This is a genomic window from Bdellovibrio bacteriovorus (genome assembly GCF_001592745.1).
GTDB lineage: Bacteria > Bdellovibrionota > Bdellovibrionia > Bdellovibrionales > Bdellovibrionaceae > Bdellovibrio > Bdellovibrio bacteriovorus_B.
Genome location: NZ_LUKD01000010.1, coordinates 1 through 40,637 on the forward strand (window position 1 = coordinate 1; position 40,637 = coordinate 40,637).

The 40,637-nt window shown below is 46.3% G+C and carries 37 protein-coding genes, 2 tRNA genes and 3 rRNA genes; 40 read left to right on the forward strand and 2 right to left on the reverse strand.

Translation table 11 applies throughout. The features are described from left to right. The 33 genes from AZI87_RS17705 to AZI87_RS17865 all read left to right on the forward strand — a co-directional run. On the forward strand, nucleotides 1-706 hold a 706-nt coding region (locus AZI87_RS17705; RefSeq protein ID WP_063209819.1), incomplete at its 5' end, for a tetratricopeptide repeat protein. A 15-nt stretch (nucleotides 707-721) separates the two neighbouring features. Next, on the forward strand, nucleotides 722-1,030 hold the full coding sequence (locus AZI87_RS17710; RefSeq protein ID WP_063206671.1) for a hypothetical protein: 309 nt from the start codon (nucleotides 722-724) through the stop codon (nucleotides 1,028-1,030). Further along, complete coding sequence (locus tag AZI87_RS17715; RefSeq protein ID WP_063209821.1) at nucleotides 1,027-3,132, forward strand: AgmX/PglI C-terminal domain-containing protein; 2,106 nt, start codon at nucleotides 1,027-1,029, stop codon at nucleotides 3,130-3,132. Before AZI87_RS17710 ends, AZI87_RS17715 begins: the two co-directional genes overlap by 4 nt. Before the next feature lie 48 nt (nucleotides 3,133-3,180). Next, on the forward strand, nucleotides 3,181-3,846 hold the full coding sequence (locus AZI87_RS17720; RefSeq protein WP_253696992.1) for a MotA/TolQ/ExbB proton channel family protein: 666 nt from the start codon (nucleotides 3,181-3,183) through the stop codon (nucleotides 3,844-3,846). Between the two features lie 19 nt (nucleotides 3,847-3,865). Further along, the gene (locus AZI87_RS17725; RefSeq protein WP_063209825.1) at nucleotides 3,866-4,342 is read left to right on the forward strand and encodes an ExbD/TolR family protein; all 477 of its coding nucleotides are present in this window, start codon (nucleotides 3,866-3,868) and stop codon (nucleotides 4,340-4,342) included. Next, complete coding sequence (locus AZI87_RS17730; protein WP_063209828.1) at nucleotides 4,342-4,932, forward strand: ExbD/TolR family protein; 591 nt, start codon at nucleotides 4,342-4,344, stop codon at nucleotides 4,930-4,932. Before AZI87_RS17725 ends, AZI87_RS17730 begins: the two co-directional genes overlap by 1 nt. Nucleotides 4,933-4,954: 22 nt before the next feature. Continuing rightward, nucleotides 4,955-5,980, forward strand: coding sequence for an LPS export ABC transporter periplasmic protein LptC (lptC, locus tag AZI87_RS17735; protein ID WP_063209829.1), 1,026 nt, complete (start codon nucleotides 4,955-4,957; stop codon nucleotides 5,978-5,980). Continuing rightward, the gene (gene lptB, locus AZI87_RS17740) at nucleotides 5,977-6,699 is read left to right on the forward strand and encodes an LPS export ABC transporter ATP-binding protein (RefSeq protein WP_063209831.1); all 723 of its coding nucleotides are present in this window, start codon (nucleotides 5,977-5,979) and stop codon (nucleotides 6,697-6,699) included. Before lptC ends, lptB begins: the two co-directional genes overlap by 4 nt. Nucleotides 6,700-6,740: 41 nt before the next feature. Continuing rightward, nucleotides 6,741-8,171, forward strand: coding sequence for an RNA polymerase factor sigma-54 (rpoN, locus tag AZI87_RS17745; RefSeq protein WP_063209833.1), 1,431 nt, complete (start codon nucleotides 6,741-6,743; stop codon nucleotides 8,169-8,171). Between the two features lie 361 nt (nucleotides 8,172-8,532). Further along, nucleotides 8,533-9,030 (forward strand): adenine phosphoribosyltransferase, encoded by a 498-nt coding sequence (locus AZI87_RS17750; protein WP_063209835.1) that lies wholly within the window; start codon nucleotides 8,533-8,535, stop codon nucleotides 9,028-9,030. Nucleotides 9,031-9,046: 16 nt separating this feature from the next. After that, nucleotides 9,047-9,592 (forward strand): 5'-methylthioadenosine/S-adenosylhomocysteine nucleosidase family protein, encoded by a 546-nt coding sequence (locus AZI87_RS17755; RefSeq protein WP_063209887.1) that lies wholly within the window; start codon nucleotides 9,047-9,049, stop codon nucleotides 9,590-9,592. A gap of 146 nt (nucleotides 9,593-9,738) precedes the next feature. Further along, nucleotides 9,739-10,236, forward strand: a complete 498-nt coding sequence (locus tag AZI87_RS17760) for a hypothetical protein (protein ID WP_063209837.1) — start codon at nucleotides 9,739-9,741, stop codon at nucleotides 10,234-10,236. Between the two features lie 84 nt (nucleotides 10,237-10,320). After that, nucleotides 10,321-10,671, forward strand: a complete 351-nt coding sequence (gene hpf / locus AZI87_RS17765; protein WP_063209839.1) for a ribosome hibernation-promoting factor, HPF/YfiA family — start codon at nucleotides 10,321-10,323, stop codon at nucleotides 10,669-10,671. A 92-nt stretch (nucleotides 10,672-10,763) separates the two neighbouring features. Continuing rightward, the gene (locus AZI87_RS17770; protein ID WP_063209841.1) at nucleotides 10,764-11,375 is read left to right on the forward strand and encodes a hypothetical protein; all 612 of its coding nucleotides are present in this window, start codon (nucleotides 10,764-10,766) and stop codon (nucleotides 11,373-11,375) included. A 131-nt stretch (nucleotides 11,376-11,506) separates the two neighbouring features. After that, a complete protein-coding gene (gene metK / locus AZI87_RS17775; protein WP_081112285.1) occupies nucleotides 11,507-12,670 on the forward strand; it encodes a methionine adenosyltransferase in 1,164 nt (387 codons plus the stop codon). Nucleotides 12,671-12,792: 122 nt separating this feature from the next. Then, nucleotides 12,793-14,592, forward strand: coding sequence for a translation elongation factor 4 (gene lepA / locus AZI87_RS17780; RefSeq protein ID WP_063209844.1), 1,800 nt, complete (start codon nucleotides 12,793-12,795; stop codon nucleotides 14,590-14,592). A gap of 9 nt (nucleotides 14,593-14,601) precedes the next feature. Beyond that, nucleotides 14,602-15,369 (forward strand): signal peptidase I, encoded by a 768-nt coding sequence (lepB, locus tag AZI87_RS17785; RefSeq protein WP_063209846.1) that lies wholly within the window; start codon nucleotides 14,602-14,604, stop codon nucleotides 15,367-15,369. A 3-nt stretch (nucleotides 15,370-15,372) separates the two neighbouring features. Continuing rightward, nucleotides 15,373-16,077, forward strand: coding sequence for a signal peptidase I (lepB, locus tag AZI87_RS17790; protein WP_063209848.1), 705 nt, complete (start codon nucleotides 15,373-15,375; stop codon nucleotides 16,075-16,077). 41 nt (nucleotides 16,078-16,118) lie between these two features. Next, complete coding sequence (gene lepB, locus AZI87_RS17795; RefSeq protein ID WP_063209850.1) at nucleotides 16,119-16,796, forward strand: signal peptidase I; 678 nt, start codon at nucleotides 16,119-16,121, stop codon at nucleotides 16,794-16,796. 35 nt (nucleotides 16,797-16,831) lie between these two features. Further along, nucleotides 16,832-17,737 (forward strand): aspartate carbamoyltransferase catalytic subunit, encoded by a 906-nt coding sequence (locus AZI87_RS17800; protein ID WP_063209852.1) that lies wholly within the window; start codon nucleotides 16,832-16,834, stop codon nucleotides 17,735-17,737. Next, entirely contained in the window at nucleotides 17,737-18,801 is a 1,065-nt protein-coding gene (gene carA, locus AZI87_RS17805) for a glutamine-hydrolyzing carbamoyl-phosphate synthase small subunit (protein WP_063209854.1), read from the forward strand. The genes AZI87_RS17800 and carA overlap by 1 nt, the downstream gene beginning before the upstream one ends. Then, nucleotides 18,798-19,445 carry a hypothetical protein gene (locus AZI87_RS17810; protein WP_063209856.1) on the forward strand — a complete coding sequence of 216 codons (648 nt, stop codon included), beginning with the start codon at nucleotides 18,798-18,800 and terminating at the stop codon, nucleotides 19,443-19,445. The genes carA and AZI87_RS17810 overlap by 4 nt, the downstream gene beginning before the upstream one ends. 12 nt (nucleotides 19,446-19,457) lie before the next feature. Next, nucleotides 19,458-22,652 (forward strand): carbamoyl-phosphate synthase large subunit, encoded by a 3,195-nt coding sequence (gene carB / locus AZI87_RS17815; protein ID WP_063209858.1) that lies wholly within the window; start codon nucleotides 19,458-19,460, stop codon nucleotides 22,650-22,652. Continuing rightward, on the forward strand, nucleotides 22,649-23,536 hold the full coding sequence (locus AZI87_RS17820) for a substrate-binding domain-containing protein (protein WP_063209860.1): 888 nt from the start codon (nucleotides 22,649-22,651) through the stop codon (nucleotides 23,534-23,536). The genes carB and AZI87_RS17820 overlap by 4 nt, the downstream gene beginning before the upstream one ends. Before the next feature lie 5 nt (nucleotides 23,537-23,541). After that, on the forward strand, nucleotides 23,542-24,285 hold the full coding sequence (locus tag AZI87_RS17825; protein ID WP_063209862.1) for an ABC transporter ATP-binding protein: 744 nt from the start codon (nucleotides 23,542-23,544) through the stop codon (nucleotides 24,283-24,285). Beyond that, nucleotides 24,278-25,048: an ABC transporter permease gene (locus AZI87_RS17830; RefSeq protein WP_063209864.1), complete on the forward strand. Its 771-nt coding sequence runs from the start codon at nucleotides 24,278-24,280 to the stop codon at nucleotides 25,046-25,048. Before AZI87_RS17825 ends, AZI87_RS17830 begins: the two co-directional genes overlap by 8 nt. Further along, nucleotides 25,041-25,829: a prepilin peptidase gene (locus tag AZI87_RS17835; protein ID WP_063209866.1), complete on the forward strand. Its 789-nt coding sequence runs from the start codon at nucleotides 25,041-25,043 to the stop codon at nucleotides 25,827-25,829. Before AZI87_RS17830 ends, AZI87_RS17835 begins: the two co-directional genes overlap by 8 nt. A 168-nt stretch (nucleotides 25,830-25,997) precedes the next feature. Beyond that, a complete protein-coding gene (gene pilM / locus AZI87_RS17840) occupies nucleotides 25,998-27,053 on the forward strand; it encodes a type IV pilus assembly protein PilM (RefSeq protein ID WP_063209867.1) in 1,056 nt (351 codons plus the stop codon). Then, nucleotides 27,050-27,649 (forward strand): PilN domain-containing protein, encoded by a 600-nt coding sequence (locus AZI87_RS17845; protein ID WP_063209869.1) that lies wholly within the window; start codon nucleotides 27,050-27,052, stop codon nucleotides 27,647-27,649. Before pilM ends, AZI87_RS17845 begins: the two co-directional genes overlap by 4 nt. Further along, nucleotides 27,646-28,242, forward strand: a complete 597-nt coding sequence (gene pilO / locus AZI87_RS17850; protein WP_063209871.1) for a type 4a pilus biogenesis protein PilO — start codon at nucleotides 27,646-27,648, stop codon at nucleotides 28,240-28,242. Before AZI87_RS17845 ends, pilO begins: the two co-directional genes overlap by 4 nt. Further along, nucleotides 28,239-28,967, forward strand: a complete 729-nt coding sequence (locus AZI87_RS17855) for a pilus assembly protein PilP (RefSeq protein ID WP_063209873.1) — start codon at nucleotides 28,239-28,241, stop codon at nucleotides 28,965-28,967. Before pilO ends, AZI87_RS17855 begins: the two co-directional genes overlap by 4 nt. A 25-nt stretch (nucleotides 28,968-28,992) precedes the next feature. Next, the gene (locus tag AZI87_RS17860; protein ID WP_063209875.1) at nucleotides 28,993-31,125 is read left to right on the forward strand and encodes a type IV pilus secretin PilQ; all 2,133 of its coding nucleotides are present in this window, start codon (nucleotides 28,993-28,995) and stop codon (nucleotides 31,123-31,125) included. 14 nt (nucleotides 31,126-31,139) lie between these two features. After that, nucleotides 31,140-31,688, forward strand: a complete 549-nt coding sequence (locus AZI87_RS17865; protein ID WP_155722621.1) for a hypothetical protein — start codon at nucleotides 31,140-31,142, stop codon at nucleotides 31,686-31,688. 206 nt (nucleotides 31,689-31,894) lie between these two features. On the opposite strand, the gene AZI87_RS17870 is transcribed toward AZI87_RS17865, so the two are convergent. Then, the gene (locus AZI87_RS17870; RefSeq protein WP_063209879.1) at nucleotides 31,895-32,173 is read right to left on the reverse strand and encodes a hypothetical protein; all 279 of its coding nucleotides are present in this window, start codon (nucleotides 32,171-32,173) and stop codon (nucleotides 31,895-31,897) included. Nucleotides 32,174-32,316: 143 nt separating this feature from the next. On the opposite strand from AZI87_RS17870, the gene AZI87_RS17875 reads away from it, so the two are divergent. Continuing rightward, nucleotides 32,317-33,630, forward strand: a complete 1,314-nt coding sequence (locus tag AZI87_RS17875; RefSeq protein ID WP_063209881.1) for a replication-associated recombination protein A — start codon at nucleotides 32,317-32,319, stop codon at nucleotides 33,628-33,630. A gap of 53 nt (nucleotides 33,631-33,683) precedes the next feature. On the opposite strand, the gene AZI87_RS17880 is transcribed toward AZI87_RS17875, so the two are convergent. Next, a complete protein-coding gene (locus tag AZI87_RS17880) occupies nucleotides 33,684-33,989 on the reverse strand; it encodes a cupin domain-containing protein (protein WP_063209883.1) in 306 nt (101 codons plus the stop codon). Between the two features lie 223 nt (nucleotides 33,990-34,212). Here AZI87_RS17880 and AZI87_RS17885 point away from each other — a divergent pair, with 223 nt between their 5' ends. The 6 genes from AZI87_RS17885 (at nucleotide 34,213) to rrf (ending at nucleotide 40,414) form a co-directional block, all read left to right on the forward strand. Continuing rightward, on the forward strand, nucleotides 34,213-34,725 hold the full coding sequence (locus AZI87_RS17885; protein ID WP_253696994.1) for a hypothetical protein: 513 nt from the start codon (nucleotides 34,213-34,215) through the stop codon (nucleotides 34,723-34,725). 155 nt (nucleotides 34,726-34,880) lie between these two features. Further along, nucleotides 34,881-34,956 (forward strand) — tRNA-Ala (locus AZI87_RS17890). A gap of 261 nt (nucleotides 34,957-35,217) precedes the next feature. Beyond that, nucleotides 35,218-36,731: ribosomal RNA gene (locus tag AZI87_RS17895) — 16S ribosomal RNA — on the forward strand. 162 nt (nucleotides 36,732-36,893) lie between these two features. Next, nucleotides 36,894-36,970 (forward strand) — tRNA-Ile (locus AZI87_RS17900). A gap of 110 nt (nucleotides 36,971-37,080) precedes the next feature. Next, nucleotides 37,081-40,021 (forward strand): 23S ribosomal RNA (locus AZI87_RS17905). 276 nt (nucleotides 40,022-40,297) lie between these two features. Beyond that, nucleotides 40,298-40,414, forward strand: a 5S ribosomal RNA gene (gene rrf, locus AZI87_RS17910). Together the 16S, 23S and 5S rRNA genes with 2 tRNA genes alongside form the textbook arrangement of a ribosomal RNA operon. Nucleotides 40,415-40,637 lie beyond the last annotated feature (223 nt).

Here is a 40,637-nt window from a genome sequence, read left to right on the forward strand (position 1 = left end):
TGCGGAAGAACCAGTTCGTCCTCAGGTTCCGACGACACCTTCCCAATATGCGGCATTAAACGAGGCTATTAAATCGCAAAGTGATGAAAAGATTTATCAGGCAGCGACCCAGATCCTCACTCAGTCTCCGAATGATGCTAAGGCTTTGAATGCTTTGGCGATGTATCACTATAAGCGCGGTCGTTACGATCTTTGCCGCTACTTGCTTTCTAAAGCCATTAGCTCAAGCCCGAAAATGGCAGAGCTTCATTCGAACTTAGGTATCGTACAGCTGGCACAAGGTGAAAGAAGAGACGCCATCAAATCTTTCCGTAAGGCTTTGGATATCAATAACGACGAAGCAGTCGCCGCAGCCAACCTCGGCGCAATCTATGTGCAAGAGAAGGACTATGGCAAAGCGCAAGTCGTTCTTGAGACGGCGTACAAACGTGGCGTGCGTGATCCGCGTGTATTGAATAATTATGCGATCGCATTATCAGCTCATCGCAAGTATGACAAAGCTGCAGATCTTTATGCGCAGATTTTGAAAGACAACGGCAATAACAAAGAAGCTCTCTATAATTATGCAACACTGCTAGTGGAAAATATGGGCAAGTATCAAGAGGGACTGGACGTCATTAACAGACTAAAGTTTGTAGGTGGGCCTTCAGATACTCGGAATAAAATTATTGCTTTGGAAAATAAGGCGAAAGCTGGTTTAAAATAGGTGAAGGTGGAAACTATGTTGCGATTGGTTAAACAACTTACTGTAATGGTGGCAATGATCTTGGCTTTTGACGTGAGCTTTGCCCAATCAACCAGTCGTTCATCCACTACAACCACGACAACGACGACGGTTAAAAAAGAAAGAAAGGCGACGCTGAACTTCGAAGACGAATTGATCGAAGGTTCTACGCAAAAGCCGGATCTTTTCTATCTCTTCCAAAAGAAGAATTTTAACTACAAAAGATTGATTAAGCTTAGAGAAAACTTTTTACCCGAGATGAGACGTACAACAGAAGATATTCAGCGGGTTCGGGGTGGTAATTGAGAGCGCCTTTAATATTTAGAATTTTCAAAAACAATCAGCTCGTCGGTGTTAAGCAGTTTGATCAAGATCAGATCGTGATCGGTCATAACGCCGAAGTGCATTTGGATTTAGACGGTGACGGAGTTTCTCCGATTCACTGTTTGATTGAGTTGCGCGACAGCGGTTACTACGTCTGTGACTTAGGTTCTTTTTCTGGAACATTTAAAAATGGTCAGGCGGTCTTAGATGAAGCCGTCAGTTCCGGTGATGAAATCGAGGTCGGTCCTTTCAAAATTGCATTCTTCGTTGGAGTTCCGAAACCAAAAGTGACTCCGGGGCAAGCCGTGACGGCAGCGCCGGTGATCCCCGAGGCTCCGCCCGTGAAGGTTGAAAAACCTGCGGCAGCACCAATGCCTCCGGCGGCGGTTGTAAAAACAGAAGAAATCAAAGTTGCTCCGCCGGTAATTCCAGTGGAAGCACCTAAAGTGGAAGAAAAGCCGGTTATTACGGCTGCTCCGGTGAAACCAGAAATTCGCCGTGAACGCACTTCGTATAAGAAACTTAAAAAATCAAAAACTTTTGCTCCGCCAAGTGAAGTGCAGGATCTTCGCACGCACTTGAAGCCGGGTAAAGGAAACACCGTTGAAGTCCTTGTAACGTGGAAAGAGCGTATTCTTACGACTTATCACTTTAAAGGAAACAAAACTATCCGCGTAAACGCGGGTGGTGATCACTCCGTTTCTCTGCCAGATGGACTTGTTCCTCGCAATTTCCCCTTATTGGATTTAGCGGGTGGATTGAAAGTCAATACGACAGCAGATATGGGTGTAGAGCTTGTATCTTCAGCCGGAATTCAACCGGTTGAAGATTTAGCTCGTAATGGAAAAGCTCAACGTGGTGGACAAGGTTACAGCGTACGCGTTGATCAGAATGAAATGTTGTGCGTGACTTTGCCGGGTGGAAACATCGGCATCTATGTTCGGTTCGTTCCGCAGTCTCCCATTGTCCCAATGTTGCCACCGTTGATGTTAACGGGTTCGGAAATGACAGGCGTTGTGATGTCCATCGTGATGGTGTCATTGCTCGCTCTGTATATTTCGGCAACGATTCCTAAAGATTGGCAAGAAAACAAGCAAGAGGAAGTGCAACGTATTGCTCAAGTGGTCTTCACAAACCCACCACCAGCAGCAACTCCAGTACCGACACCTCCTCCACCAACGCCTCCGCCAGTAGCGCCGACTCCGACGCCAACTCCTTCGCCGACGCCACAAAAAGTCGTGGTTTCAGATCAAACGAAGGAAGCGCAGAAGAAGGGGCAAACGGGCCAGAAAGCACAGAAAGCGCAACAGGCGGCGCGTGCTAGTGAAGTGGCGCCAAAACCAAACGCCAAAGATCGTACGAAGAAATTCACGTCCACTCGTCAAGGTGGCGCGATTAAGACGGGCAATACGGCAGGGGCCAATGCTCAATCTTCGAATAAAGATCTTTCGAAAGTGGGACTTTTCAGCGCCTTCGGTGGTGGCGGAAGTCGCGCGAACATCGACAAAGCCTACTCGGGTGCGGGTGAAGTTTTGGGTATGGCTGATAAAGCGACAGGAACTGCCGGTTTTAACGAAGACCGCGCGGGTAATGATTTAGGTTCGAGATTTAAAGATGCCGGTGCCGGCGGTAAAGGAACTGCCACTCAAGGTATCGCCAACATCGGTACTAAGGGACGTGGTTCGGGCCAAGCTGCTTACGGCGCCAGTGATGGATTTGGAAGCAAAACAACGGTCGCCATTGAGGGCGGTGGTTTTGAAGAGTCCTTCGATGGAACTATTGATAAAGAAGCGATTCGCCGTGTGATTCGTGCGAAAAAACACGAACTGCAAAGCTGTTACGAGCGTGCTCTGAACACTTTGGAAAAAGGCCGTCGTCTTGAGGGTAAAATCGTATTGGGTTGGGAAATCGTAGCGCAAGGCCAAGCCCGCAACGTGAAGGTGAAGAGTTCAACTTTAGGTAACGCCCAAGTTGAGAACTGCATCCGCGATCGTTTGGCAAGCTGGACGTTCCCAGAACCTCCACCAGGTCTTGTGGCCGAAGTGCAGGCGTACCCGTTCGTGTTAAACCCAGCTAGTAACTAATATTTAAACCGACACCGTCGGATAAGATTTTTTTAAGGAGGAGTCCCCGTGAACCCAACAGTAACAGCAGACAACATGAATTTCATCCAGCGTGCTTTCGCTGAGGGTGGCTTCGTCATGTACGTAATCGCGGTCATCGCTATTTTGGCTTTGTTCGTGATCGTAGAAAGACTGATGAAACTAAAAAACCTTTCTGTGGATAAAAAAGAATTCACAGATCAAATTTTCCGCATGGTTGTTGCCGGTGATCTTCGCCAGGCGATCAGCTATTGCGATGCTCGTCCAGCTCCTTTGACTAACACGGTGAAAGCCGGTCTTGTTCAGGCGATGAACAAACGCCCTGACGAAGAAGTTCAAGTGGCGATGGATGCAGCGGTGATGAGAGAAATGCCAAAAGTAGAAGGTTGGACATCCTTCCTTGCTGTCTTCGGTAACGTCGCCGTACTTGCCGGTCTTCTTGGAACTATCATCGGTATGATCGGTTCATTCCGTGCCGTGGCGGCTGCGGATCCAGCGACAAAAGCTTTGGAACTTTCAAAAGGTATTTCGCATGCCTTGAACTGTACTGCTTTCGGTCTTTTGGTAGCGATCATCTCTATCGTTGCTTACGGTTTGTTCCAGCATCGCATTCAAAAAACAGAGAACGAAGTTGTTGAAACAAGCATGAGTCTTTTGAATCTGGTAGTTGCTAATAGAGAAAAGATTAAAGACTAAGTCATCTTAGAGGTTTTCAATGGCTCACATAGATAGTGGCGATTCCAGCGGCAGAAAAAAGAATATCGAGTTGAATCTCGTGCCTTTCATCGACTTGATGAGCGTGCTTATCACGTTCCTCTTGATCACGGCCGTATGGACTCAAGTGTCTATGATTCAAATTGGCAGTTCTCTTTATGGGAAGAAGTCCGACACTCAACCGAATCCGACACCTCCACCCAATGCCGACGTGGTATTGAAAGTGGATGTGAAGGAGGGCGGTTATGTCTTAACTGTTGGAAGACAAGTGATCAGTCTTCCTATGGTGAACGAACAATTTGACGACGCGGGCCTTGTCGCACAATTGCAACGCGTGAAGCAGCTTTATCCGGAAAAAGTGGATGCAGTAGTGAGCGTTGCAGATGCCATTCCTTATGAACAGCTTATTAAAGCCATGGATAATTGCTTAAGCGCCGGCTTTTCCGCAATTTCTGTCGCAACAGGAGGGCCTCAATAATGGCCATCTTTAGACCTGGCGAAAGACATCGTTATCATAATATTTTAAGCAAACGAAAAGGGAAGCGTGACGTAACGGCTTTGTTGTCTCTGACGGCGATGGTGGATATGTTTACGGTTCTCGTGATCTTTCTTTTGCAGAACTACAATGCTACGGGCGAAATTCTTTATATCCCTAAAGAAGTTGTTCTTCCTAAAGCATCGAGCGTGCGTGAGCTTAAACCTGCGCATGTCGTAACTATTTCGAATAAAGAAATCCTTCTGGATAAAGACACTGTCGCGACTTTCGAGGAAGTCAAAGCGGCAGAAGATTGGAATATCCAAAGACTGAAAGAATCTTTGCAAGAGGCTTTGGCGAAGTCCAAAGCGGAACAGGAAAGCAAACTTCAAAACAAAATTCGCGACGTTGTTGAAACAACACGTGGCGAAGTCGAAGAAGATCCAAATGCTTGGAGTAAAGTGACTATCCAAGCCGATAAAGGCGTGGATTTCTTAACTGTTAAGAAAGTCTTATTTACGGTGACAGAGGCGGGCGCAGGCGAGATTAATTTCGCAGTGACTAAACAGCCTCAAGAATCGACTTCCAATTAAAATTCCGATATGATGCGCAAATATGGCGAAATTTAAGAATCTCATATTTGCTGCACTTCTCATCATTCTGTTTGTTGAGATTCTGATTATTTTCCCAAACCGTCTTGAACATGAAGATGAAGCTGAAGTTCGTAAGCGCGTCGAAGCGCAAGAGCAGTTGGCTAAAGAACGCGATGAAGCTATCAAGCGCGGTGAAAAGCCCCCTGAACAACCAAGCAGTCTCATGGAGCAAAAGATGCAGGGCGTGCATCTTGTTGAAAGTCAGCAAGGCACTCGTGATTGGGAGCTTTTTGCTGTCTCTGCCGAGGGAAGCCAGACGGAAGGCACTTGGAAGCTTCGCCAGGTGCGCGTCCTATTTTACAACAAAGAAAAAGTGGAGTTCACGGTGACCGGAGATACCGGCACTATCAACGACAAAACAAAAGATTTGAGCGTTGAAGGAAACGTGGTGACCCGCTCTGAAAATGGATACATTTTTAAGACGCCTTCGATCTATTACTCTTCTAAAACCCGTCAGATTGACAGCCCTGAAGAGGTTGTAATGCAAGGACCCGCGGATAATTCGGGGGGAGGCATGAATCTGAAGGGGCACCGTATGAAGGTGCTCGTGGATCAGTCGAAAATGTTGATTCAAGATCGAGTCAGTGCTGAAAAACCTCTTAAAGACGGAAAAAAGTTTGATATCGTAGCGGACGGTGCAGAATTCAGTGGAAAACACAACGAGGCGAAGTTTTTCGGCAAGGTTCGTATGAACTACGACAACATGAAGCTGGAAGGGCCGGCCGCCTCGTTTCTTTACGATCGCGCTTCGAACTTTCTGGGATCCGTCGCCGTCACCGGTGGCGTGCGCGTTAGTGATGTGGATAAATTTGCGACATCTGAGAGTGTGAACCTGGACCTTTTAGCCGATAAATACACCTTTAAAGGTCGTCCGAAGGTTATTCAGAACAATGACGAGCTCACAGGCGAGGAAATCATCTTTCTTGAGGGCGGAAAAAAGGTTAAAGTAGAACGAGTACGTGCCCGCGTGGAGAACAAAGAACAATGAGCATGCTCACCATCAAAGACATTTCTAAATCTTTCAAAAAACGCAAAGTCGTTGATGGCGTTTCTTTTTCCGTCGAATCCGGGCAAGTCGTGGGTTTATTGGGACCGAACGGAGCGGGTAAAACGACCTCGTTCTATATGGTGGTTGGCTTAGTGCAATCGGACTCGGGCACGATCAACATTGATGAAACGAATATCTCGTCAGAACCAATGTATCGCCGCGCGCGAGTGGGTTTGAGTTATCTCGCGCAAGAGCCCAGCATCTTCAGAAAACTGACGGTGGCTGAAAATATCACGGTGGCCTTAGAGGCCCATGGGTACTCGGGCGCTCAACGGTCAGAAAAATTAGAACAATTAATTGGTGATTTCCATGTCGGTCATATTCGCGATAGTTACGGTTACGCCCTATCGGGTGGTGAACGTCGTCGTGTTGAAATCGCTCGCGCTTTAGCGGGATCACCGAAGTTCCTTTTGCTCGATGAGCCCTTTGCGGGGATCGACCCAATTGCGGTCGCTGACATTCAGAATATCATCCGCGACCTTAAGGCCAAAGGTATAGGAGTTCTTATCACGGATCATAACGTGCGTGAGACTTTGGGTATTTGCGATTATGCTTATATTCTGAAGGACGGGAAGATTCAGGTTAGCGGAAGTTCTGATGAAATCGCAAATTCTGAGTTGGCTCGCAAATTCTATCTTGGGGAAAACTTTAAGTTATAATTCTATAGACGCGCTCTTGTGCGCACGAAAGGATACTCTTAATGGCTCTCAGACAGACCATGAACCTGAGCCAGTCTCTGGTGATCACGCCGCAGCTGCAACAGGCGATCAAGCTTTTGCAGATGTCGCGTATGGAATTGGAGTCTGCGGTTCGTTCTGAGCTGGAAGAAAATCCTATTCTTGAAGAAGCAGAAACCCTCAAGGAAGAAGATCTTCAGCGCACAAAAGAAGCTGCAACTGAAGTGGAGCACTCTGAAGCTCCTGATCACAACGTTCAAGATCCCCAGAAGCAAGATGAGTTCGAGTGGGAATCCTACATCGAAGCCAACCAAAAGCCTCCTCAATCAGGAATGGCGGGCTCTGAAGAGATCATGAACTATGAGAACGTCATCACGGCGTCTCAAACTCTTCATGACCATCTTTATTGGCAAGTAAAAATGAACGGCTTTTCCGAAGAAGAGGAAAGAGCCGCAGACGCTTTGATCGGCGCGATCGATGACGAAGGCTATATCAAAGTTCCCCTTGAGCAAATCGCCGAAGAAGAAAAGCTGGATCTGGGTCTTTTGGAAGACACATTGACGTTGATTCACGAGTTCGATCCTCCGGGTGTCGGTGCTCGTGATCTAAAAGAGTGCCTTTTGATTCAAGCAAAGCACTTGGAAGAAGACACTCATGATCTTGTCAGCTTGATCAATAATCACCTAAAGGATCTTGAAAAAAAGAACTACGAAGCGATCGCAAAAGCCTTAAGCCGTGACGTTGAAGACGTTATCGAGATGTGTAAAATCATCTATGCGATGGACCCGAAGCCGGGCCGTGCTTTCGTTAGCAGTGACACACACTATGTGACACCGGACGTTTACGTGTACAAAGTGGGCGACGATTACGTTGTCTCTTTGAACGAAGACGGTTTACCTCGTTTGAAGATTTCGAATTTCTATAAAAACATGCTCAAAGGTGGAAAATCCACCGGCGATAAAACTCAAGACTATATCCAAGACAAATTGCGTTCCGCAGTTTGGTTGATTAAGTCAATCCATCAAAGACAGCGTACGATTTACAAGGTGGCTGAATCCATCGTAAAACACCAGCGCGAGTTCTTTGAAAAAGGATCTGAGTATCTAAAACCGATGGTTTTGCGAGATATCGCCAATGACATCGGCATGCATGAATCGACAGTGAGTCGTGTGACGACGGCGAAATACGTGCACACACCGCAAGGGATTTACGAGCTAAAATACTTCTTTAACTCAGGGATCAGTTCTTCAGATGGTGATGCTTTGGCGTCCGAGTCGGTGAAGATTAAGATCAAAGATCTTGTAGCTAAAGAAGATCCTAAGAATCCGCTTTCGGATCAGAAGATTGTGGATCTTCTGAAGGTGGAGGGGATTCAGATTGCTCGTCGTACGGTTGCTAAATACCGCGATATGCTTAAGATTCTTCCTTCTTCTCAGCGTAAGAAGTACTTCTAGTTAGTTCCCGGAGTGCGCGTTTGCTTGAAGGGGGGGCTTGGTAAAACCCCATGCTTCGAGCGGCACGCATCCGTGCTCAGTCGCCGCCGCGCTTTGCGCGGTTCGCGCCATCGTGGCGCCGGCGAAGGCCGCTCTTCGATGGGGTTTTACCAAGCCCCCCTTCAAGCAAACTTTGTTCTCGGTATCTGCCTTTCGTTCTGCTTTTCTGGAATAAGAAGTTCATCTTCGGTGCTTCATTACATTTGTCTTTTTTTGAGCTGGATCTGTTTTGGATTTTGCGTGGCTAAACTTTACTCGACAGGGTTCTGTATCTAAGATATGGCTTCGTGGTCGTTTTTCTTTTTCTGCTAGGAGATTTGCAGTGGATTTGAAGAATTTGATTCGGGATGTGCCTAATTTTCCTAAAGAGGGGATTCTTTTTCGGGATATGTCGCCGCTTTTGCAAAATCCGGAGGCGATGGATTTTGTTTCTCGGAATTTGGTGAAGGATGTGGATCTTTCGCAGATTGATTATTTTGCGGGGATTGAGTCTCGTGGGTTTATTTTGGCGGCGCATATGGCGGCGACTCACAAAAAAGGTTTTCTGCCGATTCGTAAGGCGGGGAAGTTGCCTCCTCCTACGTTGAAACTTTCCTATGCGCTAGAGTATGGTTCGGCAGAGATTGAACTTCCTTTGGGGAATTCGCGCATTATGATTATTGATGATGTTTTGGCTACGGGTGGGACTTTGCAGGCGGCGATTGATCTTAGCAAGCTTGCTGGTTATGACGTGAAAGCGGTGGCGGTTCTAGTGAACCTGACATTTCTGAATAAGATGAAATTTAATAACAAAGAGGTACATTCCCTTGTTCAATATTAAAGATGTGGCTTTGGTGATGGCTCTTCCCGGAGAATCCCAAGGTTTTTTTGAGAAAGAAAATTTTCAAATTTACTATACAGGCATTGGTAAAGTGAACGCGGCGGCAACGGCGATGGATGTGATCCATAAAACCAAATGCAAGGTGATGATCAATCTGGGAACAGCCGGAAGCTCTAAGTTTAAAACCCATGACCTTGTTGAAGTCTCTGCTTTCGTACAAAGAGACATGGATATTTCTCCTCTGGGATTCAAAGTGGGCGAGACTCCTTTTGATCCGCTTCCGGCGGGGATTGAATTGATTCCTTATTTTAACGAACTCTCTAAAGGAGTTTGTGGAACTGGTGATAGTTTTGAAACAGGTACTCCGAAAGTGACTTGCGATTTAGTTGATATGGAAGGCTATGCACTTGCAAAAGTGTGTCGCAAAATGGGAGTTCAACTAATTTCGCTTAAGTACATTACAGACGGCGCCGATCATAATGCCCATAACGATTGGCAAGAAAATCTCGTCCACGGCGCGAGAAAACTTTTAGAGTACTATAAAAAAATGGTGACGCTTTAGTCATCGAACTATGGCTGAGGCTCTGTTTGTCAGGGCTTCAGCCTTTCCAAAAAATCCATGCAGAAATTTTCGAAAAACGAAGTGGATGTCTCGGATTGAGACACGAATTTACTCATCTTTGGTCCTGAATTTCCGATAAGTTCCTCATGGAAAAGCAGCGTTTTTCATTCGGGCAGTGGGGAGTTCTATCCATCACCGCCGTCATTGGATTAAGTTTAGGATTTGCCAAAAATCCCTTTAAAAATCGTCCGCCTCTGCAAAACCCGCAAGAAGTGGCGCAGTTTTATTCAAAGGCGCACCAATATTTTGATGCGGGAAACTTTGAAGGTGCGCTTGAAGCTTCGGAAAAGATTCAACATCCCGTTCCTCCGCGCTATGCAGACATTGAACAGTTGCAGCGCAAGGCGCGAGCGCACCTAAATGAATACCAAAAGAAATTGAAGGAAGGAAAATTGAATCCAACCCACGTGGATCGGCTTCCCGCAGCGTTGCGTGATTCATACTTCGATGCGCGCATTGAGGCGGGACAGGGTCGTTGTCGCGCAGCTTACGATAATATGGCCCCAGTCAGCAAATATCTGAAAAACAGAGAAGACCTCGAAATTTTTAAGCGCTGCCAATTAACCCAAAATAAATCCAAGTGAGTCTCAAAATAAGGCTCATCTTTAGTCGGGTCTGGCCGATAAAGAGTTAAGGGCTGAATCAGCAGCCAATAAGGAGAAGAAAAAATGAAACTCAACTACACATTTAAGCACCTAGATCACTCCGACGCTCTTGTGAACTATACAGAGGAACGCATGGAGGAAATCGGGCGCTTTTTGCTTAGAGAAGGCTACGGCAATGTCTATTTCTCTAAAACAAAAAATGAATTCTGTGTTGAAGTTTCCATAAATACCCGGGAAAAATACTTTAAAGCCAGCGCCTTCGGCTCTGATGTTTACGGTGCCGTCGATGGTGTTGCGGAAAAACTTGAAAAACAATTTCTAAAAACGAGCAAGCAATACAAAAATCATAAAAAGCCGGAGCTTTCAAAAGAGGGTCGTTTGGATCAAGCGATTCGCTTCAAAAAAGCTGCTTGATCTTTCTTAGTTAATAAACGAGATTTTATGGAACGCAAACAGGGTGGTTTTGAACCGCCCTGTTTTTTTATCTGGTACGTTTTTGGAATAATATGAACACACCTGATTCTCATCACTATTGGGAGAGCATTCTTTTTTCTGCGACTACAGTCACAGATGATAAAATGACACTTCTTTATAAATACCGCCTTTTGCTTTTGATCACGCTGATCACGGGCTTGTTGATGTGGACCTATTCGTTCATTTCGATTTTCTTTGTTCAGGGTAAAACCTTGGGCATGATCGGTGTCACATGTTCCACGGTCCACCTTCTTTCTCCCGTCGTGTATAGATTGACGAAGTCGATGACGCTTGCGGCGTACAATATGGTGATCGCCGGAATGATTTTCCAATTTTCCTTTTCATTTTATACGGGCGGTTTTTATTCTCCGACTCTGATTTGGTTTGCGATTCTTCCGCTGATCGTCGGTCTTTTAACCAATAAAATTCACGCGGCCGCGTGGACGCTGATCTGTGCTGGCGCCTACGTCACGATGTTCTTTCTTGAGGAGGCGGGCTGGGTGCCGGAATCTTCACTTTCAGAGCTGGGGCGCACTTTAGCGCAGTTCATGATTGGTTTGGGGCTCATTGGATTGGTAGGCGGTTTCACCTTGTTCTTCTTAGAGCTGAGCTATTTTTATTACCACAAACCCAAGGGTTCTTGACCCCTTTTGAGTCGTTTGGTAGGTTGGCCGTTCGCTAAATGCGAAGGGCATTTAGGATGGTTTGGGGTTATACTTTTCGAGACCTCAAGCCGAGCTCATTAACACCTTTCTCTAATGAGGAAACGAAAGCAGTGAAAAACTACCTTTTTACGAGCGAATCCGTATCTGAGGGTCATCCCGACAAAATGGCAGACCAAATTTCCGATGGCATCTTGGATGCGATCTTGGCTCAAGATCCCAAGGGCCGTGTTGCCTGTGAAACTTTGCTAACAACGGGTTTGGTTGTTGTTGGCGGCGAAATCACTACTTCTGCGAAAGTGAACTTCTCTGAAGTGGCTCGCGAAGTTGTAAAACGCATTGGTTATGACCATTCTGACAAAGGTTTCGATTATAAAACTTGCGGCGTGATGATCGCCGTGGGTCAGCAATCTCCAGATATCGCCGTTGGCGTGAAAGAGACTCTGTCTGACGATCAAGGTGCGGGCGACCAAGGCTTGATGTTCGGTTATGCCGTCAACGAAACTCCAGAGTTGATGCCTCTTTCTATCGCTATGTCTCACAAACTTGTGAAAGACTTAGCACAACTTCGTAAAGACGGTCGTGTGGACTGGTTGCGTCCGGATGCAAAGTCTCAAGTGACTGTGCAATACGAAAACGGCATTGCAAAACGCATTGATGCTGTTGTTATCTCAACTCAGCACTCTGACAGCGTTTCTAACGCGACAATCAAAGAATTTATCACTGAAGAGCTGATCAAAAAATCCATCCCAGGAAACTGGATTGATGCGAAAACAAAATTCTTCATCAACCCAACAGGTCGTTTCGTAACAGGCGGTCCTATGGGAGACGCGGGTCTAACAGGCCGTAAGATCATCGTTGATACCTACGGTGGTCACGGTGCCCATGGCGGCGGAGCTTTCTCTGGTAAAGATCCTTCGAAAGTAGACCGTTCTGCGGCTTACGCATCTCGTCATATTGCTAAAAACATCGTGGGAGCGGGCTTGGCTGACAGATGTTTGGTTCAAGTGGCGTACGCAATCGGCGTGGCAGAGCCTGTCAGCATCACTGTGAACGATTACGGAACAAGCAAAGTTGGACCTGAAGTGCTTGAAAAAGCCGTTCGTCAGGTTTTTGATCTTCGTCCGGCAAGAATTACGAAAGAATTGGATCTATTACGTCCAATCTACAGTAAAACGGCAGCTTACGGCCATTTCGGTCGTAACGAAGAAGGTTTCACTTGGGAAAAACTGAACAAAGTGGACCAATTGAAAGACGCTGTAAACACGCTAAAGTAAGCCTTAGCGAAAACCTGGCAAAATAAAGCCGGAAGCGGAAAAAAAGCTTAATCATTGCGCCGAGTTGTCTCTAGCAACTCGGCGCTTCTTTTATATAATGGGCGCACGAAAAAAGAGGCTCAATGGATCCTAAGTTTATACGAAATTTCTCAATCATTGCTCATATCGACCACGGTAAATCTACTTTGGCGGATGGACTTCTTACTGCCACAGGGGCCCTTTCTGATCGAGAAAAAAAGGATCAGTTTCTAGACAACATGGAGCTAGAGCGTGAACGTGGTATCACGATCAAAGCACAAACGGTCTGCCTTGATTTCAAATCTAAAGATGGCAACACCTATCAGATCAACTTGATCGATACACCGGGACACGTGGACTTCTCTTACGAAGTGTCGCGTTCTTTGGCTGCGTGTGAAGGGGCCATTCTTGTTGTCGATGCGGCTCAAGGCGTGGAAGCACAAACTTTAGCCAACGTTTACTTAGCTCTAGAAAATAATCTAGAGATCATTCCTGTTCTTAATAAAATCGATCTTCCTTCTGCAGATCCAGAGGGTGTGGCAAAACAAATCGAAGACACTGTGGGCTTGGACTGCACGGGTATTATCCACGCTTCCGCGAAAGAAAAAATCGGTATCACCGATATTCTTGAAGCCATCGTTGAAAAAGTTCCGCCCCCTAAGGCGGATCGCTCGCTCACGCCGCGCGCTTTGATTTTTGACTCTTGGTTTGATGCTTATCAAGGCGTTGTCGTTCTGGTTCGTGTTATGGATGGAGCGATTAAAAAAGGCGACAAGATCAAGTTCATGGCTACAGACCGTGATTACGAAGTTTTGCGTATGGGTAAATACAAACCATTCCCCGCAATGCAAGATACATTAGAAGCGGGTGAAGTGGGCTTCATCATCTGCGGTATCAAAGATATCCGTGACGTTCAAGTGGGTGACACTGTGACGTCGGCAAAGCATCCAGCGACAGAACCTTTAGCGGGTTTCCAAAGAATCAAGCCGATGGTTTTTGCCGGTATCTTCCCGGTGGTTGCGTCGGAATATGAAAACCTGAAAGATGCCTTAGATAAACTTTGTTTGAATGACTCCTCATTGACGTTTGAAATCGAAAAGTCTGCGGCGTTGGGCTTTGGCTATCGCTGTGGTTTCTTGGGTCTTCTTCATATGGAGATCGTACAAGAGCGTTTGGAACGTGAATTCAATCTTGATCTCATCACGACGGCGCCAACGGTTGTTTATCGAATTACCAAAACAGACGGCACAGAGCTGATGTTGGAAAATCCTTCGGGAATGCCAGCGGAAACTCAAATCGTAAAATTTGAAGAGCCTTATGTGAAAGTGACCTTGCATACCCCGACCGACTACATCGGCGGTATCCTGAAACTTTGCGAAGATAAACGTGGTATCCAATTGAAAATGGAATACGTCACCGATAAAAAAGTCATCATCGAGTACAAGCTGCCGATGAATGAAATGGTGATGGATTTCTATGACCGCTTGAAGTCGATCTCTAAAGGCTATGCGTCTTTAGAATATGAATTCATCGGCTTTGAAGAATCCGACCTAGTGAAATTGGATATCCTGATTAACGGTGAAGCTATCGATGCCTTGTCTTTGATTGTTCACCGTTCTAAAGCTCAGAATCGTGGCCGTTTGTTAGCTGAGAAGATGAAAGAATTGATCCCTCGCCAACAATATCAAGTTGCGATTCAGGCTGCTATCGGTGCGAAGATTATTGCTCGTGAAACCTTGGGTGCGATCAGAAAAGACGTGACCGCGAAGTGTTATGGTGGTGATATTTCTCGTAAGCGTAAACTGTTGGAGAAGCAGAAAGAGGGTAAAAAGCGCATGAAGGCCATCGGCCATGTGGAAGTCCCTCAAGAAGCCTTCCTAGCAATCCTCAAAGTCGAAGACTAAGGAGACAGCATGACAAACAACAAGAATGGCTGGAACTGGCGCACAAAGTATTTTTGGACCGAAGGTTGGGGATCGCTTTTCCTGGCGGTGTTCATTGCTCTTTTCATCCGCTGGGGATTTATCGAAGCTTATGTGATCCCTTCGGGTTCTATGCTTCCTTCCTTGTTGATTCATGACCATATCTTCGTAAACAAGCTGACTTACGGTTTGCGCGTTCCTTTTAGCGAAAATTGGCTGGTTAAATTCAACGAGCCAGTTCGTGGTGAAGTGATTGTCTTTAAATATCCTAAGGACATGAGCACATTCTTCATCAAGCGCATCGTAGGTGAACCCGGCGACAAGATTTATTATGAAAACGGCACTCTTTATATCAATGATAAACCTGTTGATAAAAAAGTTCCGGCGAACATGGATGACTTCAACTGGTTGCGCGATGCCGACTTCCAACGTGATGGAAATATCAACGATAGCAAAGAAAACTACGTCGAGTTCACTGAAGATCTTCCGGGTGGGAAAAACCATGCGATTCTTCTTCGCAAAGGTGATATCTACGAAACCTTCGGACCGGTGACAGTTCCGCCAGATCACTTGTTTGTGATGGGTGACAACCGTATGAACTCTTCCGATGGTCGTGTGTGGGGATTCTTGCCGAAACAAAACATTTTAGGTCGTGCGATGTTCGTATGGCTTTCTTGTGAAGAGACGATTCCGGCATTGCCTTTCTTGTGCAATCCATTGACGATCCGTTGGGGACGTTTCTTCCATCCTGTTAACTAATTGATGAATCAAACCGGCGAAACTCGCAATTTAAAAGGAACGTGGAATCAGGCGATTCTAACGTTCCTTTTTCCTATTTTGCTGGTGATGGGACTTCGTTGGGCCTTGATTGAGCCCTTCGTGATTCCGTCAGGAAGCATGATTCCCAATCTTCTAGTGCATGACCATATCTTGGTAAAAAAACTTGCCTATGGTTTGCACATTCCATTTAGCAACAAATGGCTTTTGCAATGGGATCAACCTCAGCGTGGTGACATCGTTGTTTTCAAGTATCCCGAAAATCCTGATGTCTATTATATCAAGAGACTTATCGGTCTTCCTGGTGACAACGTAGAAGTGCAAAGCGGCCGAATCACTTTAAATGGTGAAAAGCTGCCCTTAAGCTCATTCGAAGATTCTCAAGGCGAAAACGGTTTTCACTATTTTCAAGAAACTCTCGACGGTCACAAACATATTGTTCGTTTTCTTTACGAAGAAAATACGGGTGATGTGCAGGTTTTTAAAGTGCCCGAAAACCAGTACTTCTTTATGGGAGACAACCGCGATCAATCCAGTGACTCGCGTTTTTGGGGATTTGTTAAAAATGACTACATCGTTGGAAAAGCTTGGATGATCTGGCTTTCTTGCAATAGCACTTTGCCTACAATGACATTTGTCTGCGATCCCGCGCAAATCCGTTTCAATCGCCTTTTCCAAAAACTCCAATAAAAAACCTTTTCGCCCTTCAGCGGATTAGGTAGCATTTAGGCATGAATCGTTGGCGTGAGTATCTGACCACATTAATTTTAGCTGTCATCTGTGCCCTTGTTGTGCGCAATTTTTTGGTCACGGCTTATAAAGTACCAACAGGTTCCATGCAGCCCACTTTGAAACCGGGCGATTTCATTTTCTCATCACGCATTTCATATGGATTTCCCATTCCTTTTTCGCAGCAAAGATGGGGAGCCACTTTGCCGGAGCGGGGGGACTTAGTGGTGTTCAATTACCCAAATCAACCCGGTGTCACGTATGTAAAGCGTGTTGTAGGTTTGCCTGGTGATCGCGTGCAAATCGTCAAGGGTCGTTTGGTTTTGAATGATGAAGCATTGAAATATGAAAAAGCTCAGGAAGTTTCTGGCGACAATCCGAATCCAGAGCTTTTTGATATCTATGAAGAAATCACGCCTGAAAAAACCTGGAAGGTGATCTTTCAGAAGCAACCGGAAGAAAAAGACTTTGGCCCTCTGGTCGTTCCACCCGGAGAAGTCTTTTTATTAGGCGATAATCGAGACGCAAGTGACGACTCGCGCTATTGGGGTACGGTCCCGATGCCTCAAGTGATTGGCCGAGTTGTGTTTATTTGGCTCTCGCTGGATTGGCAAAGCAAATGGGGTGGAGATCGTTATCCTTCAGTGCGTTGGCAAAGAGTTTTTTCTACGGTGTATTGACATCTTTTAAGTCGGGCCATAGGCTTGGGTTCTAGATGTCATCTAGAAACAATAAATCCATTCTTGATCTTCGTTCCCTTGAAAAAACAAAAATCGACTTTCTATTCTCTGTGGCGGACAAGATTGCTGCCTCTGACAAGGCGTTGACCTTTGAGGGCTTCGGAAAAACCGGAGCCCTTTTGTTTTTTGAGGCCAGCACTCGCACAAGAATGAGTTTTGAAACGGCCTGCGCTCGTTGGGGGATTTATCCGCTTCGTCTTGATGGAAAATCAGGTACAAGTTTGGAAAAAGGTGAGACTTACGAAGACACAGTTCTCAATGTCGACGCGATGAAGCCGTCCTTCTTGGTGATTCGCTGTGGGGACGACTTAGATTTAGAAGATCTGTCCAAAAAAGTTCAAGCCCCCATTCTGAATGCGGGCTGGGGAAAAAAGGGCCATCCGACCCAAGCTCTGCTAGACGCCTATACAATTCGTAAGCATTTAGGAAGTTGTGAAAAGCAAATGGTGTTAATTGTCGGGGACGTTCGTCACAGTCGTGTGGCTTCCTCGCATTTTGAGCTGGCTGAAAAACTGGGTTATGATGTCGCTCTATGTGGTCCTTCTGAATTTTTGCCAGAGAATCCAAAATGCAAGGTATTCTCTTCGCTAAAAGAAGGACTGTCTTGGGCAACAGTGGCCATGGCGTTGCGTGTGCAGTTAGAACGTCATTCGACAAAACATTCTTTGTCTGATTATCGTGATCAATATGGATTCACTCAGAAGAATTTGCAGTCTTTGTCTGCGAAAGCTTTGATCATGCATCCAGGGCCAATCAATCAGGGAACGGAACTTGATAGCGAAGTTTTGCAAGATCCACGCTGCCAAGTCTTGGATCAGGTTTCTAATGGAGTTTTAATTCGCCAGGCCCTCGTGTATGCGACGGTCACGGAGGGGAAATAATGAAGGGCTATCTCGTACTTGAAAGTGGTGAAGTTTACGCAGGTCTTTGGCAAGGTGGTGAAAATCGTGCCGGAGAAGTCGTCTTCAATACATCTCATTCCGGTTACGAAGAAATCGCTACGGATCCATCCTACTTCACACAAATCGTGGTGATGACAGCTCCTATGCAAGGAAACTACGGGGTCGAAGATGAAGTGTGGGAATCCAATCGACTTTGGATCGAAGGTTTTATTTGCCTAGAGATTCAAGATACCGAGCGCGATCAAGCTTGGAAAAAACGTCTGACTGAAAACAAAATCCCTCTTTTAACAGAAATCGATACTCGTAACTTGGTTCTTCGCTTGCGCCAAGGAGGTACGCCTTGGGGAGCTTTAGTTCAGGCGTCTTCCGAAACAGACGCTCGTCAAAAAGCGGATGCTTTAATTGCCGAGAAAAAGAAGATGGATAAAGATTGGGTTTATCTGGCTTCTCGTAAAACAGCTGAAACTCGTCGCGGCGACAATATGGTCGGTCCTCGAGTTGCCGTTCTTGATTTTGGCAGTAAAGAAAACATCCTCCGTGAATTGCAACAACGTTGCTCGGAAATCCGCATTTTTAACAGCCGCTCCACGGTTCAAGAGATCATGGATTACAATCCAGACGGAATCATGCTCACGAACGGTCCCGGTGATCCGGCAGATGTGAAAATGGCGGCGGGAACAATCCGTGAACTGATCGGCGTCAAACCGATCTTTGGAATCTGCATGGGCCACCAGGTCTTGGGCCTCGCTTTAGGGGCTAAAACGTATAAATTGAAGTTTGGCCATCGCGGAAGCAACCATCCTATTCGCGACACTCTGCTTAATCAGATTTACATGAGCAGTCAGAACCATGGATATGCTGTTGAAGCCAGCAGTCTGCCTGCGGACGCGAAAGTCACCCACACCAACTTAAATGATGGCACTGTGGCAGGTTTTTATAGTGAAAAGAACAAGTATTTGGGAATACAATATCACCCTGAAAGTTGCCCAGGACCGCATGAAGCTTCCGGGCTGTTTAGTTTCTTTATTGAGCGGATGATATGAACGAATACGAAAAACTGATTGAAAAAATTCTGAATCACTTTGTCAGCGACTCTTTCAAAGATGAATTGGTCATGGCTAAAAAAGAGTTCTTCGACAATGCCGGAACTCTGGATGAAAACTCAGAGCACTACGAGTCCCGTATGGCTCAGTTTTATGATTGGTATTTTTTCACTCGCGAGCTGAAAGGTTTCGGACAGACTCCTTTGGATGCTTGTTTGCTAGTGCGCGAGCTGCGCTTTTCTGACGAAGAGCTGAAAACTTTGGAAGTTCTGAAGCAGCACCGTCATTCTATTTTTGAATTTATCAAGATCAAAAACGGCGACGTTTATATCAAAGACTTATTGGCGAATAAAAAGCTGATCGTGAAGCAATCGTCTTACGTTTTTGGTTTTGATCCAGATGAACTTTTTGAAGTGCGTTTGATTCCTCACGGGGATTCTTACGTTTTCACGCGCGGTTTCTGCTTCCATCCAGAAAGTGCAAAAAAGTTTATCTTGAGTGAAGTGAAACGCCATCGCAAAGATCCGGATTTGGATCCTGATGTGTTGATGCTTCGCTTGATTAAAATGCGTTATAAATTTGAACAGTACAAACATGTAAGGCCTGAAATGATTTACTCCAATGAGGGGAAATTAGGCATTTAAAAGGGGGAAAGAGTGTCGCGTAAGTCCAGCCTAAAACGGGTATTAATTATTGGATCTGGACCCATCGTAATTGGACAAGCCTGTGAGTTTGATTACTCCGGCACTCAAGCCTGTAAGGCACTGATGAAAGAGGGATTGGAGGTTATTCTTGTAAACTCCAATCCAGCAACCATCATGACAGACCCTGAAGTAGCGACCCGCGTTTACGTCGAACCACTGAAAGTCGACTACTTAGAAAAAATCATCGAAAAAGAAAAGCCAGATGCTGTTATCCCAACATTGGGTGGCCAAACGGCTTTGAACTTGGCACTTGATCTGCACGCTAAAGGTATTCTGCAAAAACATAAAGTTCAGTTATTGGGAGCTACTCCGGAAGTCATCAAAGCGGGTGAAGACCGTGAAATCTTCCGTGGCCTTCTAGATAAAATCGGCGCTCGTTATCCGAAAAGTCACCTGGTGCGCACTTTCGAACATGGGATGCAAATCGCTGAGGATTTGGGTTACCCCATGATCCTTCGCCCGAATTACACATTGGGCGGGGGCGGCGGCGGTATCGCATACTCTCCCGAAGAATATAAAAAAATGCTAGTGACAGCTCTTCATGAAAGCCCGACGTCGGAAGTTTTGGTTGAAGAAAGCATCTTGGGTTGGAAAGAGTTCGAACTTGAAGTGATGCGCGATCATAAAGGAACCTTCGTTGTCGTCTGTAGCATCGAAAACTTGGATCCTTGCGGTGTGCACACGGGTGACAGTATCACGGTGGCTCCTCAGCAAACTTTGAGCGACCGTGAATACCAACACATGCGTGATGAAGCTTGTAAAATCATCAATGAAGTGGGCATTCAAACTGGAGGAGCGAATATTCAATTTGCGGTTCACCCAACAACGCGTGAACGCGTGGTGATTGAAATGAATCCTCGGGTCAGTCGGTCTTCTGCGCTGGCAAGTAAAGCCACCGGATTTCCTATTGCAAAGATTGCCGCTTTGCTAGCTATCGGCTACAGCCTTGATGAGCTTCAAAATGATATCACAAAGGTGACTCCGTCTTGTTATGAGCCGGCTTTAGACTATGTCGTCACTAAAATTCCTCGTTTTGCTTTTGAAAAATTCCCGGGTTCTAAAGATTCATTGACGACGCAGATGAAGAGCGTCGGTGAAGTGATGGGCATTGGCAGAACTTTGCAAGAATCCATGATGAAAGCCCTAGCGAGTTTAGAAAAAAATCCGCAAGGCATTCCTGAAGTGGCATTGGAGATCGGCAAAGTCTCTTACCCAAACAGCCAACGTATTTACCATCTGTTCCAAGCCTTCCGTGATGGAAAATCTGTTGCTGAGATCGAAGAACTCACGCGCATTAATCCCTACTTCTTAGAGCAGATCGATGCGCTGATTAAGTTTGAAGGTAAAATTAAAACAGATTTCAACGAAGGAAATGCGGATTTACTTTTAGCGGCAAAACGCAAAGGCTTTACAGATGCTCGGATCGCCGCTTTGACTGGAAAGAAAGAAGCGGACGTTCGTGCCCTTCGCGAAAAACACGGTGTTTTGCCGAAGTATCAGCAGGTCGACACCTGTGCCGGTGAGTTTGAATCAACTACACCTTATTTCTATTCTTCCTATTGGCCTTCTGTATCTGCAAAAGTCGATGCTCCGAACGCGGTTGTTGTTATCGGAAGTGGTCCTAACCGAATTGGACAAGGTATCGAGTTTGATTATAGCTGCGTGCGCGGGGTAAAGGCGTTCCAAAAAGCGGGCAGTAAAGTGGTGATGGTCAACTCCAATCCAGAAACCGTTTCGACGGACTACGACACTTCCGACGTCTTATTCTTTGAACCGCTGACTGCCGAAAGCTTGACCGAAATTATGCGCTTTATGAAGCCGATGGGTTTTGTCGCTCAGCTAGGTGGACAAACTCCTATCAACGTGGCTCCCGAATTAGTGAAGGCGGGATTTAACCTCTTAGGTTCGTCACTTGAAACTATCGATCTTGCTGAAGATCGTGGATTGTTCTCTAAAATCTGCCGCGAGTTGAACTTCGCAATTCCGAATTCGGCGATGGCAGGATCTGTCGTTGAAGCTCTTCAGCACGAATCCGCGGTCGGTTATCCGATGATCTGTCGCCCAAGTTATGTGCTGGGGGGGCGTCGTATGGAAGTGATTGAAAACCGCGACGAGCTTCTTTCTTATTTCCAAAGACACAAAGATTATATCTCTGCTGATAAACCCTGCTTGATGGACCAATTCCTTGCTGGGGCGCTGGAAGTGGATGTCGACTTAGTTCGTGGTCAAGATTGGACTGTCGTCGGCGGAGTGGTTGAACATATTGAAGCTGCCGGAGTTCACTCTGGTGACTCGATGGGCGTTTTACCTCCGCACCGTTTGAAGCCTGAAACTTGCGAACGCATCGAAGATTTAAGCAAGCGCTTGGCGGATCGAATCGGCGTGATCGGTCATTTGAACCTTCAGCTGGCCGTAAAAAATGATGTGGTCTACATGCTAGAAGCCAATCCGCGCAGCTCACGCTCTGTACCTTTCGTTGCAAAAGCTACTAGCATCCCACTGATTGATTTGGGTGTGGCCGCAATGCTGGGTAAAAAGAAGAAGGATTTGAAACTTGACGGATTGAACTGGAGAAATACGCAAACGGTTTCCGTTAAAGGCGTTGTTTTCCCATTCAAAAAGTTCCCGGAGGCCGATTCGTTATTGGGGCCAGAAATGAAATCCACGGGCGAATCGATGGGCCGCGGAAAGAATTATTCGGAAGCTCTGTCGAAAGCGTTTCTTTCAAGTAACATAAGACTTCCGAAGATGGGTCAGGTCTTTTTCTCTCTTCGTGATAAAGACAAAGAGGGTATGCTTTCGTTGGCCAAAGAACTGCAAAGAATGGGTTACGGAGTTTCGGCAACAACGGGGACGGCAAGCTTCTTTAATGACCACGGTGTAAACTGTCTGTCGTTAAGAAAGGTCGATGAGGGTCGTCCACATTGCGTGGATAAAATTCGTTCTGGCGAGGTGGCGTTTGTGATCAATACGACATCCGGTCGACGTGCGATCGAGGCGAGCTTCGACATTCGTCGAGCTTGCACAGACTACAACATCCCTTGCCTAACCGAAAGTGATGCGGCTGAGGCCTTCGTTCTTGCTTTGAAAAATGAAAGAAATGAGTCATCATCTGTCGAGGCCCTGACCCCGATGGAGGAATTTTGAAAAGACTTATTCTTGGACTTTGCACGCTGTTGGTTTTTTCAACTGTTCAAGCTGCGGAAACGAATGGCGCGGAAGCCAATCCGCCTGCGATCACAATTGGTGTGATTCCAGGTGGAAACCCGGAGATTCTCAGAGAACAAAGCTTAGCTTTGGCAAAAGAGCTGCAATCAAAGCTCAGTATTCCAGTAAACATCTATGTTTCCAAAAATTATGATGGTTTGATTGAGGCTATGAAGACGAAGAAAGTGGATTTCGCTTTCTTTTCTTCGATGACTTACGTAGTTGCTGAACAACAGGCGCAGGCGAAGGTCCTCCTAAAAAAGGTTTGGCACAACCCTTATTACTTTTCGGCGATTATCACGCCCGAAAAGTCAGGTATCAAAAAGCTGAAAGACCTCAAAGGGAAGCGTATCGCCTTTGTGGATGACAAATCTTCTTCGGGCTATCTGTATCCCCAAGTGGCGTTAAGAAAAGCAGGTCTTAAAGACAAAGACTTTAAAGAGGTTGCATTTACTGGAAATCACCAAGCCTCCATCCAGTTCTTAGAAGCCAAAAAAGTCGAAGCCGCTGCTGTTTTCAGTGATGACGAGAAAGGTGAGCAAGGGGCTTGGAAGCTTTTTGCCACAGATAAAAAAGCGAAATACCGTGTATTGTGGATGAGCGCGCCGATCCCCAATGACCCCTTCTGCGTTCGTCAGGATTTTTACGATCTTTATCCTAAGGCGACCCACACATTGATGTTCACGCTCATCGATATTTTGGAATCCTTGCAAGATAAAAACACTTACTCCGAAATTTTAGGGACTCGCGACTTGATGCCTGCCACTTCTAAACAGTATGATCCTGTGAGGGAGATGGTAAAAGCACTTGAGCTTAAGCCTTAAGTTTCATGTCGGTACTTACAGTTCGTAAGCTAAATAAGACGTTTAAAGGCGGTCTTTTTGAAAAAGATCGCCACGTTCTTCGTGACGTGAGCTTCTCTTTGCCCGAAGGACAAACTTCTGGTTTTGTTGGCAGCAACGGGTCGGGTAAGACCACTTCCATCAAATGCATCTTTGATTTCATTCGCCCGGACAGCGGCGAGATTCTATTTTTCGGTAAGCCTTTAAGCAGCGAAAGCAAGACCCGCATTGGTTATTTGCCAGAGCGTCCCTATCTTTATGAATTTCTTACGGGCATGGAGTTTTTAAAGCTCCATTGGAATCTTTGTTATGGTTCGTCACTTAAAGACTTCTACGAGCGTGCTCACGAAGCTTTAAAAAAAGTCGATTTAATGGAGGCTAAGGACCGCCGCCTACGCACGTACTCAAAGGGGATGTTGCAAAGAATCGGAATTGCGCAGGCAATTCTAACTCGTCCCGAGCTACTTATTCTAGATGAACCCATGTCGGGCTTAGACCCTGATGGTCGTGCTATGGTGAAGGATATTTTGCGTGAAGAACAAAAACGCGGAGTCACTCTTTTCTTTAGCAGTCACTTACTTCAGGATATGGAAGAACTTTGCACTCATCTTGTTGTCATCAATCGGGGGCAAATTCTGTATGACGGTGTTCTAAGCTCCTTTATGTCTGAATTCCAAAGTCTTGAGCGTGCGTTCTCTGTATTAAAAGGCAAGGAGGAAGCTCATGGCTAAGGTGTGGGCTTTAGCGCGAACCACTTTAAGAGAAATGCTGCGAGAGCGTGTGTTCTTGGTGGTGGTCCTTATTGCCGTCGCATTGCTGGCACTCAGTTTTCTCTTAGGAGCTTTGTCTTTCGCGGAACAACAGAAAATTCTGACTGATTTTGGTTTCCTGGCGATTCAAATAGCGGCCTTGGGTGTCTCTCTTTTTTCAGGTTCTTATCTACTTGCGAAAGAAATCGAAAAACAAACCTGTTTATTAATACTTTCTCGTCCCGTCAGTCGTGATCAATTTATCTTGGGAAAACTTTTTGGCGTTCTGGCTTTAAATACCCTTTTGATCAGTGCCTTGGCTTTGCTTTTGTGTGTTTTGTTAGGTCTTTGGAAAACACCGGAAGTCTTAGGAACTTACGCCATCATCTGCCTTAGCTTATGGTTTGAAAGTGCCATCATTCTTTGTCTGGTCATTTGTTTCAGTCTTATTGTTCGTCCGGTACTGGCGCTGGGTGCCGGAGTGATGGTGTTTCTTTTAGGACATTGGCTGGGCGATCTATCGTTCTTTGCTGAAAAAAGCAAAGAGGCGTTGTTCATCCAAGCAGTTCAGGTTTTCCACTGGATTACTCCCAATTTTTATCGCATGAACTGGAAGTCTTTTTACTTCCTGGAAAACGGTATCCCTGCGCAAAACGTTCTATGGATGGTCGCGCACATGACGGGATGGGCCCTTTTATTAGTTTTAATTACGAATTTCTTCTTCAGGAGAAAAGACATTGTTTGATCAGGACGTTTTCTTTCTTATCGTCTTCTTTATTCTGGGTGCTATTTTCGGAAGCTTCGGTAACGTTGTCATCTATCGTCTTCCTAAAGAGGAAAGTGTCGTTAAGCCTCGCAGTTATTGTTACAGCTGCAAAAAGCAAATCAAATGGTACGACAATATTCCAATTCTTAGCTGGTTTGTTTTGCGCGGTCGTTGCCGTAACTGTGGTGCCAAATTCTCTTTCCGCTATCCGCTAGTAGAAATCATCATGGCCTCGCTGTTTGCTCTCAGTTACCACTACGTAGGCTTTTCATGGTCTCTCCTTGAATACTTAATTTTTATCTTCGGCCTTGTGGTTTGTACCTTCATTGATTTTGACCATATGATTTTGCCCGATGAGTTCACTCTTTCGGGTATTGTTATTGGTTTGGTTGGAGCCGCTTTAAATCCTCACCGTGAATTTATGGACGCTTTTTTGGGTGTTCTCATGGGGGGCGGATTTTTGTGGGGTATGGCTTACGTTTACTACTTGCTCACAAAAAACGAAGGTATGGGTGGAGGAGATATCAAACTTCTTGCCTGGATTGGTGCGCTCTTAGGATGGAAGGCCATTCCCTTTGTGATCATGTCATCCGCCATCGTCGGAAGTGTCATTGGTATTATCATGTCCAGAAAACAGAAAGCTGGACTAAAGACGGTGATTCCTTTCGGTCCTTATCTAGCTTTAGGAGCGATTTTCTATCTTTTCGGCGGAGAGACTATCGCTCTTTGGTACTTTGACCTGTTCTTGCCCGGAGTCTAGCTTCGGCTAGACTTAGGACTATAAGCTCATATTCATCTGATTTGCTAGACCCCTTATTTGACATTCACGTTTCAACCAGAAATAATTTTATTATTTAGGACTTGTGTCTAAAGGACGTAAGTCTTTGAAAATACATCTGGTAGATACAACTGGGGAAGCAGCGTAAGCATGTTTTTTAAGTCAAAGAAAGTTATCGGACTCGATATCGGAACGAGTTCCATCAAGCTTGCTGAAATGGACTTCAATGGCAAAGGAGCCCAACTGCTTTCTTTTGGTTTCGCACCAACTCCTCCGAACGCCGTATCCGGTGGAGAAATCGTGGACATCGGCTCCGTCGGTGTAGCGATTCAATCCTTAGTAAATGAAGTTAAATCCAAACGCAAAAGTTTAGCGACAGCGATGTGGGGAACGGCGGTGATCGTAAAAAAAATCACGATCCCGCGCATGGATAAGAAGCTCATTAAAGATCAGATTCGCTTCGAAGCCGAACAGTACATTCCTTTTGATATCAACAACATCAGCTTAGCCCATCACATTCTCACTGGCAGTAGCTCTCCAGATACGATGGATATCTTGTTGATCGCGGCCCAGAACGAACTCGTCACTCAATACACTCAAGTTATTGAGATCAGCGGGCTTAACTGTGGCGTTTTAGATGTGAGCGGTTTTGCTCTCGCAAATGCCTTTGAATTGAACTACGGAAAAATTCCTGGCGAAGTGATTGGTCTTCTGAATTTCGGAGCCGCCATCACGAACTTCGTCGTGGTTCAAAATGGCGAAGTGATTTTCTGCCGTGATATCCCTGTTGGTGGCGCGAACTACACAAACGAAATCCATAAAGCGATGGGTGTGACGGTGGCTGAAGCCGAAGCATTGAAGCTAAGTGCAATTTCACGCCGTGAAGTTCCCGATGAAGTTCACTCTATCATCAGTGCAACAAATGAGGCAGTGACCGAAGAGATTCGCAGCAGTTTGGATTTCTTGAGCGCGACGACAAATGGTCTGGTTTTGAACCGTTGTTTCTACACGGGGGGAAGTTCTGCGACCTCAGGTCTGACAGAAACTGTTTCTCGCGTGACCGGCATTCTAATGGAACCGTTCAATCCGTTCTTGCGTGTCAAAGCCAATCCTAAAAAGTTCTCGCCAGAATACTTGGAACAAATCAGCTCTTTTGCGGCGGTTGTGACGGGCTTGGCACTGCGTGAAGTGGGGGATGCGACATGATTAAAATTAATCTTGCCACATCCACAGTCAGTCCTTCGGTAGGCGCTTCTTTAGGGATTTCTTCCGACGGCTTTGTTTCTCCAGATGAAGCCCGTAAGGAAGCGTTAAAGCGTCTGGTTCTTCTTTTGGTGGGACCGGCAGCTTTATATATTTATGAAAACCAGAACATCCCGGGAAAGATTGCTGATCTCAATGCTAAAACTCAAGTTTTAAGCGAACTGCAAAGTTATAACTCCCGTCAGGCCGCTTCAGTTGCTGAGATCAAGAAGTTTAAAGAAGATGAAGCTTTGATGGCTGCGCGTATTTCTGCATTGGAAAAACTGGCAAAAGATCGTCAAAGAGAAGTGCGTGTCTTGGACCTTTTGCAGTCTGTGATTCCTGAAAAAGCCTGGCTGACACGCGTGCAGATCAATCCGGATCGTGTGAATATTCAAGGTCTCGCCCTTAGCGATTTTGAAGTTTCAGCTTTCTTAGAAGCGTTAACTAAAAGCGTGTTTTTAATGGACGTTAATCTTGTCAGTTCCAGCGAAGTCACTCAAGACGGTTCGGTCCTTAAGAAGTTTGAAATCAGCTGCTTGTTGGAGAGACCCGAATGAATAAGTTTTTTGAAACTCTCGCAGCTCAACAAGTCAGTAAGATTCTGTTCATCGGTTTAGCGCTGACAGGGTTTTACTGGTACGCACTCTATGATGACGGCTCGGCTATTGATGCTCAAATCGCCAGCGTGACTCAGCAACTGCAGGAAGAAGAAAATAAAAAGAAAGATACCGACGCGACTTTAAAGCAAGTGCAAGAGATGCAAGAAAAAGTCGGGCAGCTTAGCCAAAAGTATCAAGAAATCTCTCGTCGTCTTCCTTCGGCGTTGTTTTCCATCGACATCAATAAAGCCATTGATGATTTCGCTCGTAATTCGGGCGTAAGTGTGAAGGCGAAAAAGCCTGCGGAAAACGTGAAGAAAGAAGTCGTTGAAGAAGTTCCTGTGGACGTGACCTTAGAGGGAACTTATGCCGAATTAGCGCAGTTCGCATTCATCGTTTCGAATGCAGAGCGTATGTCACGTGTGAAAAATGTGGTGGTAACAAGACCGGAGCCGGTAACGGGCGGTAAGTTGAAATTTGAAGGTCAGGTTGTCGGTTATAAGCTGGCTCCTGAAACCAAGAAACCTGAAGGTACGGAGACTCCCAAGTGAAGTCTGTAAGATGGATTGTATCTTACATTTTAGTTGCGGCGATTGGACTTTGGCTGGCATTTGCTGTCAGTGTGCGTTTCATCACGCCTGCGCAATCACAAGAAGCTCCTTCGGCAGGGGATCTTCCACCTGAATTTTTAAAAGAAGTGGAAGCGACCCAAGTTCCTCCGACCGGGGGAACACCGAAACCGGTAACACCTCCTGCGGGAAGTCCTCCGGCGGGTGCGCCATCGGCGGGAACGCCTCCCATGGATCCTCCAGCGGCGCAAGTACCGCCACCCGGGCAACCTAATGTTCCCCCTCCACCAATGGAAACTCAGTTTGGTGATGGAGCAACGGCGCCGGCTCCGCAAAATTCAAATATTCTTCCAGGTGATGGATATTCCTACGACCCAACAGGGAAAAGAGACCCGTTCAAACCATTTAGAACGATTCGGCCAACGGTCACAGACGCGGGTAAAGCCGCGGCCGAAGTCTTAGAGCCCTTGCAGCGTTGGGAAATTGATCGACTGCAAATCGTCGGTATTTTGTGGGACGTGACAACTCCAAGAGCCATGGTTCGTGATCCAGATGGAGCTGTGTTTACTGTAACTAAGAACTCTAAAATTGGCCGAAACGAAGGATTTGTAGCGGCGATCCGCGAGGGTGAAGTGGTCGTCATCGAAACAAGATACGACGACGGGAAATCCATCAAAGAGCCTCGCGTGTTAGAGTTGAGAAAATAGTTTTTAATACCTTAAGGAGGAGCTAATGAAAGGATTCATTAGATTATTAATCCTAAGTGCAATGATTGCATCTTTGACCTCTTGTGCAAGTCGCCCGGTGGAAGACGATGATTTGTCTTTGGACGGTGCTGAGTCTGCGGAAGTAGCGCCGGCTGATTCCGGTGCGCAAGATGATTTCGCCGAATTTGAAGATTCCGGTTCACAGCAGCAGGCAGAGGCCGCTCCCGCACCAGAAGGTGATCAGGATCTAGCGATTGAAGAAGAAGTCAATCAGTCGAGCGATGTTCCTCAGCAGGCGGAAACTATTCCTCCGACACCAGCTCCAGAAGAGACTTCGCCAACAGAAGATCCTTTCGCCGATACAACCGTCGCGGATGCGCCAACGCCAGCTCCTGAACCTGCTCCAGCACCAGATGTGCCTGCAGAATCAACGGTGACAGAGACAATTCCGACTCCAGTTGAAGAGTCGGCTCCGCAAGTCGCGAACAACGGTGAACCGGCAATGATCACGGACCTTCAGTTCAAATCCAACGAGACGGGTGGAACTGTGATTGTGAATGCCAACAAGCCTTTGACGTACACAACTCGTACGAACCCGGACTTGCGTCAGTTCATTATCGAAGTCGACAACGCCACTTTGCCAGATCGTTTGAAGCGTTCATTGAACACTCGCGATATCAAAGGCAGCGTAGGAGCTATTGATGCTTATCAAAATCCAGGCTCATCAACAGCTCGCTTTGTAATTCAACTTCGTGAAGGCGTTTCAGAGCCAACAGTTCAATCTGAAGGTAACGCTCTATTGATCGTGGCTAACAGCACTGGCGATACGAGTGTGGCTGAAGCGGCTCCGGTACAAGAACAACAAATTCTTCCAAGCCAAAATTTGCAAGAATTCCTAGCTGGAAACACTCAGTTCTACGGTAAAAAGATTTCGATCGAAACAAACAATATGGATATTCGCGACGCTTTAAACTTCATCACTGAAGAAAGTGGCGTGAACATGGTTCTTTCCGAAGACGTGAAAGGCAATATCAGCCTGAAACTTCGCCAAGTTCCTTGGGATCAAGCTTTGGTTGTGATCATGAAAGCAAAAAAACTTGGCTACACTCGCCAGGGCAATGTTTTGCGTATCGCTCCTTTGCAAGATTTAAGAGCGGAAGAAGATGATGCCAATAAACTGGCTCAAGCTCGCAAAAACATCGAACCATTAAAAGTTCGCATGTTCCCGGTGAGCTACGCTCGTGTGGATGAGCTGGAAAAGAAAATCAAAGATTTCTTGGGCGACCGTGGCCGCGTGGTGGGCGATGTTCGTACGAATGCTTTGGTGGTGACAGATATCGAAGAGAATTTAGAGCGTGCGGCAAAATTGATTGCAAGCTTAGACACTCAACCTCCGCAAGTCCTTGTCGAAGGTAAAATCGTCGAAGCCAAAGAAAGCTTCACACGTAACATCGGTGTGAACTGGGGAGCGACAGGTTCACCTATTAAGTTGGGATCCACATCTCGTGGTCCGGTGAATATGAATCCAAGTTTCAGCGTGAACCCGACAGCGAGCACTCCAGGAAACTTCAACTTAAATCTAAGTGTGGGTACTTTAGATGTCTTCGGTACTTTGCAAGCGGCGTTGTCTTTGTCTGAAACTGAAGAGCAGGTAAAAGTTATCTCTGCTCCAAGAATTATGACAATGACGAATGAAAAAGCCGACATCACTCAGACGACAGAGGTGCCGGTCCGTCAAGTGACTCAAAACGGGACAGCGACTCAGGAAACGTTCCAGTTCAAACCGTTAACAATGAAACTTGAGGTCACTCCTCAGGTGACAGCCGACGGTTCTGTTATAATGAAAGTGAACGTGAATAGACAGTTCCAAGGTGCTGACACGAGCGGTGCGGGCCAAGGGGCTTTTGCGGTGAACAGTCGTGAAGCCAACACTCGCGTTCTTGTGAAAAACGGTCAGACCGCAGTTATCGGTGGTATCTATCAGAGTGATGCCACAGACGGGGAACAAGGTGTTCCTTGGCTACGGGAAGTCCCTTACATCGGCTCCCTGTTTAAAGTGAAGAACGTGAGAAAAGATAAGACGGAACTTTTGGTATTCTTAACTCCAAGAATCATTGGGGCAGTTGATTCCTCAGGTCCGCAAACTCAAGACTTCTAAAAAAAGGAACGCGTATGAAGAAAATAATGTACGTTTTGCTCCTTCTAATGAGCGCGAACCTCGTAGCTTGTTCTCAGGATGATGGCAATGTGGAAGTGTCTATCACATCCTCGCCACTTCCTTTGATTCCGGCCACCGCGATCAGCTGTTTGGCTCAAGAAAACGCGGGCGACGACGTTGCAACAGCAGACATTTCTGCCAGCTACTTCAAAGTGCCAACGATCACGTTCAACCGCAAAGACACTAGCAAAACTTTAATCATTGCGTTCATCCGCGTATCTATTCAGATTCCGGGCAGTGCGACTCCAGTAACTTGCGAATATGGTGGTGACCAACTTGCAGCTCTTCGCGCGAACTGGTTTGCGAGTGCTACAAAAGAAGCGGCTGTACCGATTGGTGAAGTGTCCTATGCAACAACGTGTCCTATGTATTGCGGTGGAATCAACGCCACTAATCAGTTTGTGGCGACTGGTACTATGGAAGTCTTTGGTTTAGAGCGCGATGCCAACCAAGATGAAACTCCGGTGAAAGTTCAAACACCAATCACAATCCAAAGTTACTAGGTTCTAAGTTTTTAATGTACAAGCCCTGGCAGCGCCGGGGTTTTTGTTTTTTTGAATGCTCCTTCAAGTGAGAAAAAACTCAAAGCCGCCTATTCTCTAGCGTTTCTCCTTAAAAAGCTGGCTTAACCGAGGTGCTATTCTGCGCTGCCAACAGGTCGAGTAATAGATATTCAATTATTTTTGACTCGCTTTGGGTTGCCCACAATTTATTTTACGCAGGAAATCTGCGGGGCCGAAATGACAGTGCCCGAAACCCCAGATATTCCATAGCAAACAGTCCCATCAGTCTGCTTAACTTGATAGAGATAAGCGGTTGTACTTGAACCGGTGACAACCACGGAAACCGTCTCCACAAGTGTTCCATCCGAAAAAGCGCCATTAGCTTTAATACCAATATTCTGATTTTGCGCCACCGCTTGATAAGCCGCGACCGACCCACCAATCAGCATGGCAACCCCCGCCACAATAATTAAAGACTTTTGCATCTGCTCCTCCATGCATTCAGTGAACAAGCACCACTTTGCGTCGGCAACACAAACTCCTGCAATGTCAGCGTGTTAGCTAGCAGTTCCCAAAAGTCACACAATCTTTCAGTGCTTTCTGCGGGCAAATGGTTTAGGACAAGGGCATGGATCTTTTTTCTTCTTCCAACGCCGCTTTAAGTTCATCTCCGCTTTCTGAGATTCTTCGCCCAAAGAATCTAGATGAAATTATCGGCCAAGATAAAACATTGGGACCCAAATCGAAGCTGGGCCAAATGTTGCGAAAAGGATATCTACCTAGCCTTATTATTTGGGGGCCTCCGGGAACGGGTAAAACGACTTTCGCGTTGGCGCTGTCTCAACATTTCAATGCGCATTTCGAAAATATCAATGCGGTCGATGCAGGCGCAAAAGTTTTACGTGAAGTGGGAGAAAAGGGCCGCGATCGCCGATTGCAGTTCCAGCAAAAAACCGTTCTTTTTGTTGACGAGATTCACCGTTTTAATAAAGCCCAACAAGACGTCCTTTTGCCTTTCGTGGAAAAAGGCGATTTGGTCTTAGTCGGAGCGACAACGGAAAATCCCAGCTACGAGTTAAATCGAGCCCTTTTAAGTCGCTGTCGTGTCGTCGTTTTCGAACGTCTTTCAGAAGAGGACTTAAGTAAAATCGTTCTGCGCGCCGAATCTCATTATAAAAAGCCTTTAGAGCGCATTCTTACCAAAGAAGCTATCAACAATCTTTTAGAGTACTCCGACGGAGATGCCCGTCGCCTCATCAACAGTCTTGAAATCCTTTATAACTTTACAAAGGATCAAGAAGACGGGGAGCGCCTCGACGTCAATGACATGCGCGAGCTTTTGCAACAAAATCCCTTGGGTTACGACAAAAGCTCCGAGATGCACTATGATCTTATCTCTGCTTTCATTAAAAGTGTGCGCGGAAGTGATCCTGACGCCGCCGTTTACTATTTAGCTCGCATGATTGACGGCGGAGAAGATCCTATCTTTATCGCCCGTCGTCTGATCATCCTTGCCTCTGAAGATATCGGAAACGCCGATCCCCGCGCAATCTCTGTAGCTGTTTCTGGTTTGCAGGCCGTAGAGGCTATTGGTCTTCCCGAAGGGGCTATCACTCTTTCGCAGGTAACGACTTATCTAGCTTGTTGCCCGAAATCCAACGCTTCTTATATGGCGCTAAATAACGCCCGCGCCTTAGTGGAAAAAACCCGCACTCAACCAGTGCCTCTTCATCTAAGATCTGCAAAAACGGCTCTAGCTAAAGACTTAGGCTACGGCCGTGACTATAGATATCCCCACAATTATCCAACGGGTTGGGTAGAGCAAAACTATCTGCCTGAAGAGCTAGAGACAGAACCACTCTATGAGCCGACAAATAGGGGCTTCGAAAAAAATATCCGAGATTATCTAAATTGGATGAAAGGTCAAAAGCCTGAGAAATAAAAAAAGAGAAAGGGATCACCTTTCTCTTTTTTTATTTTCGGAGCTTGCGAAGTCTATATAGCTCTTTGCGCGCAAACACAGATGCAACCCTGCGCACCTTGAGCGGTGTGCGAGTGCTTTGTGTTGGCAGGAATTTCCACACGATCGCCAGGGCGAAGAACAAACTGATTTCCAGAGATATTAAAGATCATTTCTCCAGAAACAATAACACGAACTTCTGCGAACGGATGGCGATGATCCTGCACTTTCATTTGCGGCTCGTAAACTTCGTCGTAAGGTTCCAAGCCTTCTGATTCAAGAATCATATGAACCTGTTCTTTGCTTGGAACGATCGGAGCTTGCCAGCGTGTGATGATCATAAGTTGCCTCTTTCGAATCCCTTTATCTCAAATCGGCACAGCGAAAACAAGTCACGGTGCCGCTGAATCTCTTGATGAAACACTATCACGAAACTTTGTTCAAATTGCGACAGGATAAGGGACCTGTTTATCATCTTTTTGTGTTTTCTCGTTAAGTCCTTTTGTGGATTGTCGATACCTAACATGTAAGAGAGGGACACCCTGTATTTAGGGGAGGGGTATTTTGAGCATTAAATCTAAATCGACACATGCTGAATTAGATCACATCTTGAATTTTGTCGATGCATCGAAGGGTCTTCGTGCAAAGATCAACGAGTCAGGACGAGTTCAAATTCGTCAGGACCTAGACGGAAAACTATTCAGTTTTAATTCTCAAGATGTAAACGAAGTCCTTCATCGTGCAGACTCAGAAGGTAAGCCGTTCGTGCAAGTGAACTTTAAGAATGGAACGAAAGTTCTTCTGACGGAAACGCTTGTAGGCTTTAAACCTCTTGAAACTTTAGGTTTGGACATGGGCCGCATCCCTAAAGTGGTGACGACACCTGATTTAGTAAGCGTTTTTGATGCTATCGAAGAGTCTCTAGGGGCTGATAATGGTCTTGATCACGAGGTTGAGATCCTAAAAAAGGTCTACATGGCTATTGTTTCTGGTGGAGAAAAGGTCGGTTTCGATCTAACCACAGAAAGATTATGGCTAAACAGACTTATCGCGTCAAAATTCAAAGCCAGCGCTTAATTTTACGTAAAATCAGACACTTAAATCAAAGTTGCTAAAAACCGAGGCAGAGACCTCGGTTTACTTATTAGGCAACTTCGACCGCGGAATTAAATTTTCGAAAAAAAGCTATTGACCTTTTGGGGCCGTTACGAGAAAACAGCTCCACTTTGTTCGGGGGCATAGCTCAGCTGGGAGAGCATCTGATTTGCATTCAGAAGGTCGCAGGTTCGATCCCTGTTGCCTCCACCAATTTTCTTTATTTCATGACGTTCGTCTCGGACCGAAAAAAATAAAGAAAGAACATTGACGGGGACAAAAAAATCATTAAGATTGGTTCCTCGCGCTTCGGTAACGAAGCTTTGAATTAAGAATTTTCGCTCTTTGAAAACTGAATAGCTAGAATGATAGATTTTTGGGCTCTTAGAATATTAAGTAATTAATATTCACAATTTCAAAAATAAATTCGAACAAACACAGCGTAAGCTAGTTGTTTGGTTGAGAACAGAATTATAACTGGAGAGTTTGATTCTGGCTCAGAACAAACGCTGGCGGCGTGCCTAATACATGCAAGTCGAACGGGGAAAGTAGCAATATGAGTACTAGTGGCGCACGGGTGAGTAACGCGTGGATAATCTGCCTTGAAGAGGGGGATAACTAGTCGAAAGATTAGCTAATACCGCATAAGACCACAAGAACTGAGGTTCAAGGGGTCAAAGGTTTTTCGCTTCAAGATGAGTCCGCGTAAGATTAGCTAGTTGGTGAGGTAATGGCTCACCAAGGCAACGATCTTTAACTGGTCTGAGAGGATGATCAGTCACACTGGAACTGAGACACGGTCCAGACTCCTACGGGAGGCAGCAGTAGGGAATATTGCACAATGGAGGAAACTCTGATGCAGCGACGCCGCGTGAGTGATGAAGGCCTTCGGGTCGTAAAGCTCTGTCGCAGGGGAATAACACAATGAATGTACCCTGTAAGAAAGGATCGGCTAACTTCGTGCCAGCAGCCGCGGTAAGACGAGGGATCCTAGCGTTGTTCGGAATCATTGGGCGTAAAGCGGGTGTAGGTGGCTTTGTAAGTCAGATGTGAAAGCCCAGGGCTCAACCCTGGAAGTGCATTTGATACTGCGAAGCTTGAGTGCTAGAGAGGTTACTAGAATTCTTGGTGTAGTGGTGAAATACGTAGATATCAAGAGGAATACCGGTGGCGAAGGCGGGTAACTGGCTAGACACTGACACTCAGACCCGAAAGCGTGGGGATCAAACAGGATTAGATACCCTGGTAGTCCACGCCGTAAACGATGGATACTTGTTGTTGGAGGTATTGACCCCTTCAGTGACGAAGCTAACGCGTTAAGTATCCCGCCTGGGGAGTACGGTCGCAAGATTAAAACTCAAAGAAATTGACGGGGGCCCGCACAAGCGGTGGAGCATGTGGTTTAATTCGATGCAACGCGAAGAACCTTACCTAGGCTTGACATGTACTGGAAGATTGGCGGAAACGTCGTCGCCCGCAAGGGCCGGTACACAGGTGCTGCATGGCTGTCGTCAGCTCGTGTCGTGAGATGTTGGGTTAAGTCCCGCAACGAGCGCAACCCCTGCATTTAGTTGCCAGCATTCAGTTGGGCACTCTAAATGGACTGCCGGTGTTAAACCGGAGGAAGGTGGGGATGACGTCAAGTCCTCATGGCCCTTATGCCTAGGGCTACACACGTGCTACAATGGTGGTCACAAACTGAAGCGAAGCCGCAAGGTGGAGCAAATCGGAGAAAAGCCATCTAAGTTCAGATTGATCTCTGCAACTCGAGATCATGAAGTTGGAATCGCTAGTAATCGCGGATCAGAATGCCGCGGTGAATACGTTCCCGGGCCTTGTACACACCGCCCGTCACACCATGAAAGTCGGCTGTACCAGAAGTCGCTGCGCTAACCGCAAGGAGGCAGGCGCCCAAGGTATGGTCGATGATTGGGGTGAAGTCGTAACAAGGTAGCCGTAGGGGAACCTGCGGCTGGATCACCTCCTTTCTAAGGATTATCCGGTCAATCTTCACTCGGGACTTGTTCTCGAGTAAGTTAAAATGACCCAATCTTAGGTCAACTCACTCTTCCCGAGTGGGTGAGTCCCAAAAATCTTATCTAGCTATTTAGTTTTGAAAGAGTGAAAGCTCTTTACCTCGCATCTAACAAGGGCCAGTAGCTCAGTTGGTTAGAGCACACGCTTGATAAGCGTGGGGTCGGAAGTTCGAGTCTTCCCTGGCCCACCAACTAATTGAGTTGGACTGTTGGTGTGAGAAGAGTTTTTGCTGAACGATTTTCGTTCTTTGACAATTGAATAGATTGATTTAGTTGATTTTTAGCGAGGTTAGTTCCATTTTTTTAAGCTACAAAGGGCTTACGGTGGATGCCTTGGCACTAAGAAGCGATGAAGGACGTGGTAAGCTGCGATAAGCTTCGGGGAGTGGCACACACACTTTGATCCGGAGATGTCCGAATGAGGAAACTCACCATTTATGGTATCTTTCACTGAATACATAGGTGTAAGAAGCGAACGAGGGGAAGTGAAACATCTCAGTACCCTCAGGAAGAGAAATCAAATCCGAGATTACCCTAGTAGTGGCGAGCGAACGGGTAACAGCCTAAACCTTGTTCATTAATTTGAATAAGGGGTCGTGGGACCGCAATGTGGGACCGGAGAAGTTAGAAGAACAGTCTGGAAAGTCTGGCGAAACAGGGTGATAGCCCCGTAATTGAAAACTTCAATGGCCCTAGCGGCATCCCGAGTACCACGAGACACGTGAAATCTCGTGGGAATCCAGGAGGACCACCTCCTAAGGCTAAATATTCCTTAGTGACCGATAGAGGACAAGTACCGTGAGGGAAAGGTGAAAAGAACCCCGAGAGGGGAGTGAAATAGAACCTGAAACCGTAAGTCTACAAGCAGTTAGAGCCCTTTATATGGGCGATAGCGTACCTTTTGCATAATGAGTCAGCGAGTTATGTTTGCATGCGAGGTTAAGCCGTTGCAGGTGGAGCCGTAGCGAAAGCGAGTCTGAATAGGGCGATTTAGTATGCAGGCATAGACCCGAAACCCGGTGATCTAATCATGGACAGGTTGAAGCGAGGGTAACACCTCGTGGAGGACCGAACAAGTTGAGGTTGAAAACTCTTTTGATGATCTGTGATTAGGGGTGAAAGGCCAATCAAACTGGGTGATAGCTGGTTCTCCCCGAAATATATTTAGGTATAGCGTTGAGTAAAAAGTATCGTGGAGGTAGAGCACTGAATGGGCTAGGGGTCTTTACCGGATTACCAAACCCAAATAAACTCCGAATGCCACAGATATGTTCCTCAGCAGGCAGACTCAGGGTGATAAGGTCATGAGTCGAGAGGGAAAGAGCCCAGACCAACAGCTAAGGTCCCTAAATGCACGCTCAGTGGAGAACGTTGTGGAGTTACTTTGACAACTAGGAGGTTGGCTTAGAAGCAGCAATCCTTTAAAGAAAGCGTAATAGCTCACTAGTCTAGTGACTCTGCGCGGAAGATACAACGGGGCTAAGCGTGTTACCGAAGCTTTGGATTAAGATATTTTATATTTTAGTGGTAGGGGAGCGTTCTAGTGTAGGATGAAGGTTGACCGGTAGGACAGCTGGACGAACTAGAAGTGATCATGCTGACATAAGTAGCGTTGAACTCGGGTGAAAAACCCGGGCGCCGAAAACTCAAGGATTCCTGGGCAAGGATAATCCTCCCAGGGTTAGTCGAGTCCTAAGACGAGGCCAAATGGCGTAGTCGATGGCAAAACGGTTAATATTCCGTTACCTAGCTAAGTGTGTTTAAGGAATGACGGTGTAGGATATCACAGCCTCTTATTGGATTGAGGTGTAAGCATGTAGGAGGATCAGTAGGCAAATCCGCTGGTCGTAACTCTGAGGTGTGAATGCGAGGGACTTTGTCCCGGAAGTGTGAAAAGCCATGCATCCAAGAAAAGTTTCGTAAATTTAGCTTAGTTAGCTCGTACCGTAAACCGACTCAGGTGAGTGGGGTGAATATCCTAAGGCGATGGGGTGAATTTTGGTTAAGGAACTCGGCAACTTAACACCGTAACTTCGGGAAAAGGTGTGCCTGAGAGAGTGTAAGGACTTGCTCCCCAAGCTTTTTCAGGTCGCAGAGAAATGGGAGTAGCGACTGTTTATCAAAAACACAGGTATGTGCAAAGTCACAAGACGACGTATACATACTGACGCCTGCCCGGTGCTGGAAGGTTAAAAGGATTAGTTAGCGTAAGCGAAGCTGAGAATTGAAGCCCCAGTAAACGGCGGCCGTAACTATAACGGTCCTAAGGTAGCGAAATTCCTTGTCGGGTAAGTTCCGACCTGCACGAATGGCGTAACGACTTCTCCGGTGTCTCAACCAAATGCCTCGCGAAATTGAATTCTCGGTGAAAATGCCGAGTACCCGCAGAAAGACGGAAAGACCCCGTGAACCTTTACTGTAGCTTGGCAGTGATTTTAGAGTTGGCATGTGTAGGATAGGTGGGAGACTTTGAAGCCAGGGCGCTAGCTCTGGTGGAGTCAACCTTGAAATACCACCCTTGGCAACTTTGAAATCTAACCTGCTCCTCGAAACGAGGAGAGGGACACTGTCTGGTGGGCAGTTTGACTGGGGCGGTCGCCTCCCAAAAAGTAACGGAGGCGCGCGATGGTCCCCTCAGCCTGATTGGAAACCAGGCGTCGAGTGCATTGGCATAAGGGGGCTTGACTGCGAGACCTACAAGTCGAGCAGGTGCGAAAGCAGGCCAAAGTGATCCGGTGGTCCCGCGTGGAAGGGCCATCGCTCAACGGATAAAAGGTACTCCGGGGATAACAGGCTTATTCCATCCAAGAGTCCATATCGACGATGGAGTTTGGCACCTCGATGTCGGCTCATCACATCCTGGGGCTGGAGCAGGTCCCAAGGGTTTAGCTGTTCGCTAATTAAAGTGGTACGCGAGCTGGGTTCAGAACGTCGTGAGACAGTTTGGTCCTTATCTTCTGTGGGCGTATGAGATTTGAGCAGACCTGTCCTTAGTACGAGAGGACCGGGATGGACGAACCTCTGGTGTTCCTGTTGTCGCGCCAGCGGCAATGCAGGGTAGCTATGTTCGGAATTGATAACCGCTGAAAGCATCTAAGCGGGAAGCAAACTGCGAGATTAGATCTCACTGGGGCTTCGGCCCCCTAAAGACTCCTTGGAGACTACGAGGTTGATAGGCGGAAGGTGTAAGCGCTGTGAGGCGTTCAGCTGATCCGTACTAATAGGTCGTGAGGCTTTTTTAAATTTTTTCTTCTTTAAGAAGAATATCGTCTCTATAGTAACTCTCTTACGAATGTAGGACTGAGCGAAAGAGACTAGTTCTCTGGATGAATCCCAAAAGGATGAGTCAATGAGCAGAGAATGAAGATTTGGGACTAACCACAAATCGCTAAAAATCAATTAAATCAATCATTCGATTGCTAAATCAAAAAAGTAACTTCTCCATTTGGATTGGAAGTAAGTTGCAAAGAAACGAAACGGAGTCTATAACGACTCCACTTTGACTTAATAAACGCTTTGCTGGTGTTTATAGCAGAGGGGCCACACCTGATCCCATTCCGAACTCAGAAGTTAAGTCCTCTTGCGGCGATGGTATTGCACGGGCGACCGTGTGGGAGAGTAGCACGATGCCAGCTCTATTTTACTTGAACCCAGGTTACGAAAGTAATCTGGGTTTTTTTTTGCCTTTTTTCTGCGACTTCGATTTTTTTAAAACTAAGTCATTAGTTGCATCTTTTTTTCTTATGAATTGTCTTTAAACCGCATCTCTCATACGGCTAAATATTTTTTATTTCTAAATCAGTCTTTCGATATTCCTACTAAGTTTCACTGCCACCGTGGCAGTAAGCTGATGCGTTA

Excerpts from the sequence above, each read along its gene's own strand:
- AZI87_RS17710 (WP_063206671.1), top strand. The coding sequence starts at position 722 with ATGTTGCGATTGGTTAAACAACTTACTGTAATGGTGGCAATGATCTTG.
- AZI87_RS17725 (WP_063209825.1), top strand. The coding sequence starts at position 3,866 with ATGGCTCACATAGATAGTGGCGATTCCAGCGGCAGAAAAAAGAATATC.
- AZI87_RS17730 (WP_063209828.1), top strand. The coding sequence starts at position 4,342 with ATGGCCATCTTTAGACCTGGCGAAAGACATCGTTATCATAATATTTTA.
- lptC (WP_063209829.1), top strand. The coding sequence starts at position 4,955 with ATGGCGAAATTTAAGAATCTCATATTTGCTGCACTTCTCATCATTCTG.
- lptB (WP_063209831.1), top strand. The coding sequence starts at position 5,977 with ATGAGCATGCTCACCATCAAAGACATTTCTAAATCTTTCAAAAAACGC.
- rpoN (WP_063209833.1), top strand. The coding sequence starts at position 6,741 with ATGGCTCTCAGACAGACCATGAACCTGAGCCAGTCTCTGGTGATCACG.
- AZI87_RS17755 (WP_063209887.1), top strand. The coding sequence starts at position 9,047 with ATGGCTCTTCCCGGAGAATCCCAAGGTTTTTTTGAGAAAGAAAATTTT.
- AZI87_RS17760 (WP_063209837.1), top strand. The coding sequence starts at position 9,739 with ATGGAAAAGCAGCGTTTTTCATTCGGGCAGTGGGGAGTTCTATCCATC.
- hpf (WP_063209839.1), top strand. The coding sequence starts at position 10,321 with ATGAAACTCAACTACACATTTAAGCACCTAGATCACTCCGACGCTCTT.
- AZI87_RS17770 (WP_063209841.1), top strand. The coding sequence starts at position 10,764 with ATGAACACACCTGATTCTCATCACTATTGGGAGAGCATTCTTTTTTCT.
- lepA (WP_063209844.1), top strand. The coding sequence starts at position 12,793 with ATGGATCCTAAGTTTATACGAAATTTCTCAATCATTGCTCATATCGAC.
- lepB (WP_063209846.1), top strand. The coding sequence starts at position 14,602 with ATGACAAACAACAAGAATGGCTGGAACTGGCGCACAAAGTATTTTTGG.
- lepB (WP_063209848.1), top strand. The coding sequence starts at position 15,373 with ATGAATCAAACCGGCGAAACTCGCAATTTAAAAGGAACGTGGAATCAG.
- lepB (WP_063209850.1), top strand. The coding sequence starts at position 16,119 with ATGAATCGTTGGCGTGAGTATCTGACCACATTAATTTTAGCTGTCATC.
- AZI87_RS17800 (WP_063209852.1), top strand. The coding sequence starts at position 16,832 with ATGTCATCTAGAAACAATAAATCCATTCTTGATCTTCGTTCCCTTGAA.
- carA (WP_063209854.1), top strand. The coding sequence starts at position 17,737 with ATGAAGGGCTATCTCGTACTTGAAAGTGGTGAAGTTTACGCAGGTCTT.
- AZI87_RS17810 (WP_063209856.1), top strand. The coding sequence starts at position 18,798 with ATGAACGAATACGAAAAACTGATTGAAAAAATTCTGAATCACTTTGTC.
- AZI87_RS17825 (WP_063209862.1), top strand. The coding sequence starts at position 23,542 with ATGTCGGTACTTACAGTTCGTAAGCTAAATAAGACGTTTAAAGGCGGT.
- AZI87_RS17830 (WP_063209864.1), top strand. The coding sequence starts at position 24,278 with ATGGCTAAGGTGTGGGCTTTAGCGCGAACCACTTTAAGAGAAATGCTG.
- pilM (WP_063209867.1), top strand. The coding sequence starts at position 25,998 with ATGTTTTTTAAGTCAAAGAAAGTTATCGGACTCGATATCGGAACGAGT.
- AZI87_RS17845 (WP_063209869.1), top strand. The coding sequence starts at position 27,050 with ATGATTAAAATTAATCTTGCCACATCCACAGTCAGTCCTTCGGTAGGC.
- pilO (WP_063209871.1), top strand. The coding sequence starts at position 27,646 with ATGAATAAGTTTTTTGAAACTCTCGCAGCTCAACAAGTCAGTAAGATT.
- AZI87_RS17860 (WP_063209875.1), top strand. The coding sequence starts at position 28,993 with ATGAAAGGATTCATTAGATTATTAATCCTAAGTGCAATGATTGCATCT.
- AZI87_RS17865 (WP_155722621.1), top strand. The coding sequence starts at position 31,140 with ATGAAGAAAATAATGTACGTTTTGCTCCTTCTAATGAGCGCGAACCTC.
- AZI87_RS17870 (WP_063209879.1), bottom strand. The coding sequence starts at position 32,173 with ATGCAAAAGTCTTTAATTATTGTGGCGGGGGTTGCCATGCTGATTGGT.
- AZI87_RS17875 (WP_063209881.1), top strand. The coding sequence starts at position 32,317 with ATGGATCTTTTTTCTTCTTCCAACGCCGCTTTAAGTTCATCTCCGCTT.
- AZI87_RS17880 (WP_063209883.1), bottom strand. The coding sequence starts at position 33,989 with ATGATCATCACACGCTGGCAAGCTCCGATCGTTCCAAGCAAAGAACAG.